At 69.4% G+C, this 57,091-nt stretch carries 51 protein-coding genes, 1 pseudogene and 1 riboswitch (2 of these 53 running past the window's edge); of the genes and pseudogenes, 30 read left to right on the top strand and 22 right to left on the bottom strand.

Annotated features, from left to right (window positions below):
• From HOW07_RS04510 to HOW07_RS04495, 4 genes are all read left to right on the top strand, one after another.
• Positions 1-863, top strand: partial view of a N(5)-(carboxyethyl)ornithine synthase gene (locus tag HOW07_RS04510; protein ID WP_175116203.1) — the 3' portion only. It extends 313 nt beyond the left edge of the window; 863 of the gene's 1,176 nt are visible here — the last part of the coding sequence; its start codon lies off the left edge, out of view; it ends in the stop codon at positions 861-863.
• A gap of 493 nt (positions 864-1,356) precedes the next feature.
• Positions 1,357-2,628: an HNH endonuclease signature motif containing protein gene (locus tag HOW07_RS04505; RefSeq protein WP_175116202.1), complete on the top strand. Its 1,272-nt coding sequence runs from the start codon at positions 1,357-1,359 to the stop codon at positions 2,626-2,628.
• A gap of 402 nt (positions 2,629-3,030) precedes the next feature.
• Entirely contained in the window at positions 3,031-4,206 is a 1,176-nt protein-coding gene (locus HOW07_RS04500; RefSeq protein ID WP_175116201.1) for a mechanosensitive ion channel family protein, read from the top strand.
• 185 nt (positions 4,207-4,391) lie between these two features.
• On the top strand, positions 4,392-5,054 hold the full coding sequence (locus HOW07_RS04495; protein ID WP_217485088.1) for an SIS domain-containing protein: 663 nt from the start codon (positions 4,392-4,394) through the stop codon (positions 5,052-5,054).
• Between the two features lie 13 nt (positions 5,055-5,067).
• Here HOW07_RS04495 and HOW07_RS04490 read toward each other — a convergent pair whose 3' ends face one another.
• Complete coding sequence (locus HOW07_RS04490; RefSeq protein ID WP_064296535.1) at positions 5,068-6,531, bottom strand: MFS transporter; 1,464 nt, start codon at positions 6,529-6,531, stop codon at positions 5,068-5,070.
• A 229-nt stretch (positions 6,532-6,760) separates the two neighbouring features.
• On the opposite strand from HOW07_RS04490, the gene HOW07_RS04485 reads away from it, so the two are divergent.
• Positions 6,761-8,221: a serine hydrolase gene (locus HOW07_RS04485; protein ID WP_175116199.1), complete on the top strand. Its 1,461-nt coding sequence runs from the start codon at positions 6,761-6,763 to the stop codon at positions 8,219-8,221.
• A gap of 62 nt (positions 8,222-8,283) precedes the next feature.
• On the opposite strand, the gene HOW07_RS04480 is transcribed toward HOW07_RS04485, so the two are convergent.
• The 3 genes from HOW07_RS04480 to HOW07_RS04470 all read right to left on the bottom strand — a co-directional run bounded on the left by HOW07_RS04480 (position 8,284) and on the right by HOW07_RS04470 (position 10,945).
• The gene (locus HOW07_RS04480; protein ID WP_175116198.1) at positions 8,284-8,535 is read right to left on the bottom strand and encodes a response regulator; all 252 of its coding nucleotides are present in this window, start codon (positions 8,533-8,535) and stop codon (positions 8,284-8,286) included.
• A gap of 25 nt (positions 8,536-8,560) precedes the next feature.
• Positions 8,561-9,526 carry an aldose 1-epimerase family protein gene (locus tag HOW07_RS04475; protein ID WP_371743575.1) on the bottom strand — a complete coding sequence of 322 codons (966 nt, stop codon included), beginning with the start codon at positions 9,524-9,526 and terminating at the stop codon, positions 8,561-8,563.
• Positions 9,527-9,598: 72 nt separating this feature from the next.
• Entirely contained in the window at positions 9,599-10,945 is a 1,347-nt protein-coding gene (locus HOW07_RS04470; protein WP_285038179.1) for an MFS transporter, read from the bottom strand.
• A 129-nt stretch (positions 10,946-11,074) separates the two neighbouring features.
• On the opposite strand from HOW07_RS04470, the gene HOW07_RS19295 reads away from it, so the two are divergent.
• Positions 11,075-12,256 carry a hypothetical protein gene (locus tag HOW07_RS19295; protein ID WP_254628159.1) on the top strand — a complete coding sequence of 394 codons (1,182 nt, stop codon included), beginning with the start codon at positions 11,075-11,077 and terminating at the stop codon, positions 12,254-12,256.
• 12 nt (positions 12,257-12,268) lie between these two features.
• Here the strand turns inward: HOW07_RS19295 and HOW07_RS04460 are convergent, their stop codons facing one another.
• Positions 12,269-13,546 (bottom strand): DUF445 domain-containing protein, encoded by a 1,278-nt coding sequence (locus HOW07_RS04460; protein WP_175116194.1) that lies wholly within the window; start codon positions 13,544-13,546, stop codon positions 12,269-12,271.
• An 83-nt stretch (positions 13,547-13,629) separates the two neighbouring features.
• Here HOW07_RS04460 and HOW07_RS04455 point away from each other — a divergent pair, with 83 nt between their 5' ends.
• On the top strand, positions 13,630-13,908 hold the full coding sequence (locus HOW07_RS04455; RefSeq protein WP_064296530.1) for a metal-sensitive transcriptional regulator: 279 nt from the start codon (positions 13,630-13,632) through the stop codon (positions 13,906-13,908).
• A 27-nt stretch (positions 13,909-13,935) separates the two neighbouring features.
• Here HOW07_RS04455 and HOW07_RS04450 read toward each other — a convergent pair whose 3' ends face one another.
• From HOW07_RS04450 to HOW07_RS04435, 4 genes are all read right to left on the bottom strand, one after another.
• Complete coding sequence (locus tag HOW07_RS04450) at positions 13,936-15,126, bottom strand: acyl-CoA dehydrogenase family protein (RefSeq protein ID WP_175116193.1); 1,191 nt, start codon at positions 15,124-15,126, stop codon at positions 13,936-13,938.
• Complete coding sequence (locus tag HOW07_RS19290) at positions 15,123-16,037, bottom strand: DUF4349 domain-containing protein (protein WP_175116192.1); 915 nt, start codon at positions 16,035-16,037, stop codon at positions 15,123-15,125. Before HOW07_RS19290 ends, HOW07_RS04450 begins: the two co-directional genes overlap by 4 nt.
• A 128-nt stretch (positions 16,038-16,165) precedes the next feature.
• A complete protein-coding gene (locus HOW07_RS04440) occupies positions 16,166-17,014 on the bottom strand; it encodes an alpha/beta fold hydrolase (RefSeq protein ID WP_175116191.1) in 849 nt (282 codons plus the stop codon).
• Between the two features lie 22 nt (positions 17,015-17,036).
• Positions 17,037-17,888, bottom strand: a complete 852-nt coding sequence (locus tag HOW07_RS04435; RefSeq protein WP_175116190.1) for an aldo/keto reductase — start codon at positions 17,886-17,888, stop codon at positions 17,037-17,039.
• 48 nt (positions 17,889-17,936) lie between these two features.
• Between HOW07_RS04435 and HOW07_RS04430 the strand changes: the two genes are divergently transcribed.
• The gene (locus tag HOW07_RS04430; RefSeq protein ID WP_121289819.1) at positions 17,937-18,503 is read left to right on the top strand and encodes an NADPH-dependent FMN reductase; all 567 of its coding nucleotides are present in this window, start codon (positions 17,937-17,939) and stop codon (positions 18,501-18,503) included.
• 11 nt (positions 18,504-18,514) lie between these two features.
• Here HOW07_RS04430 and HOW07_RS04425 read toward each other — a convergent pair whose 3' ends face one another.
• Complete coding sequence (locus tag HOW07_RS04425; protein WP_175116189.1) at positions 18,515-19,723, bottom strand: MFS transporter; 1,209 nt, start codon at positions 19,721-19,723, stop codon at positions 18,515-18,517.
• A 353-nt stretch (positions 19,724-20,076) separates the two neighbouring features.
• Between HOW07_RS04425 and nrdH the strand changes: the two genes are divergently transcribed.
• The 4 genes from nrdH (at position 20,077) to nrdF (ending at position 24,136) form a co-directional block, all read left to right on the top strand.
• Positions 20,077-20,310 (top strand): glutaredoxin-like protein NrdH, encoded by a 234-nt coding sequence (gene nrdH / locus HOW07_RS04420; RefSeq protein WP_121289823.1) that lies wholly within the window; start codon positions 20,077-20,079, stop codon positions 20,308-20,310.
• Positions 20,311-20,394: 84 nt separating this feature from the next.
• Entirely contained in the window at positions 20,395-20,808 is a 414-nt protein-coding gene (gene nrdI, locus HOW07_RS04415) for a class Ib ribonucleoside-diphosphate reductase assembly flavoprotein NrdI (protein ID WP_064296523.1), read from the top strand.
• A gap of 23 nt (positions 20,809-20,831) precedes the next feature.
• Positions 20,832-22,937 carry a class 1b ribonucleoside-diphosphate reductase subunit alpha gene (gene nrdE, locus HOW07_RS04410; RefSeq protein WP_064296589.1) on the top strand — a complete coding sequence of 702 codons (2,106 nt, stop codon included), beginning with the start codon at positions 20,832-20,834 and terminating at the stop codon, positions 22,935-22,937.
• 224 nt (positions 22,938-23,161) lie between these two features.
• The gene (gene nrdF, locus HOW07_RS04405) at positions 23,162-24,136 is read left to right on the top strand and encodes a class 1b ribonucleoside-diphosphate reductase subunit beta (protein WP_056007612.1); all 975 of its coding nucleotides are present in this window, start codon (positions 23,162-23,164) and stop codon (positions 24,134-24,136) included.
• An 88-nt stretch (positions 24,137-24,224) separates the two neighbouring features.
• On the opposite strand, the gene HOW07_RS04400 is transcribed toward nrdF, so the two are convergent.
• The 3 genes from HOW07_RS04400 to HOW07_RS04390 form a co-directional block, all read right to left on the bottom strand.
• Positions 24,225-24,440, bottom strand: a complete 216-nt coding sequence (locus HOW07_RS04400) for a hypothetical protein (RefSeq protein ID WP_175116188.1) — start codon at positions 24,438-24,440, stop codon at positions 24,225-24,227.
• Between the two features lie 128 nt (positions 24,441-24,568).
• Entirely contained in the window at positions 24,569-24,949 is a 381-nt protein-coding gene (locus HOW07_RS04395) for a DoxX family membrane protein (RefSeq protein WP_064296521.1), read from the bottom strand.
• A 96-nt stretch (positions 24,950-25,045) separates the two neighbouring features.
• Positions 25,046-25,678 carry a flavin reductase family protein gene (locus HOW07_RS04390; RefSeq protein WP_064296588.1) on the bottom strand — a complete coding sequence of 211 codons (633 nt, stop codon included), beginning with the start codon at positions 25,676-25,678 and terminating at the stop codon, positions 25,046-25,048.
• Between the two features lie 199 nt (positions 25,679-25,877).
• On the opposite strand from HOW07_RS04390, the gene HOW07_RS04385 reads away from it, so the two are divergent.
• Complete coding sequence (locus tag HOW07_RS04385) at positions 25,878-26,729, top strand: sulfurtransferase (RefSeq protein WP_175116187.1); 852 nt, start codon at positions 25,878-25,880, stop codon at positions 26,727-26,729.
• An 85-nt stretch (positions 26,730-26,814) separates the two neighbouring features.
• On the opposite strand, the gene hrpA is transcribed toward HOW07_RS04385, so the two are convergent.
• Complete coding sequence (gene hrpA / locus HOW07_RS04380) at positions 26,815-30,690, bottom strand: ATP-dependent RNA helicase HrpA (protein ID WP_175116186.1); 3,876 nt, start codon at positions 30,688-30,690, stop codon at positions 26,815-26,817.
• A 398-nt stretch (positions 30,691-31,088) separates the two neighbouring features.
• On the opposite strand from hrpA, the gene HOW07_RS04375 reads away from it, so the two are divergent.
• The 12 genes from HOW07_RS04375 (at position 31,089) to HOW07_RS04320 (ending at position 43,500) form a co-directional block, all read left to right on the top strand.
• Positions 31,089-32,360, top strand: a complete 1,272-nt coding sequence (locus HOW07_RS04375; protein WP_175116185.1) for an HNH endonuclease signature motif containing protein — start codon at positions 31,089-31,091, stop codon at positions 32,358-32,360.
• Positions 32,361-32,672: 312 nt separating this feature from the next.
• Entirely contained in the window at positions 32,673-33,335 is a 663-nt protein-coding gene (locus HOW07_RS04370) for a hypothetical protein (RefSeq protein ID WP_175116184.1), read from the top strand.
• A gap of 3 nt (positions 33,336-33,338) precedes the next feature.
• Entirely contained in the window at positions 33,339-33,650 is a 312-nt protein-coding gene (locus tag HOW07_RS04365) for a transcriptional regulator (protein WP_064296516.1), read from the top strand.
• Positions 33,647-34,558, top strand: coding sequence for an ABC transporter ATP-binding protein (locus HOW07_RS04360; RefSeq protein WP_175116183.1), 912 nt, complete (start codon positions 33,647-33,649; stop codon positions 34,556-34,558). Before HOW07_RS04365 ends, HOW07_RS04360 begins: the two co-directional genes overlap by 4 nt.
• Positions 34,558-35,313, top strand: a complete 756-nt coding sequence (locus HOW07_RS04355; protein ID WP_175116182.1) for an ABC transporter permease — start codon at positions 34,558-34,560, stop codon at positions 35,311-35,313. The genes HOW07_RS04360 and HOW07_RS04355 overlap by 1 nt, the downstream gene beginning before the upstream one ends.
• Before the next feature lie 200 nt (positions 35,314-35,513).
• Complete coding sequence (locus HOW07_RS04350) at positions 35,514-37,013, top strand: aromatic amino acid lyase (protein ID WP_175116181.1); 1,500 nt, start codon at positions 35,514-35,516, stop codon at positions 37,011-37,013.
• A gap of 217 nt (positions 37,014-37,230) precedes the next feature.
• Entirely contained in the window at positions 37,231-38,100 is an 870-nt protein-coding gene (locus HOW07_RS04345; RefSeq protein WP_064296512.1) for an ABC transporter ATP-binding protein, read from the top strand.
• On the top strand, positions 38,097-38,807 hold the full coding sequence (locus HOW07_RS04340; RefSeq protein ID WP_121289846.1) for an ABC transporter permease: 711 nt from the start codon (positions 38,097-38,099) through the stop codon (positions 38,805-38,807). The genes HOW07_RS04345 and HOW07_RS04340 overlap by 4 nt, the downstream gene beginning before the upstream one ends.
• Complete coding sequence (locus tag HOW07_RS04335) at positions 38,804-39,610, top strand: ABC transporter permease (protein ID WP_064296510.1); 807 nt, start codon at positions 38,804-38,806, stop codon at positions 39,608-39,610. The genes HOW07_RS04340 and HOW07_RS04335 overlap by 4 nt, the downstream gene beginning before the upstream one ends.
• An 89-nt stretch (positions 39,611-39,699) precedes the next feature.
• On the top strand, positions 39,700-40,635 hold the full coding sequence (locus HOW07_RS04330; protein WP_064296509.1) for an ABC transporter substrate-binding protein: 936 nt from the start codon (positions 39,700-39,702) through the stop codon (positions 40,633-40,635).
• A 132-nt stretch (positions 40,636-40,767) separates the two neighbouring features.
• A complete protein-coding gene (locus HOW07_RS04325; protein WP_175116180.1) occupies positions 40,768-41,547 on the top strand; it encodes a DUF1684 domain-containing protein in 780 nt (259 codons plus the stop codon).
• Between the two features lie 21 nt (positions 41,548-41,568).
• Positions 41,569-43,500 carry a thioredoxin domain-containing protein gene (locus HOW07_RS04320; RefSeq protein ID WP_175116179.1) on the top strand — a complete coding sequence of 644 codons (1,932 nt, stop codon included), beginning with the start codon at positions 41,569-41,571 and terminating at the stop codon, positions 43,498-43,500.
• Between the two features lie 34 nt (positions 43,501-43,534).
• Here HOW07_RS04320 and HOW07_RS04315 read toward each other — a convergent pair whose 3' ends face one another.
• Together HOW07_RS04315 and HOW07_RS04310 are read right to left on the bottom strand one after the other, a co-directional pair.
• Positions 43,535-43,996, bottom strand: coding sequence for a rhodanese-like domain-containing protein (locus HOW07_RS04315; protein WP_175116178.1), 462 nt, complete (start codon positions 43,994-43,996; stop codon positions 43,535-43,537).
• 72 nt (positions 43,997-44,068) lie between these two features.
• Positions 44,069-45,442 (bottom strand): L-serine ammonia-lyase, encoded by a 1,374-nt coding sequence (locus tag HOW07_RS04310; protein ID WP_175116177.1) that lies wholly within the window; start codon positions 45,440-45,442, stop codon positions 44,069-44,071.
• A gap of 169 nt (positions 45,443-45,611) precedes the next feature.
• Between HOW07_RS04310 and HOW07_RS04305 the strand changes: the two genes are divergently transcribed.
• Both HOW07_RS04305 and HOW07_RS04300 read left to right on the top strand, forming a co-directional pair.
• Positions 45,612-46,625 (top strand): ATP-binding cassette domain-containing protein, encoded by a 1,014-nt coding sequence (locus tag HOW07_RS04305; protein WP_079001964.1) that lies wholly within the window; start codon positions 45,612-45,614, stop codon positions 46,623-46,625.
• Positions 46,622-47,437 (top strand): ABC transporter permease, encoded by an 816-nt coding sequence (locus HOW07_RS04300; protein ID WP_064296503.1) that lies wholly within the window; start codon positions 46,622-46,624, stop codon positions 47,435-47,437. Before HOW07_RS04305 ends, HOW07_RS04300 begins: the two co-directional genes overlap by 4 nt.
• A gap of 24 nt (positions 47,438-47,461) precedes the next feature.
• Here the strand turns inward: HOW07_RS04300 and HOW07_RS04295 are convergent, their stop codons facing one another.
• The 3 genes from HOW07_RS04295 to HOW07_RS04285 form a co-directional block, all read right to left on the bottom strand.
• Complete coding sequence (locus HOW07_RS04295; RefSeq protein ID WP_175116176.1) at positions 47,462-50,737, bottom strand: BTAD domain-containing putative transcriptional regulator; 3,276 nt, start codon at positions 50,735-50,737, stop codon at positions 47,462-47,464.
• A gap of 217 nt (positions 50,738-50,954) precedes the next feature.
• Positions 50,955-51,473 carry a CoA-binding protein gene (locus HOW07_RS04290; protein ID WP_371743602.1) on the bottom strand — a complete coding sequence of 173 codons (519 nt, stop codon included), beginning with the start codon at positions 51,471-51,473 and terminating at the stop codon, positions 50,955-50,957.
• 124 nt (positions 51,474-51,597) lie between these two features.
• Complete coding sequence (locus tag HOW07_RS04285) at positions 51,598-52,887, bottom strand: O-acetylhomoserine aminocarboxypropyltransferase/cysteine synthase family protein (protein WP_175116174.1); 1,290 nt, start codon at positions 52,885-52,887, stop codon at positions 51,598-51,600.
• Positions 52,888-52,994: 107 nt separating this feature from the next.
• Positions 52,995-53,059, top strand: a riboswitch (guanidine-III (ykkC-III) riboswitch).
• 14 nt (positions 53,060-53,073) lie between these two features.
• Here HOW07_RS04285 and HOW07_RS04280 point away from each other — a divergent pair.
• Together HOW07_RS04280 and HOW07_RS04275 are read left to right on the top strand one after the other, a co-directional pair.
• The gene (locus HOW07_RS04280) at positions 53,074-53,397 is read left to right on the top strand and encodes a multidrug efflux SMR transporter (RefSeq protein WP_079003866.1); all 324 of its coding nucleotides are present in this window, start codon (positions 53,074-53,076) and stop codon (positions 53,395-53,397) included.
• Between the two features lie 81 nt (positions 53,398-53,478).
• Positions 53,479-53,875 (top strand): annotated as a pseudogene (locus HOW07_RS04275) (transposase); the annotation flags it as partial.
• On the opposite strand, the gene HOW07_RS04270 reads toward HOW07_RS04275, so the two are convergent.
• The 3 genes from HOW07_RS04270 to HOW07_RS04260 all read right to left on the bottom strand — a co-directional run bounded on the left by HOW07_RS04270 (position 53,872) and on the right by HOW07_RS04260 (position 56,968).
• Complete coding sequence (locus HOW07_RS04270) at positions 53,872-54,309, bottom strand: DUF3995 domain-containing protein (protein WP_121289859.1); 438 nt, start codon at positions 54,307-54,309, stop codon at positions 53,872-53,874. The pseudogene HOW07_RS04275 and the gene HOW07_RS04270 overlap by 4 nt on opposite strands.
• A 99-nt stretch (positions 54,310-54,408) precedes the next feature.
• Positions 54,409-55,428 (bottom strand): YeiH family protein, encoded by a 1,020-nt coding sequence (locus HOW07_RS04265; protein ID WP_121289861.1) that lies wholly within the window; start codon positions 55,426-55,428, stop codon positions 54,409-54,411.
• A 13-nt stretch (positions 55,429-55,441) separates the two neighbouring features.
• The gene (locus HOW07_RS04260; RefSeq protein ID WP_175116173.1) at positions 55,442-56,968 is read right to left on the bottom strand and encodes a dolichyl-phosphate-mannose--protein mannosyltransferase; all 1,527 of its coding nucleotides are present in this window, start codon (positions 56,966-56,968) and stop codon (positions 55,442-55,444) included.
• A 104-nt stretch (positions 56,969-57,072) separates the two neighbouring features.
• On the opposite strand from HOW07_RS04260, the gene rsmI reads away from it, so the two are divergent.
• A protein-coding gene (gene rsmI / locus HOW07_RS04255) for a 16S rRNA (cytidine(1402)-2'-O)-methyltransferase (protein WP_175116172.1) crosses the window boundary here: on the top strand, positions 57,073-57,091 show its 5' end (the start). It continues 839 nt past the right edge of the window; the window shows 19 of its 858 coding nt (coding positions 1-19); it begins with the start codon at positions 57,073-57,075; its stop codon lies beyond the right edge, outside the window.

Here is a 57,091-nt window from a genome sequence, read left to right as displayed (position 1 = left end):
GCTGGCCGCACTGCGTCCAGGACACCGCGCTGACGCAGCTCGCGATCGACAAACGGCTCACGCTGATCGCCTTCGAGGCGATGAACCACTGGGCCGCCGACGGCAGCTTCGGCTTGCACGTCTTCCACAAGAACAACGAACTCGCCGGCTACAGCTCGGTGATCCACGCGTTGGAACTCTGCGGCTCCACCGGCAGCTACGGCCGTCGCCTGACCGCTGTGGTCATCGGCTTCGGCGCGACCGCCCGAGGTGCGGTGACCGCGCTCAACGCCCACGGGATCCACGACGTGCGCGTGCTCACCAACCGCAGGGTCGCGGCGGTCGCGGCGCCCATCCACTCCGCCCGAATGATCCAGTTCGACCACGACGACGGCCCGTATCTGAGCGAGGTCATCACCGACGAGGGTCGCGTGCCACTCGCGCCTTTCCTGGCGGAGAGTGACATCGTCGTCAACTGCACCCTGCAGGACCCCAACGCACCACTGCTCTACCTCCGTGAGGACGACCTCGGCGCGTTCCGACCCGGGAGTCTCATCGTGGACGTCTCCTGCGACGAGGGCATGGCCTTCGAGTGGGCGCGCACGACCGGATTCGACGACCCGATGTTCACCGTCGGGCCCGGGGAGATCAACTACTACGCGGTCGACCACAGCCCCTCGCTGCTGTGGAACTCGTCCAGCTGGGAGAACAGCGAGGCGTTGCTGCCGTTCCTGCCCGCCGTCCTGGCCGGACCGGACGCCTGGGTCGACAGCCTGACCGTCCAGCGGGCCGTCGAGATCCAGGACGGGGTCATCGTGAACTCTGCGATCACCGAGTTCCAGCACCGGTCGGCGGAGTACCCGCACGAGGTCCTCCCGGGCTGACCGGTTCTCGGCCGACCGTTCAAGCAGCGGGCCGCGGCGGGCCTTTCGGTGAACCACTGACGGAGGCACCGCGCCCAAGAGGCCTCTCGCGGGCACTTCGACAGGCTCAGTGACCGGGGATGGTCCACCCGGAACCCTCCGGTCCTCGAGCAATCGTTCCCCGCTCCCGAGTGACCTCTTCCGGTCCCTGAGTGACCTCATCCAGCCCCTGAGTGACCCCTTCCGGTCCCTGAGCCTGTCGAAGGGCACCCGGGCGACCGCACGAATCCGGCGCCCTTCCCCGGTCCCTGAGCCTGTCGAAGGGCACCCGGGCAACCTCACGAATCCGGCGCTGTTCTCCCGGTCACTGAGCCTGTCGAAGGGCACGCGGAGAACCTCACGAATCCGGAGCCCTCCCTCCGGTCCCTGAGCCTGTCGAAGGGCATACGAGCAACTTCCACAAGCGAGACCACTCAACATCTGGAATGTCAGTGGTTCATGGTGGACTGGAGTCATGACCGAGACCACGACCTCCGCAGTTCGAGCTGGCGACGAGTACGCCGCGCAGCTCGCGGAGTTCTCGGACGAGTACGCGGAGATCTGCCGGCAGCAGGCTGTGCTGGCTGCCCGAACGGCTCGGCTCCTGGCCCGGTCAGCGGCTTACGCCGATGCCTTCGCGGACACGGTCGTCCCGGCCGCGTTCCCGCCCGCCGAGCGACGTGCTCTGTCCCGTCGCTCCACGTGCGCGGCGCTCGCGATGGCGACCCGCATACCCGAGCAGACGGTGCAGCGGGCGACGAACGACGCCGAGGCGCTCGTCAACGACGCCCCGGCCGTGCTCGCGTCCCTGGCGGCGGGCCGTATTTCGGCTCGGCACGCCAAGACGATCACCGACCAACTCTGCGACGTGCCCACCGACGGGCGGGCCGTGTTTCTCGCCACGGTGCTTCCGGTAGCGGAGCAGGCCACCGATGCGGAACTCCGCAGGCGAGCTCGGGTCCTGCGCGAGCGCCTGCACCCGGAGTCGATCACGACCCGTTCGAAGCGTTCCGAGGCGGACCGCCGGGTCGAGTTCGAACCGGCAGCGGACGGCATGGCGTGGGTGCACCTCTTCACCACGGCGCCCATCGCGCAGGGCATCGCGGAGCGGGTCGAAGCGGCCGCCGCGGATTCACGCCAGGCGGGCGACACCCGCACGTGCGCCCAGTTGCAGGCGGACGCCCTGGCAGCCCTCGCACTCACCGGCGTGACCCCGGAAGACGTCATGTCGAGCCCGGTCCTGCCGCACCCCATCGAGGTCCAGGAACACATCAAGCCGACTGTGCAGATCACGGTCCCGGTGCTCACGACGGCCGGCGTCTCCGACGCACCCGGCATGCTCGACGGGTATGGCCCGATCGACCCAGAGACCGCGGCCCGCATCGCGGTGAACGCGCCAAGCTTCACCCGGATCCTCGTCCAGCCGGACACCGGCGCGGTCCTCTCCGTCGGCCGCAACCAGTACCGGGTTCCGGCCGATCTGAAACGCGCGGTCCGGCTGCGGGACGGCACTTGTCGGGCACCGGGCTGCGGGAGACGAGCCCGGGCCTGCGACCTCGATCACTCGGTCGCGTGGGAAGACGGCGGCACAACAGATGTGGGCAATCTCGCCTGCCTCTGCCCACATCACCACCGGATGAAGCACTTGCCCGGGTGGAACCTCGACCACGGGCCCGGTGGGGTGCTCGAGTGGACGACACCTGACGGGAAGCAGTATCGGACCGAGCCTGATCCCGCGCCGTTCTGACCCTTGCCGGTCTTTGATCTGCACGAATCGAGCCGGTCGACGTGTCGAAGAGTTTCTCGTGGGCACGTCGACAGGCTCAGTGACCGGGGGAGGTGTGCCCGGATTGATGAGGCGTCCTCGTGGGCACTTCGACAGGTTCAGTGACCGGAAGAGGTTTGCCCGCCATGTCTCGGTCCCTGAGCCTGTCGAAGGGCAGCCTGGGCCGCCTTAACTCGGTGAACGGGGAGGTTCGCGCCGTTCACGTGGGACGGGTCGGGCACGTGAACACGGCCTGAGAGGTTCGTGGCAGGCCGCGCAAGCGGTCGAGCGCGGCATCCACCCGCCCCTACGCTTGACGCTTGCGCCGTACGGCATCGGTCGGCGGAGGAACACATGGTGCACGACCGGCTCGAGGAGGCATGGATGTTCGTTTGGCAGAGCTGGTGGGGTGTCGCCGCAGCGGCCGGGATAGCGCTGATCGCAGCGCTCGTCGTCATCGTGATCGTGTCGGTCTCCTTCCGGATGGCGGCGCGACGGAGCGAGTGGCCGGGAGCGCTCGCCGGGAGTGCCCGTCACCCCTTCCGAGCGCTCGTGATCCTCGTGGCGGTATGGCTGGCGGTGGCGGCGACGCTCCCCGATGAGAACACCCGCGGGTTCGTCGACCAGACCTTCCGGATCGCGGTCATCGCCGCGGCCACATGGCTGGTCGCCGCGCTGCTCGCCTTCGTCATCGGGCTCGGTCAGGCGCGGTACCGCATCGACGTCCCGAACAACAAGGTCGCCCGCCGCATGCAGACGCAGCTCGCGCTCGTCCGTCGCTTGGCGATCGCGGTCGTCGTCATCGTCGGTGTCGCGTCGATCCTCTTGACGTTCCCCGGCGTCCAAGGCGTCGGGGCGAGCGTGCTGGCCTCCGCCGGTGTCGTGAGCATCGTCGCCGGCCTCGCGGCGCAGTCCGTCCTCGGGAACGTGTTCGCCGGGATCCAGCTCGCCTTCAGCGACGCGATCCGGGTCGACGACGTCGTCATCGTCGAAGGGGAGTGGGGCCGGATCGAGGAGATCACCCTCACCTACGTCGTCGTCGGCATCTGGGACGACCGCCGCATGGTGCTCCCCTCCACCTACTTCACCTCCACGCCCTTCCAGAACTGGACACGGAACACGAGCGAGCTGCTCGGGTCGGTCGAGTTCGACCTCGACTGGTGGGTGAGCCCCGCGGTCATGCGGACCGAGCTGGAGCGCATCCTCGACCGCACCGACCTCTGGGACGGTCGGGCGCAGGTGCTGCAGGTCACGGACGCCGTCGGCGGCTACGTGCGCATCCGCATCCTCGTCACCGCGGTGGACGCACCGACCCTCTTCGACCTCCGATGCCTCGTACGCGAGCAGATGGTCGAGTGGATCCTCGCGCAGAACCCGTCGGCGATCCCGCGCAACCGGGTGCAGATGGTCGAGCAGGAGCGTCGTCCGGAACCGAAGCGCGGCGGTCCGGTGACCGAGCCGGTCGGGCTGTTCAGCGGCAGTGCCGAGGCCGAACAGCGCGCGAGCCTCTTCACGTCGTCGATCACCCTGCCCGACCTGGACGACGAACCCGAACGCTGACCGTCGCGCGGCCGGACGCGTGTGCACCGAATCGTTGTCGTTCCGGCGATCCTGTATGCGCTTCCCATCGCTACCATCAAGGGAACCTCGCCGGGTGATCTGCCGGCGGGCCGTCGGCGCTGCTGCCGACGTGAACGGACGGCGCCGGCCCGAACCCCGGCGACGGCATGCGAAGGAGACCGCGCGTGAACGACGACACCCTCTTCCTCACCGATGAGGACACCGCCGTCCCCGGCGAACGCCCGGAGCAGCGTCTCGAACGACGCTCCGCGTCCGTCCTCAAGCACCGACTCCTCGAGCAGGAACGCAAGCAGTTCGAGGAGTCCCTCGCCTCGGCGAAGGCGGACGGCGCCCTCGAACGCGCGGCGGCCCTCATCGTCTCCGCTCGGCGACGCTTCCTCATCGGGGCGTCGAAGTCGTTCACTTACGCGTCCCTCCTCGCCGCGGACCTCAGCTACGGCCTCGCGAACGTCACACTCATCGACGGCACCATCGTGCGTCCCCTCGACGTCCTCAGCGACGTCCGGACGAGCGACGTCATGATCGCGGTGTCGCTGCAGCGGTACCGGAAGTACACGATCGACTCCGTCGTCCCGTTCGCCGAGGCGGGAGGCAGCCTCGTGCTCATCACCGACGCCCCGGACGCCCCGTTGACCCCGTACGCCGACGAGACGATCGTCCTCGGCCGTGCCGAGGACGGACACCCGAGTTCCTCGATCGGGATCGCGCTCACCCTGCACGTCCTCGCCACGCTCACGACGGCCAGCGCCAAGGGCGCCGGCCGACGGGCGGTGGAGCGGGAGCGCCTCGCCGAGACGCTCGGGGTCTACGTCTCCGACGAGGACTGAGCGCGGACCGGGCTCAGCTTCCCGAACCCTTCCCCTCGCGCACGATCGACAAGGGTTCCGTGATGTCCTCGAGGGACTTCCGCGCGGCGTCGACCCCGAAGATGAGGGCGACCAAGCCGCCGAGGATCATCACGCCGGCGCCGACGAAGTATCCGACGGTGAGCGGCCCACGGTCGGTGCCGTCGCCGATCAGGATCCCGTACAGCAGGGGCGCGACCGAACCCGCGATCTGTCCGATCGCGAAGAAATAGCCGATCACCTGGCTGCGGAGCTCGAGCGGGAAGATCTCGCTCACGGTCAGGTAGGCGCTGGACGCGCCGGCGGAGGCGAAGAAGAACGAGACGCACCAGAAGATCGTCTGCGTCGTCGCGTCGAGCGCACCGGCGTTGAAGAGCACCGCAGACACGGCCAGGACCGCCCCCGAGACCCCGTAGGTGAGGAAGATCATCTGGCGACGACCCCAGGTGTCGAACAGCCTGCCGAGGAGGAGCGGGCCGAGCAGGTTGCCGATCGCGAAGGGGAAGAAGTAGTACTGCGTCGACGAGGGGCTCGTGCCGTAGAAGTTCTGCAGCACGAGCGCGTAGGTGAAGAAGATCGCGTTGTACAGGAACGACTGCGTGATCATCATCGCGAGGCCGACGAAGGTGCGCTTCGGGTACTTCGAGAAGAGGACGCCGAAGATGGTCCGGATCGGGATGTGGCCCTGGGCCTGCACCGTGAGCGCCTTCGACTCGTCGACCGGCTCGATCGTCCCGCCCTGTTTGCGGACGGTCGCCTCGATGTCGTCGACCGTTGCCTCCGCCTCCTGTTCCCGACCGTGCGTCATGAGCCAGCGCGGACTCTCGGGGATGTGGCGTCGCAGGAAGATGATGGCGAGGCCGAGGACCGGCCCGATGAAGAACCCGATACGCCAGCCGACGTCCTCCGCGAAGTAGTCGGTGTTCAGGAGGAAGAGGTTCGCGGCCGATCCGAGGGCGGCGCCGCCCCAGTAGGTGCCGTTGATGGCGATGTCGACGTGCCCGCGGTACTTCGACGGGATGAGCTCGTCGATGGCCGAGTTGATCGCCGCGTACTCGCCGCCGATGCCCATGCCGGCGAAGAACCGGAAGATGGCGAGGAACCAGAACGTGGGGGACAGGCCGGCGATGCCACTCGCGACGAGGTAGATCGCAAGGGTCAGGATGAAGAGCTTCTTGCGGCCGAGGCGGTCCGCCATGCGGCCGAAGACGAGCGCTCCCGTCACCTGGCCGAGCAGGTAGATCGTCCCGAGGAGGCCGACCTCCGCCGCCGACAGCCCCAGAGACTTCTGGAATCCGGCGGAGGCGACGATCTGGATCTCGAGGCCGTCGAGCACCCACGAGAAGCCGAGACCGACGACGATCATCCAGTGGAACCGGGTCCACGGCAGTCGGTCCATCCTGGCGGGGACGAGGCTCCGCACCGGGGCCGGTTGCCCGGAGGTCGACGTGTTCGACATGGAATGGCTCCTTCCACGGCCGTCCCGTCGACGGTCGATCCGGGAGATGACGCTACTCCCGCGGCGGGCATCGGACGTCGCTGATCGGTGCCCCTTGACTTCGTCCTGGCGGAGGAGCACCCTACGCCCGGCACCCCGTGCGATGGCGCCCCGTGGCGCGGAATGGTCGTACGCTCGAAGCGCAACGAGATCGCGGACGGCTGCCGAGGGCCGTCGAGGAGGAGGCGGCATGCACCTGGTCGAGGACAGCACCGAGACGGACATCACGCGGGTCTTCCAGGACCGGATCAGCTCCGGCGTCGCCCCGGGATCGTACGTCGCCGTGTTCGACCGCGAGCGGGTCCGGTTCGAGCAGGGGTTCGGCGGAGTCACCGTGGGCGGTCCGGTGCCCGACGCCGACACGCTGTTCCGCATCGCCTCCTGCACGAAGAGCTTCACCGCCGCCGTGCTCCTCATCCTCCGCGACGCCGGCCGCCTCGACCTGGACGCGCCGGTGGACGGGTTCGTGCCGGAGTTCACGCCGGTGCTCCCTGACGGCATCGCCGTCCGGCCGACCGTACGGATGCTCCTGACGATGTCGGGTGGGCTCGGAACGGACGATCCGTGGGGTGACCGCCAGGAGTCGATCACCGTGGACGAGTTCCGGCGGCTGCTCGTGCGCGGCGTCCGATGCGTCACGACACCCGGGACGGCCTTCTCCTACTCGAACCTCGGCTACGCGTTGCTCGGGCAGGTCATCGAGCGTGTGACCGGTGGCTCCTACATCGATGCGGTGACCTCGCTCCTGCTGGAGCCGCTCGGGCTCGGCGCCGTGTTCGAGCGACCCGAGGGCGACGGGGCGGTCACGGCGACCGGTCATCGTGTCCGCCGCGAACGGGCCGTCGATGAGGACGGCCGATTCGTCGAGGTCCCGTTCTCCGGGCCCGGGGTCTTCTCCTCGATCGGCGGGCTCTTCGCCTCGGCCTCCACCCTGATCGGATGGGTGCGCTGGCTCGACGGCGCGTGGACCGGGGACGAGACCGGACCGCTGTCGAGCGCCAGCCGCCGCGAGATGCAGCAACTGCACCGGCTGGCTCCGTCGCGGCCCACGCTCGACGGCGTGCCGCCGAGACTGGCGCTCGGCTACGGCTTCGGCCTCTTCGTCGAGGAGGACCCCGACCTCGGGACGCTCGTCTCGCACTCGGGCGGCTACCCCGGCTACAGCGCCCACATGCGCTGGCACCCGACATCGGGGTTCGGCGTCGTCGCCTTCGAGAACGCCGGCTACGCGGCCGTGGCGAAGCCCGCCGAACAGGCGTTGCGGCTGGCGATCGCGGGAGCCCAGGCCTCCGGCGAGCTGCTGGAACCGGCGATCCGCCCCTGGCCGGAGACCCTCGTGGCGTCCATGACCGCGACCGGGCTGCTGTCGCATTGGGACGACCGCGTCGCCGCGTCGCTGTTCGCCGAGAACGTCGCCCTCGACCGACCGCTGGACGAGCGACGCGAGGCGGTCGACGCCGCTGTCACCGCCGTCGGCGGCATCGCCGAGGTGGCTTCGGGACGTGCGACGCCGATCTGCGATTCGCCTGACCACCTGGTCTGGTTCGTCGAAGGGACGGAGGGTCGCCTCCGCCTGGAGGTCCGGATGACACCTGTGCTTCCGCTCCGGGTCCAGACCTTCACGGTGACGGTCGACGACCAGGGCGAGTGAACGCCGAACGCCGGCAGCTGAGGCTCAGCTACCGGCGTTCAGGTGGAACAGGGTGGTTCGGTTCAGCCGATCGAGTCGTCGTCGCCGTTGCCGTTGCGGTTCGTCGGGGAGATGTCCTCCGTCGACTCGACGTACTCGTAGTCGGTCGTCGTCGGGCCGTCGTGGTCGCCGGTGTTCGTCGCTTCAGCGACGGGGCGGTAGATGAGCTGGCCTTCGCCGTAGGGCAGGACGAGCTCGCCGTCCTGACCGTCTTCGAGCGGGATGATCTCGCTGTCGAGCGGGCCGCCGGTGAGTTTCGCAAGAGTCTGTGACATGTCGCCAGCCTAGCCCCGACGACTGTCAGAGTGCTGCGATGGTCCAGGACACCCGGTGTGGTGTATTGGGAGCCAGGACGACGAGGTCGGTCCCGGTCGAGAAGGCGTCGGGGGGACAGGTCATCGGTTCGACCGCCAGTCCCAGTCGGTTCAGCTCCGCGACGGGCTGATCGGCCGTGTGCACCTGGACCCAGGGCAGACCGTCACCCCAGTGCATGGCGACGCCGCTGCCGGAGGGCGTCGTCACGCGCACCGTGACCCGGCCGTCGACGTCGCGATCGAGCGCCGTGTACGCGTGATCGATGAAGGTGTCGCCGATGGTCCGGGGTGCGCGGAAGTCGAAGTGCTCCGTCGCCTCCGTGTCGACCGGCTCCAGCGAGACCGGGATGAGCCGGTCCGGTGTGACGGTGAGCACCTCGGCAGCGGGCAGTTCGAGCGTCCAGTCGTCGACACGGCCCTCACCCGCGACGAGGTACGGGTGTGGCCCGGTGCCGTAGGGCGCGTCGACGTCGCCGAGGTTCAGCGCCTCGACGTCGGTGTGGAGTCCGTCGTCGTCGAGCGTGTAGGTCGCGGTGACCTGGACACGGAACGGATAGCCCTCCTGCGCCTCGATGACCACGCGGAACGCAGCCGACGCGGCGCTCGACGACACGAGGTCCCACTCCGACCAGGCGGCGAGCCCGTGGAGGGCGTGGCCGCGAGCGGGTTCCGTGAGTGCGAGCTGGTGGTCGACGCCCGCGAAGGTGTACCGGCCGTCGACGACGCGGTTGGGCCACGGGGCGAGCATCGCACCGCGGAACGCCGGACGGACCTCCTCGGCGTCGAACGGGATCACGAGGTCTCGGCCGTCGTGCCGCAGGAACCGCAGCGAGGCACCGACCGAGGCGATCGACGCGGTGTACGCACCGTGCTCGAGGTCGACCCGCCGTCCCGAGATCGGACGTCGGTCGACGGAGGCGGACGGGGACACGGCGCTGGTGGATTCGGTCACGGCCCCATTCTGTCGCATCGACACCGACCGACCCGGCCGACTGGCGGTGCGGGTCGGTCGATGGGACGCGGCTCAGTCGAGGGATCGGCCGCGCATGTCCGAGAGGAACAGCGCGGCGACCGCGGCGACGACGAAGAAGGCGGCGAACACGGAGAAGAGCAGGGCGTTCCCTCCAAGGAGGAGCACCGGAACCGACAGCGGGGCGATGATCGAGGCGATGCGACCGATGCCGGCGGCCCACCCCGCCCCCGTCGCACGGAGCGCCGTCGGATACAGCTCCGGGGTCGTCGCGTACAGGGCGCCCCAGGCGCCGAGGTTGCAGAAGGACAGGCACATACCGAACACGATGATCATCGGTTCGGTCGTCGCCGTGCCGAACAGGACCGCCGACACCGCGGAGCCCGCGAGGAAGGTCGCGAGGGTCTGCTTCCGGCCCCAGGCCTCGATCAACCACGCCGAGACGGCGTAGCCCGGGATCTGGGCCAGGGTGATGATGAGGGTGAAACCGAAGGACCGCACGAGCGAGAAGCCGGAGGCGACGAGGATCGTCGGGATCCAGATGAACGCACCGTAGTAGGAGAAGTTGACGCAGAACCACACGATCCACAGCGATCCGGTGTCGCGGCGGTGCGTGGGCACCCACAGCCCACGGAGACGCTCGCCGGCGGAGAGGCCGGCGCTCACGGGGGTGTCGGTGGTGGTGTCACCGGCGGCTTCCGGGTGGGCGACGCCGGCCGATGCCTCGAACTCACGGACGACGGCTTCTGCCTCGCGGTGGCGCCCACGCGACTCGAGGAAGCGCACCGACTCCGGCAGTCGCGTCCGCACGATGGCCGCGTAGACCGCGGGCAACGCGCCGATGGCGAGCGCCCAGCGCCACCCGTCGTCGCTCGTCGGCACGACCAGGTAGCCGATGAGCGCGGCGGCGATCCATCCGATCGCCCAGAACGCCTCGAGGAACACGATGATCCGCCCGCGGATCCGTGGCGGCGCGAACTCGCTCATGAGGGTCGAGGCGACGGGCAGCTCGGCGCCGAGTCCGAGGCCGACGATGAACCGCAGCACGATGAGCACGCCGAGTCCCCAGGCGAGGGCCGACGCGCCCGTCGCGATGCCGAACACGAGCAGGGTGATCGCGAAGACGTGGCGTCGACCGACCCGGTCGGCGAGCAGACCGCCGAGCGTCGCACCGATGGCCATGCCGAGGAACCCGGCTGAGGCGATCCAGGAGAGTTCCGTGTTCCCGAGCTGCCACTGCACGGCGAGTTGGGCGAGCACGAAGGACACGAGTCCGACGTCCATGGCGTCGAGGGCCCAGCCGACGCCGGAACCGACGAGCAGTCGCCCGTGGGCCTTGGTGAACGGGAGCGCGTCGAGGCGCTCGCTGCGGGTGCGGGGTGTGGTGGGGGCGGTGGACACGTCACCATTCTGGTGCAGGATGTGCCCGCCGGCGCCGGTCCGTCGCAGATAGGCTGACGACACGAACTGCAGGCGTGCGGCCGGGCAGTTCACCCGCTCCGCCCGCCGTTCCGTCGAAAGGCCACTCCCGTGACCGATGCACCGCCTCCCGACCCGCAGCAGCCTGACGGCCGCCCGCCGCAGTGGCCGACGGGTCAGCAGCCGCAGCAGCCGTATGGTCAGCAGCAGCAGCCGTATGGCGGGCAACCACAGCAGCCGCCGTATGGGCAGGGACCGCAGCAGCAGAACCCGTACGGTCAGCAGCAGAATCCGTACCAGCAGAACCCCTATGGCGGGCAGCAGAACCCTCATCAGCAGAGCCCGTATGGCGGGCAGCAGAACCCTCATCAGCAGAGCCCGTATGGCGGGCAGCAGAACCCTCAGCATCAGAACCCTCAGCAGCAGAATCCGTACCAGAAGAACCCGTATGGCGGGCAGCAGAACCCCTCCGGCGGGCAGCCGTACCAGCCGCAGCCGCCGTATCAGCCGCAGCAGAACCCGTACCAGCAGCAGCCACCGCAGGGCCCTCCCGGGTACGGCCAGCAGCCGCCGCCTCCCGGTGCCCCGAAGCGCAAGCGGACGGGGCTCATCATCGCCCTCGCGGTCGGTGTTCCGCTCGTGTTGGCGGCGATCATCACCGTCGTCGCCCTCGTGCTCACGCAGGGTGGCGCGCCGGTCGCGGACCCGAGCCCCACCCGCTCGGCCACGCCGACGAAGACCGCGTCTCCGACGCCCACGGAGACGGACTCGACGCCAGAGCCGACCAAGACCTACGTCAACATTCCGCCGGATCTCGATTTCGCAGCAGGACAGGACGTCCCCACCGACTGGACGGCCTACCTGACGAACGACTTCGACTCGTCGTGGGCGGCAGCGGGTCAGGACGCGAACGGGATCGACATCTACACGAACGCCTCGACCTCGTGTGAGGTGCGGCTCGGCAACATCGCACTGACTCCGGAGGAGATCGCGGTCGGTGACGACCAGCGCTCGAGCGACGCCTATCTGTCGAAGTACGTCGGGGCCGACTACGTCAAGGCGGACGGCACGACCGAACAGCTGAACTACAACAGCGGTGGCGGGCTCATCGAGTTCCGGGTCCTGTCGTGGACGCAGGCGACGGGGGAGCGCACCTACTGGGGCGTCCGGTCGCTCACGAAGATGGGGACGCTCGTCGTCTTCACCTTCACCTGCAAGGACCAGGGCTCGCTCGACCTGCTCGCAAGCGACGTCGTGAACCTCATCTCCGTGGAGCTGCTCCCGAAGCGCTGACCGGTCCCGTCGTCAGAACGCGCGGAGGACCGCCTGCGCGACCGTGAAGATCGCGAGGCCGGCGAGCGCGCCGACGATCGTGCCGTTCAAGCGGATGAACTGGAGGTCGCGTCCCACGAGCAGCTCGATCTTCTGGGTCGTCTCCCGGGCGTCCCAACGCTCGACGGTCTCGGTGATGATGCTCGCGATGTCGTGCCGGTAGCGGGTGACGACGTAGGACAGGGCGTCCGCGACGCGGGTGTCGACGCGGGTGGAGAACGCCCGGTCGGTCGACAGCCGCCGACCGAAGTCCGCGATGGTGCCGGAGATCCGCACGCGGAGGTCGCTGTCGGGGGCGTCGAGTGCCTCGAGGAACGCGCTCTTCGCGGCCGTCCAGGTCTTGCCGGCGACCTCCCGGACGCGAGGACTGTCGATGACCTCGTGTTTGGCGTTCTCGAAGCGGGTGATGGTCGCGTCGTCGTGCTGCAGCTGCTCCGCGAGCTCGCCGAGGTACCCGTCGAGGGCATGACGGAGCTGGTGGTCGGGGTCCGCGCGGACGGCCTGGACGAAGGACACGGCCTCCCGGTAGAGCTTGTCGTCCACGAGCCGGTCGACGAAGGACGGCACCCAGGTCGGCAGCCGGCTCGAGACCAGGCGCTCGAACGCCTTCGGGTTCGTGCTCAGCCACTCACCTGTGCGGTCGAGGAGGAGGTCGACCGCGTCGTGGTGCGCGCCCACGCCGACGATGTGCTCGACCCAACGGCCGATGTTCGGGGCCCACTGCGGGTCGATGAGGTGTTTGGACGCCAGTGCCTCGATGACCTCGCGGACGTCGTCGTCGGACAGCGTCTCCAGGAGACCCCGCACCGCGATGGACCCCTCGGCGGTGACCCGCTCGGCGTTCGCGGGCTCGGACAACCAGCCGCCGAGCTTCTCCGAGACGGAGACGGACGCGAGCTTCTGCCGCACGACCTCTTCGGAGAGGAAATTGGTCTCCACGAACTCGCCGAGGCTGACGCCGATCTCGTCCTTGCGCTTCGGGATGATCGCCGTGTGCGGGATCGGGATGCCGAGCGGGTGCCGGAAGAGGGCGGTGACGGCGAACCAGTCCGCGAGCGCCCCGACCATACCGCCTTCCGCAGCGGCCCTGACGTACGCCAACCACGGGTAGCGCCCCTCGAGCGCGAACGCGACGGCGAAGATGACCGCCATGACGAGGAGCAATCCGGTGGCGAGGCGTTTCATCGATCGCAGGGCCCGCGCACGGTCCGCATCGGCGGCGGTGAGTTCGAGTGTGGGGGAGCTCGTCATCCGCCCATCCTAGGCTCGTCGACCGTGTCCTCCGGTCCGACGGAGCAGGAGGGCACCGTACCCCCTGGTGGTACCCTGAGCCGGTGATCGAAGACATCAAGAAGCGGGCCCTGCACCGGACGAAGATCCTTGAGGGCCAGATGCGCGGCCTCGAGAAGATGATCGAGAACGAGGACTACTGCATGGACATCATCACGCAGTCGCTCGCCATCCAGAAGTCGCTGGGATCGCTCAACAAACTGCTCGTCGAGAACCACCTGCTGACGCACGTCACGCAGATGTTCGAGGAGGGCGGGGACAGCAAGGACGCCGCGGTCGGCGAGCTCCTGCGGATCTTCGAGCTCAGCAACAACCGTGGCTGAGCCGCGCCTTCAGGCCGGCCCGAGCGATCACACGGGCCCGAGCCAGGCGTTCGCGACCGTGGCGTGGGCGGACTCGTCGTCGGAGGGATGGAACATCCCGGCGAGGACGTCGCGGTACAGCCTGCCCAATTCGCTCGCGGCGAAGTAGCTGCCGCCGCCGGCGACCCGGATCGCCTGATCGACGACCTCGCGGGCGGTCTCCGTCGCGCGGACCTTGAGCCCGACGAGTTTCGGGAACCAGAGCGCGCCGTGGTCGACCCCCTCGTCGAGGTCCCGGGCGATGCCGGCGAGCTGTGGCAGCATGCCGTCGTAGGCGATGGCGGCCGTCGCGATCCGACGGCGGATGTCGGGGTCGGCCGCGTAGCTCGCACCACCGGCCTTCTTCGACGTCTTCCGGTGGGCGGTCTCGACCGCAAGTCGGAGGGCGCGTTCGCCGATGCCCGTGTACACGGCGGCGATGAGGGTCTCGAAGCAGGCGAAGATCCCGAAGACGATGGGATCCGGGTTGGGGCCCGGGTCGAGGCGTCGGACGATGTGCTCCGCCGTCGATTCGGCTCCCTGGAGCAGGGTCGTCCTACTCTGGCTGGCGCGCATCCCGACGGTGTCCCAGTCGTCGAGGATCTCGAACCCGCCGCGCGAGCGCTCGATGAAGCCGTAGACGACCTTCGGACCGTCGGCCGAGGTCGTGTCGAGCCCGGTCGTCCCCAGCCACGTCCATGCGGGTGACAACGAGGTGAAGATCTTCCGGCCGTGGAACCGATAGGAACCGTCGGGGCCCGGACGGGCTTCGGTGTCGGATCCGAAGAGCACGAGGTCGTTGCCCGCCTCGCTCACGCCGAACGCGTAGAGCTCGTCGCTGGCCGCTCCCTCGAGGACGAAGCGGAGCGAGTCGTCTCCTCGAGTGTGGAGCAGTCGCGCGACCCCCGTCCACACGAGGTGCATGTTGATCGCGAGGGCGGTCGCCGGGGCGGCGGTGGCGAGCCGGGATTGGAGCAGCGTGACCTCGCTCATGCCGAGGCCGAGGCCGCCGAACTCCTCGGGAACGAACACCCGGAGGTAGCCGCACGCTCGCAGCTCCGCGAGGTCCTCGTCGAAGAAGGCGTTCTCACGGTCCGCCACGGCGGCACGTTCGCGGATGCGCTCGACGAGCCCGTCACTGAGGATCGAGGCGGGGTCGAACGATCGATCGGACGGGTGGTGGTGCGCTTGAGCGGTCACCGGTCCATTGTCGCATCGGGCCCGGCCGAGGTGGCAGGTGTCTGCGAGCGGCGAGCGGCGCGCCGGCGGCCCGACCTGACGAGGAGGACCACGACCGCGGCGACGACCGCGAGGGGGAGCAGCCACGGCACCAGGACGCCGACCACGACGACGAGCCCCGAGCAGGCGGCGACGAGCGCGTTCCACCCGGCGACCACGCCGCCCCAGAAGTCGGTGGGCACGCCCGGCGCGACCACGCCTGGGGCCACGAAGGTCACGAACACGGACGAGAAGTCGACCTGGTCGGCGAGCGCGTCGCGCTGGGCGACGAGCCCGTCCAGTTCCGCCTGCCGCTGGGACAGGCTGGTCTCGGCGGCGAGGAGGTCGGCCGTCGTGGTCGAAGCCGCCATGAGTCCGAGCAGTCGGTCGACGGAGGCCTGGAGGGCGGTGACCCGCGCGTCGAGGTCGGCGGCCTGTGCCGTGACGTCCACCGCGGACACGGAGAGGCTGTTCACCGTGCCGAGTGCCCGCAGCTGTGCGAGCACGTCGTCGAAGTCGTCGGCGGGGATGCGGACCGTCAGGGTCGCCTGCGCGGCCTGGTCGGAGGTGCCCGGAGTCTCGTCGCGGCTGTCGACGCGCCCGCCCGCCTCGGTGACGATCCGGGTGGCGTCCGTCGCGGTGCTGATCGGGTCGTCAGCGGTGACGGTGAGTGAACCGGTCGTGACCACCTGCTGTTGCGTGAGGTCGGGGGAGGCGGCGCCGTCGACGCTGAGCTGCGCGTCGCCGGCGACCTGGCCGGGCGCGGGCATCGCAGCTCGCGAGTCGCTGCCGGCCTCGGTGCTCGACCCGGCCGAGCAGCCCGAGAGGACGAGCCCGACGAGGACGGCCGAGACCAACACGGTGGTGGTGCGGATCACTGCTGAGCGCTTCATGGCATCACCCTAGGGAGCCACCGCACCGCGGAGGTGCAGGGACCCTGGGAAGCGGGTCACGATCAGGTCTCGCGACGCGCATCATCCGAGGGAGCCGCGGTGCAGGGACCGTGGGAAACAGGTCGCGATCAGGTCTCGCGTCGCGCCCGCTGCTCGAGTTGCAGCTCGGCCCAATCACCGATGGCCTTCGTGGTCTCCGCCGGGCGGTCCCGGTGCACGTTGTGACCGGCACCCTGGACGATCGTCAGGCTGACCTGGTGGTTCGCGAGGACCTCGGCGGCGAGCGCGCCGCGGAAGAGGCTGTACACCTCCGGATCGGAGGCGATCACGAAGGTCGGGTTGCGCAGGGCGGCCGCCGCAGGACGGACGTCCCACGGGTGGTTCTGCTCGCTCGTCTGCTCGATCGCCCACCGGCTCGCCTCGGACACCGCCTGGACCTTGATCTCCACGTCCAGTGGGTGCCACTCCGGGTTCTTCGCGCGGACGGAAGCGATCGTGTTGTCGGCGAAGGCGGCCTCCTGGCTGGCGCGGATGATCTCGGCGTCGTGGTCGTCGAGCGCGATGGCGGGGTCGAGCAGCACGACCGCCGCGGCCCACCGGGGGTCGGCTGCGGCGGCGACCGCGGTGGTGGCGCCTCCGAGCGAGTGTCCGACGACGAGGTCCCACGCGGCGTGCCCGACGCCGGGCACGGGGGTCGGCCTGGTGGCCAGCAGATCGGCGGCGTAGGCCTCGACCCGGTAGTCCAGCGCACGAGGGGCGACGCCGTGGCCGCGGAGGTCGACCGCCTCGACGAGCCAACCGCGATCGGCCAGGGCGGCGCAGATGCGCCAGGTGCTCGGACCGTTGCTGCCGAGTCCGTGGACCACGAGCGCCCGAGCCGGCGCGTCGTGACGACCCCAGCGGTGACGCGGGAGCTCCACGGGCGTGATCGTGCGGGCGGCGAGGCTGGACGCGGTGTCGACGACGGGCTCGGTCATGGGTTCAGCCTACGGTCTCGCGTCAGTCGAGCCGGTCCGGGTCGGTGCCGGTGCGCTCGCCGTTCTCGAGCGCCGAGATGGCGGCCAGGTCGTCGGCGTCGAGGGCGAAGTCGAACACTGCGAAGTTCTCCGAGATCCGCGCCGGTGTGGCCGACTTGGGGATGACGATGTTGCCGAGCTGCAGGTGCCAGCGCAACACGACCTGCGCGACCGTGCGCCCGTGCTTCCGCGCGATGGCCCCGAGGTCGGAGGTGGCGTCGTATCCGTCGGCGGCGGGCGTGAAGAAGCGGCCGCGGGCGAGCGGCGACCAGGCCTCCGTCGCGATGCCGTGTGCCGCGTTGACGGCGCGCAACTCCCGCTGGGGGAGGAACGGGTGGAGTTCGACCTGGTTGACCGCCGGGGTGACCTCCGCCGACTCCAGGAGTCGTTCGAGATGGCTGCGGTGGAAGTTGGAGACGCCGATGGAGCGCGTACGTCCTTCGGCCCGCAACCGCTCGAGCGCGCGCCAGGTCTCGCGGTACCGGTCCTGCCCCGGGGCCGGCCAGTGGATGAGGTACAGGTCGACGTGGTCGAGGCCGAGGAGGTCGAGGCTCGTGTCGAACGCGCGCAGCGTCTCCTCGTACCCCTGATCGGTGTTCCAGACCTTCGTCGTGACGAAGAGCTCCTCGCGGGGGATGCCCGACTCGCGGATCGCGACGCCGGTACCTCGCTCGTTGCCGTACAGCGACGCGGTGTCGATGTGGCGGTACCCGACCTCGAGCGCCGTCCGCACGATCTCGGTGCTGGCGAGGTCCGGGACCTTGTAGACGCCGAAGCCGAGCTGGGGGATCGTGTGCCCGTCGTTGAGGAGGACGGTCGGGGTGCTGTCTGCCATGGCACCAGTATCCTCGACAGGGCCACCGTCGTCGTCGAAAGGGAGTCAATGCCGCAACTCATGATCGTCACCGGGAGCGTCCGTCCCGAGCGGGTGGGCGGCGCCGTCGCCGACTGGGTCGCCGGCGTGGCGGAGACGGACGAGCGGTTCACCGTCGACGCGGTCGATCTCCGGGAGCTGGCGTTGCCGTTCATGGACGAGCCCGCGCACCCGCGGAAGCGCGCCTACGTCCACCCGCACACGATCTCCTGGAGCGAGCGGGTCGACCGGACGGACGCCTTCGTGTTCGTGACGCCCGAGTACAACTACAGCTACGCGCCCGCCCTCAAGAACGCGCTCGACTACCTCATGCACGAGTGGGCGCGGAAGCCGGTCGGGATCGTCAGCTACGGCGGGCTGTCGGGCGGAACCCGCGGCGTCGTCGCGCTTCGACCTGTCCTGCAGGCCCTCGGTCTCGTCAGTACCGGTGCGAACGTGGAGATCCCGTACGTCTCACGGCAGATCGCCGACGGGGTGTTCACGCCCAACGACCGCCAGACGACGATGCTCCCGATGCTGCTGGGCGAACTGGCCGCACTCGACGGGGCCCTCGCGCCGCTGCGCGCCGACCACTGAAGCGGGGCGGCTCAGGACGGGTGGGTGTTGATCGGCTCGGTGTCGGGGATCGGGCTCGCATCGCGGCCGCGAAGGTCGGGGTGCCAGCGGTGACCGATCCAGGGGATGACGAAACCGAGCAGCGCGAACAGGCCGGCGACCCAGAACGCGCCGACCGCTCCGGAGCCGTCGATGAGGAAGCCGGCCGCCGCCGACCCCATCGCGGCACCGATGAGCTGACCGGTGCCGACCCAGCCGTAGGCCTCGGCGGTGTCGCTGAACTTCACGCTCGCCGAGACGATGGCGAACAGCACGGCGAGGGCCGGTGCGATGCCGATGCCCGCGACGAAGAGGGTGATCGACAGCCACCAGGCGTTGAGGAAGAGGCTCGCGACGGCGAGTCCGGCGAAGACGATGAAGATGCGGCGCGCGAGCGCGTAGGGACCGATCGGGGTGTGTCCGAGGGCGAGGCCGCCGGCCAGCGAGCCGACCGAGAAGATCGCGAGGACGATACCGGCTTCGAGGCCGTCGTGCCCGAAGGTCGCGACGACGCCCGCCTCGACGGCCGAACAGGCGCCGATGAGGAGGAAGCCGACGACGGTGGCGAGGAGGACCGGCGGGCGCTTGAGCACCTGCCCGAGCTTGCGACGGCTCCTCGGGATGCGCACGCGCCCGACCTCCGGTGAGGAGATGAACCACAGGCAGCCGACGACCATGATCGCCGCCGCCAGGGCGATGCCCCAGACCGTGCCGATCTGGGTGGACACGAAGGTGGTCACGACGGGCCCGAGCACCCAGATGATCTCCTGGGCCGAGGCGTCGAGGGAGAACAACGGGGTGAGCTGCTGGGAGGTGACGAGCTTCGGGTAGATGGTGCGGACCGCGGGCTGGACGGGCGGGGTGCTCAGCCCGGCGACGAATCCGACCGCCATGTACGCGGGGACGGTCATGGTGACGAGGGCGATGGTCGTGACGGAGACGGCACACACCGCGAGGGTGAGGAGGAGCACCTTGCGGATGCCCCAGACGCCCATCCACCGGCTCGTGAGGGGGCCGGCGATCGCCTGCCCGATGCTCGTCGCGGCGAGGACGAGCCCGGCGGCCCCGTAGGACCCGGTGACCTGTTCGATGTGGAGCAGGAAGGCCAGCGAGAGCATCCCGAACGGGAAGCGTGCGGTGAGCTGCGCCGCGATGATCCGGGCGACGCCGGGGGTACGAAGGAGGTCACGGTAGCTGCTCACAAGGACACCAGTCTAGGGACCGGTTCCGACACGCGCGACACGCCCGCGACACGCCCAAACCGACAACGGATGTCGGAGGTGCGGAGGAGAATCCTGCCTGTGGACAGATATCCCTCGGACGGGGGAGAAAAGGCCGTCAATCCGGGATTTTCGCGTCGCCCAGGGGTGTTGTACCCAGTGGAGAACCGGTGGATAACTCGCCCGAAACGGTGGAGAACCCGGTGGAAAACTACAGGGCTGTAACTACTAGCCCTTGTGGTCGACCTGAAGACCGCCATCTATATGTAGTATTGGAACCCCGGCGCAGGACGCCGCGGGAATCACCAGATTTTGAGGGGAAGGCACGAAGAGCTATGGCAATCACGGTCTACACGAAGCCCAGTTGCGTGCAGTGCACCGCGACGTACCGCGCACTCGACAACAAGGGCATCGAGTACAACGTCCTCGACCTCTCGGTCGACGAGAACGCACTCGAGCAGGTCAAGGCCCTCGGCTACCTGCAGGCACCGGTCGTCATCACCGAGGAAGACCACTGGTCGGGCTTCCGTCCCGACAAGATCGAAGAGCTCGCCGCACGTCTGGCTTGAGCCCACGGTCGCAGGCGTCATCATGAGCCGGCTCCAGCAGCACCGCACCATCCGACCGTCCGGACGTCGACGAGGAGGCCACCCGTGCAACCACGGCTGATCTACTTCTCCAGCATTTCCGGCAACACGCATCGCTTCATGCAGAAGCTCGACCTGCCCTCGTTGCAGATCCCGCTGTATGCGAAAGACGAAGCCGTGCACGCCACGGCACCCTACGTCCTCGTGACCCCCACCTACGGCGGGGGCAACGGCGACGGAGCGGTGCCCAAACAGGTGATCCGGTTCCTCAACGTGGAGGCCAACCGCTCCCTGATCCGCGGGGTCATCGCCGCAGGCAACACGAACTTCGGCGAGGCCTACGGGCTCGCCGGCGACGTGATCGCCAGCAAATGCAAGGTCCCGCACCTGTACCGCTTCGAACTCTTCGGAACCCAGGACGATGTCACCACCGTCCACAATGGATTGGAATCATTTTGGCAGCAGCGCCAGTTTCAGTGATCGACGCACCGTCGACGAGCCAGATGGACTACCACTCGCTCAACGCGATGCTCAACCTCTACGGCCCGAACGGCGAGATCCAGTTCGACAAGGACCGTGAGGCCGCGCGGGAGTACTTCCTCCAGCACGTCAACCAGAACACCGTCTTCTTCCACTCGCTGAAGGAACGGCTCGACTACCTCGTCGAGAAGGAGTATTACGAGCAGGCAGTGCTCGACAAGTACTCGTTCGACTTCATCCAGGAACTCAACGACCTGGCCTACTCGAAGAAGTTCCGCTTCCAGACCTTCCTCGGCGCGTTCAAGTACTACACCTCGTACACGCTGAAGACCTTCGACGGCAAGCGCTACCTCGAGCGGTTCGAGGACCGCGTCGTCATGACCGCCCTCGGCCTCGCCGACGGCGACCAGCAGCTCGCGGTCGCGCTCGTCGAAGAGATCATCGCGGGTCGGTTCCAGCCGGCGACGCCCACCTTCCTCAACTCGGGCAAGGCTCAGCGAGGCGAGCTCGTCTCCTGCTTCCTCCTCCGCATCGAGGACAACATGGAGTCGATCGCCCGCGGCATCAACTCCGCGCTCCAGCTCTCGAAGCGTGGCGGTGGTGTGGCGCTCTCGCTGTCGAACATCCGTGAGTCCGGTGCGCCGATCAAGCAGATCGAGAACCAGTCGAGCGGCATCATCCCCGTGATGAAGCTCCTCGAGGACTCCTTCAGCTACGCGAACCAGCTCGGCGCGCGTCAGGGCGCCGGTGCGGTGTACCTCAACGCACACCACCCCGACATCCTGCGCTTCCTCGACACCAAGCGTGAGAACGCCGACGAGAAGATCCGGATCAAGACGCTGTCCCTCGGCGTCGTCGTCCCCGACATCACCTTCGAGCTCGCGAAGAAGGGCGAGGACATGTACCTGTTCTCCCCGTACGACGTCGAGCGCGTCTACGGTGTGCCCTTCGGCGACATCTCGGTGAGCGAGAAGTACCACGAGATGGTCGACGACTCCCGCATCAAGAAGACGAAGATCAACGCCCGCGAGTTCTTCCAGACCATCGCGGAGATCCAGTTCGAGTCCGGCTACCCGTACATCGTGTTCGAAGACACGGTGAACAAGGCGAACCCCATCAAGGGCCGCATCAACATGTCGAACCTCTGCTCGGAGATCCTCCAGGTCAACACGCCGACCACCTACAACGAGGACCTCTCGTACAAGGAGATCGGCAAGGACATCTCCTGCAACCTCGGCTCGCTGAACATCGCGCTCACGATGGACTCGCCCGACTTCGGTCGCACGGTCGAGACCGCCATCCGCGGCCTCACCTCCGTGTCCGACCAGAGCCACATCTCCTCGGTGCGTTCGATCGAGGACGGCAACGACAAGTCGCACGCCATCGGCCTCGGCCAGATGAACCTCCACGGCTACCTCGCCCGCGAGCGCGTGCACTACGGCAGCCCCGAGGGCATCGACTTCACGAACATCTACTTCTACACGGTGGTGTTCCACGCGCTGCGTGCCTCGAACCTCATCGCCAAGGAGCGCGGGGAGACCTTCGACGGTTTCGCCGACTCGCAGTACGCGTCGGGTGAGTTCTTCGACAAGTACATCGACCAGGTCTGGGAGCCCGAGACGGCTCGTGGCCGCGAGCTCTTCGAGCAGGCCGGCGTGCAGATCCCGACGCAGGCGGACTGGACGGCCCTCAAGGCGTCCATCCAGGAGTACGGCATCTACAACCAGAACCTCCAGGCCGTCCCGCCGACCGGTTCGATCTCCTACATCAACAACTCCACGTCATCGATCCACCCGATCGCGTCGAAGATCGAGATCCGCAAGGAAGGCAAGCTCGGTCGCGTGTACTACCCGGCTCCGTTCATGACGAACGACAACCTGGAGTACTACGAGGACGCCTACGAGATCGGTGCCGAGAAGATCATCGACACGTACGCCGCGGCGACGCAGCACGTCGACCAGGGGCTGTCGCTGACGCTGTTCTTCAAGGACACCGCCACCACGCGCGACATCAACAAGGCGCAGATCTACGCGTGGAAGAAGGGCATCAAGACCATCTACTACATCCGTCTCCGCCAGCTCGCGCTCGAGGGCACGGAAGTCGACGGCTGCGTCAGCTGCATGCTCTAAGGAGCTTCGCGCTTCGTCATCGCACTTCGACAGGCTCAGTGGCCGGGATTCCGGTCTCTGATCCCGACCCCGGTCCCTGAGCCTGTCGAAGGGCATCAGCACCACCGGTCCGTCGAGGGCCATCAGCACCACCGGTCCCTGAGCCTGTCGAAGGGCCATCAGCATCACCGGTCCCTGAGCCTGTCGCAGGGCCAACCCCACTTCCCGATAGAGGACACCAATTCATGTCAGAGAAGCTCAAGCTGGTCGACCGCGTCCAGGCGATCAACTGGAACAAGATCGAGGACGAGAAGGACGTCGAGGTCTGGAACCGCCTCGTCAACAACTTCTGGCTGCCGGAGAAGATCCCGCTGTCGAACGACGTCCAGTCGTGGAACACCCTGACGCCGCAGGAGCAGCAGCTCACCATGCGCGTGTTCACGGGCCTCACGCTCCTCGACACGATCCAGGGCACCGTCGGCGCCGTCGCCCTCATCCCCGATGCGATCACCCCGCACGAGGAGGCCGTCTACACGAACATCGCGTTCATGGAGTCGGTGCACGCGAAGAGCTACTCCTCGATCTTCTCCACGCTCAGCAGCACGAAGGAGATCGACGAGGCGTTCCGCTGGTCGGTCGAGAACCCGAACCTGCAGAAGAAGGCGTCCATCGTCCTCGACCGATACCACGGTGACGACCCGCTGAAGCGGAAGGCCGCCTCGACCCTCCTCGAGTCGTTCCTCTTCTACTCGGGCTTCTACCTGCCCATGCATTGGTCGAGCCGCGCCAAGCTCACCAACACGGCCGACATGATCCGCCTGATCATCCGCGACGAGGCCGTGCACGGGTACTACATCGGCTACAAGTTCCAGAAGGGCCTCGAGAAGCTCACGCAGGCTGAGCGCGACGACGTCAAGGACTACACGTTCTCGCTGCTCTACGAGCTCTACGACAACGAGGTGCAGTACACACAGGACCTCTACGACGAGGTCGGCCTCACCGAGGACGTCAAGAAGTTCCTGCACTACAACGCCAACAAGGCGCTCATGAACCTCGGCTACGAGGCCATGTTCCCGAAGACGGTCACGGACGTGAATCCGGCGATCCTGTCGGCGCTCTCCCCGAACGCCGACGAAAACCACGACTTCTTCTCGGGCTCCGGCTCCTCCTACGTGATCGGCAAGGCCGTGGTCACGGAAGACGAGGACTGGGACTTCTAGTCACCGCGCAGTCGCTGTGCTGAACGCACGAGGGCCGGATGGAATCCACGATTCCATCCGGCCCTCAGGCGTTGCGCGCGTATCGGCGTCAGCCGCCGAGGCCGCCGCCGGCCGCCAGGAAGAAGTAGAAGAACGCGGTCGCGCCCTGGACGACGGGGAAGAAGAGCGCCGCGATCGCGGTGACCACGATCGTGAGGATGGCGACGAGCGCGACCAGACTGACGACACCGTTGCGTCCTGCGCTCGGCGCCTCGACGGGTTCGGCGACGAGCAGCTCGTCCATGGTCGCTTCGGTCGTCAGCATCGTTCTCCCTGTGGCTCTGGTGTCCTCGACACTACCCGGAGAGCCGCCGTGCGCCGCTGACTCGCCCGAGGATGTTCGAATCCGACGCGGAAACGCGCAGATTCGGGCGACTCAGCGACGGTGGGTGGTCAGCGGCGGGTGGACCAGAGGGCCCAGGCGATGAGCACGGGCTGGAAGAAGAGGCGGGTGAACCGGCGGCTGTCGGTGTCGAGGCCGAAGGCGTCGCGGCGGTTCAGCCACTGGGAGAGGTTGCCCGGGAAGATCGCGGTGAAGAACGCCGCGGCGAGGTTACCGACGGCCGTCCGCTTCACGCCTGAGGCGAGTGCCGCACCCAGGGCGATCTCGACGACGCCCGAGGCGAGCACGGTGGTGTCCTCGTCGATCGGGACCCATTCCGGCACCTGCGCCTGGAAATCCTTCCGAGCGAAGGTCAGGTGACTGACGCCGGCGAAGACGAGTGCGCCTCCGAGCAGCAGACGTGCGGCGGTGCGGGCTTTCGATCCAGCCATGAGGGTCCTCTCGACGATGGTGATGTCACCACGCTATCCGGAGATCGGTGGACCGACGGCGGGTTGCGAGTGCACAGATGTCCAGCAGCAGGCCGCTCAGCCGTCGATCTGCGAGTTCGCGTCGAGGCGGTGCCAAGTGCGGTTGTGGTAGACGAGCGGCGCACCGTCGAAGCTCGGGGTGAAGGCCGGGACGGCGGGAGCGGGTGCCTCGGCGGCAGGCTCGGCCCGGACCGGCTCCTCGGCCGCTTGCGGCTGCGAAACGCTCGACTCCAGCGCGTGCACCGCGATGACCGTCGAGGTGCCCGCCTCCATGCGGTTGACGATGCGTCCGCGGATCCAGACGCCGTTGCCCGTGAAGTACGGCTCGCCCGTGGGCAGGCGGTCCCAGATGGAGGTGTCGGCGAAGCGGTCGATTCCGCTCGTCGCGCAGAGCTTCGCGATGTGCAGCTGCTCGGAACCCAGAAGGTGGACCACGACGGTGTCGGACGCGGTGATGGTCGGCGCGCTCGAGGACAGCGACGACACGGAGAAGACGAGGAGCGGCGGTTCCGCACTGACGGAGAAGACCGAGGTGGCGGTCAGCCCCACCGGCCCGGAGCCGTCGTCGGCGGTGATGACCGAGACGCCGGCGGGGTGCTGACGGAACGCCGCCTTGAAGTCGTCGGGGGACAGGGAGGCGAAACCGGGGGCGACCTCGCCACCGTCGACGGGGGACGGCAAGGCGGTCACGGAGGCGGCTGCCGGGTGGACTGAGCTCACGGGGGATCCTTCGAACGGCTGTGGACGACTGCTGCAACGCCGATTCGGTGGACGCTGCACAGGCTACGTTTCGCTCATCCGGCCGGAGCTGCAACTCTGTTACCCGGTGTGACGGTGACCGAGCGGTCGGGCTCAGGTCTCGTCGACCGCGCGTGCGTACGCTGGACGCATGCCCATCCTCATCGCCCCGGACGACCTCGCCGCTCTGATCGCCTCCGAGACGCCGGTGCGCGTCCTCGACGTGCGGTGGCGACTCGACGCACCGGACGGACGGCCCGCCTACCTCGAAGGGCACCTGCCCGGCGCCGTGTACGTCGACCTCGACCATGAGCTGGCAGACCACGTGCCGACCGGAGAGCCGGCCGTCCGAGGCCGTCACCCCCTGCCCGATCGCGAGGCGCTCCAGGCGTCCGCGCGATCGTGGGGCGTCGACGACGGTGACGTCGTCGTGGTCTACGACGACCTCAAGAGCCTGTCGGCGGCGCGCGCCTGGTGGATGCTACGGAACGCCGGCATCGCGGACGTCCGCATCCTCGACGGCGCGTTCCGGGCGTGGACGGACGCCGGACTGCCCGTGGAGCGTGGCGAGGTCGTCCCGGAACCCGGGACCGTCACGCTGACGTCGGGTGTCCTGCCGAGCATCGACATCGACACCGCAGCGACGTGGGCGGGCGAGGGGCGGGTCCTGCTGGACGCGCGCGCCGGCGAGCGGTACCGGGGTGACGTCGAACCGATCGATCCCCGGGCCGGTCACATCCCCGGAGCGCTCAGCACACCGACGACCGCCAACGTCGGCGCCGACGGCCGGTTCCTCTCGCCTGAGACCCTCCGCGAGCAGTTCCTCGCCGCGGGCGTGCCTGCGGACGCGACGGTCGCCACCTACTGCGGCAGTGGGGTGACCGCGGCGCACAACGCGGTCGCACTCACCCTGGCCGGCTTCGAACCGGCGCTGTACCCGGGGTCGTGGAGCGAGTGGGCGAACCACCCGGAGCGTCCGGTGGCGACAGGACCCGAGGCCTGAGCCGTCGACCCGGTCATCGAGCTTGTCGAGATCCGGCCTTCGACAGGCTCAGGGACCGGCGTCCATCGTCAGGGATCAGGGAGCGCTAGCCCGCGAGGACCTTCTGCAAGCGCTGCAACGACACCGATTCGGCCGTGCCCAGCTGCTGGGCGAACAGGCTGATCCGGAGCTCCTCGAGCATCCACCGGGCCTTCACGAGGTGCTCCGGAGCCTCGGCGGGCAGTGGGATCGTGCCACCGGCGGCCTCGAACCGTGCCGACGCCGTCTGCGCCTCCGTCATCCACACCCGGTCGCGGTTCGGGTTGTCCGTCAGTCGCTCGGCGCGGTAACGGATGCCCGCGAGGTAGCGGGGCAGATGCTCGAGTCGTGCTGAGCCCGTCCGGGAGACGAAACCCGGGAAGACCAGTCCGTCGAGCTGGCTCCGCATGTCGGTGAGGGCCGCGAGCAGCGTCATGCTCGTCGCCGCCTTCATGGCCTTCTCCGTGTCGCGCGTGGCTTGCAGGATGCGGGCGACGATGGCGACCGTCTGGAACATGCGGTCCATGACCGAGGCGGAGACGCGGTCGCGAAGCGTCTCGTACTGCAGCCGCGAGAACACCTGTCCGTCGGGCACCACGCGGAACAGGACATCGTCGATGCAGGCGGCGAGGCAGTCCTCGAACAACGCCGGCGTCGACCGGTACGGGCTCGTCGCGAGCGCGAGCTTCTCGTTGGCCTTGAGGTGCTGCTGCACGTACGCCGTCGGGGACGGGATCGCGAGCAGGAGGAGGCGGCGCACGCCGGCGGGCATGGCGCGGGCCTGGTCGGCCTCCGTGCTCATGATCCGGATCGACACGCTCGTGCCGTCATCGACGATCGCGGGGTAGCCGCGGATCACGCCGTCCTCTTGGCGGATGTCGATGAAGCGGGGGAGGTCGTCGAAGTCCCATCTGGTGAACCCGGAGCGCTCGATGGCGTTGGGCGCTCTGGCGGCCGCGACCTTGGCGACGCTCGCACGGGTGCGCTGCTTGAGGCGCTGCTGCAGCTCGACGAGGTCCTTGCCGCTCGCGAGCGTGCGGCCGCGCTCGTCGATGACGCGGAAGGTCACGAGCAGGTGCTCGGGGACGCGTTCCATCTCGAAGTCCGAGGCGGTGATGTCCATGTAGGAGAGCCGCTTGATCGCGTTCGCGAGACGGGTGGCGAACGAGTCCTCGGCGGCGGGACTGCCGGGGGCGACCGCCGGGACGTCGGCGGGGAGCTCGGCGAGCAGCTTCGCCGCCCAGTCTGCCGCAGGCACGATGTTCCGACGCAGAGCCTTCGGGAGCGCTTTGATCATCGCGGTGATGAGGTCTCGACGGAGCCCGGGGACCTGCCAGTCGAAACCCGCGGGCGAGAGCCGGTCGAGCAGGGCGAGCGGGACGATGACCGTCACGCCGTCGTCGTCGCTTCCGGGCTCGAAGCGATAGCTGAGCTTCAACCGCTGGTCGGCCTGCACCCACTCGGCGGGGAAGCGGTCCTCGTCCACCGCCGGAGCGTCCTCGGGGAGGAGGTCCTCCTGGCGCATCGTGAGCAGCTCGGGCTGGTCGACGCGCGTCTTGCGCCACCAGGACTCGAAGCCCCGCGTCGTCGAGATCTCGGCGGGGACGCGGGCGTCGTAGAAGTCGAAGACGGCTTCGTCGTCGAAGAGGATGTCGCGGCGTCGCGTCCGCTCCTCGAGCTCACTCAGCTCCTTGCGCAGCCGTCGGTTCGCGCGATGGAAGTCGAACAGCTTGTCGCGACCGATGTCGTGGGTCCACTCGCCGTCGACGAGCGCGTGCCGCAGGAACAGTTCGCGGGCCTGCTCCTGGTCGATGCGACCGAACTGCACCCGGCGGCGCGGCACGATCGGCACACCGAAGAGCGTCACCTTCTCGAACGCGACGGCGGAGCCCTGGTTCTTCTCCCAGTGCGGCTCGCTGTACGAGCGTTTGCAGAGGTCGCCGGCGATCTGTTCCGCCCACGCCGGGTCGATCAAGGCGTTGGTGCGGGCGAACAGCCGACTCGTCTCCACGAGTTCCGCGCTCATCACGGCGTTCGGCTGCTTCTTGGCGAGCGCGGACCCGGGGAAGAGGACGAAGCGCGTCTGGCGGGCGCCGATGTAGTCGCCCTTCTTCGCGGTCTTCGTCGCCGGGGGAGCGTTCCGGCCCCTCACGACCGGAGCGACGGTCTGGTCCTTCAGCCCGATGTGGGAGAGGAGCCCCGCGAGGAGCGACTTGTGGATGCCGTCGGGGTTCACCGCCGGCACGTTGATCGTCAGGCCGAGGGGCTTCGCGAGCTGGCGCAGCTGGCGGTAGACGTCGTGCCACTCGCGGACGCGGAGGTAGTTGAGGAACTCGTTCTTGCAGAGCCGACGGAACGCGCTCGACGACAGCTCGTCCTGTTTCTCCTCGAGGTAGTTCCAGAGGTTCAGGAGGGCGAGGAAGTCGCTCGTCGGGTCGACGAACCGGCGGTGCAGTTCGTCGGCCTTCTGCCGGTGCTCGAGCGGTCGTTCGCGTGGGTCCTGGATGGTGAGCGCCGCGACGATCGCGAGCACCTCCCGCGACACCCCGTGCCGCTTCGACTCCACGACCATGCGCGCGAACCGCGGATCGATCGGCAGGCGGCTGAGGTCGCGCCCCACCCGCGTGAGGCGTGGACCGCCGCCGCGAGGTGAGCCGTCGGCGAAGGTGCGCGTCTCGATCGCGCCGAGTTCGGACAGCAGGTCGACGCCGTCCTTGATGCCGCGGGCGTCCGGCGGCTGGAGGAAGGGGAAGGCGGCGATGTCACCGAGGCCGAGGGAGATCATCTGCAGGATCACCGCGGCGAGGTTCGTGCGGAGGATCTCCGGTTCGGTGAACTCCGGGCGCTTCGCGAAGTCGTCCTCCGAGTAGAGGCGGATGGCGATGCCGTCGCTCGTGCGGCCGGAGCGACCCGAACGCTGGTTCGCCGACGCCTGCGAGATCGCCTCGATGGGGAGCCGCTGCACCTTGGAGCGCACGCTGTAGCGCGAGATGCGGGCGGTTCCGGCGTCGATCACGTACTTGATGCCGGGCACCGTGAGGCTCGTCTCGGCCACGTTCGTCGCGAGGATGATGCGCCTGCGGAGGCCTGGCACGGTCGACGGCTGGAACACGCGGTGCTGGTCGGCGGAGGAGAGCCGGCCGTAGAGCGGCAGCACCTCGGTGCCGGGCAGGTTGCGCCCGCGGATGGCGTCGGCGGCGTCGCGGATCTCCGTCTCACCGGACAGGAAGACGAGGACGTCGCCCATCGACTCCCGCGCCAGTTCGTCGAGGGCCGCGTTGATGCCCTCGAGGTAGTCGCGGTCGGCGGTCTCGGACTCGGGGGCGTCCTCGTCGTCGTCCGTGGGCTCGTCGGCCACGAGCGGCCGGTAGCGGATCTCGACCGGGTAGGTGCGGCCGGAGACCTCGACGATGGGCGCTCCGTCGAAGTGCTTCGAGAAGCTCTCCGGGTCGATCGTCGCGGACGTGATGATGACCTTGAGGTCGGGGCGCTGGGGGAGGAGCTGCTTGAGGTAGCCGAGCAGGAAGTCGATGTTGAGGCTGCGCTCGTGCGCCTCGTCGATGATGATCGTGTCGTACTTGCGCAGCATCCGGTCGCGGTGGATCTCGTTCAGCAGGATGCCGTCGGTCATCAGCTTGATCTTCGTCGCCTTCGACGCCTGATCGGTGAACCGGACCTGGTAGCCGACGATGCCGCCGAGCTCCTGGCCGAGCTCCTCCGAGATGCGTTCGGCGATCGTGCGCGCGGCCAGACGTCGGGGCTGCGTGTGCCCGATGGACTCGCGACCGAGCTCGAGGCAGATCTTCGGCAGCTGGGTGGTCTTGCCGGAACCCGTCGCTCCCGCGACGATGACGACCTGGTGCTCGCTGATGGCACGCGCGATGTCCGCGCGGGCGGCACTGACCGGCAGCTCGGGCGGGTAGGAGATTCGGAGGTCGGACATCAGCCCTCCATCGTATCGGGCTGGGCGGGTCGTGCTGCCGTTCCGGGCCTCCTGATCCAGCGAACCCTGAGCCGCCTTCCCCGATCCTCGAGCCACCTTCCCCGGTCCCTGTGCCGCCTTCCCCGGTCCCTGAGCTTGTCGAAGGGCACACGGAGAACCCCACGGTTCCGGGGCTGTTCATCCCGGTCCCTGAGCCTGTCGAAGGGCCCCCGGATCCCCTCCCGTCCCCGAGCAACCTCTCCCCGGTCCCTGAGCTTGTCGAAGGGCACACTGAGAACCCCACGGTTCCGGGGCTGTTCATCCCGGTTTCTGAGCCTGTCGAAGGGCACACGGGAGGACTTCCACAACCGCCTCGACTCGGCATCTGGAATGTCAGTGGCTCGTGGTGGACTGGAGTCATGACCGAGACCACCTCCGCCGCGATCCGCGCGAGCGACGAGCACGCCACGCGCCTCGCGGAGTTCTCGGATGAGTGGGCGGACCTCCACCGCCAGCAGGCTGTCCTGGACGCACGGAAAGCGCGCCTCCTCGCCCGCTCCGCCGCCTATGCCGATGCCTTCGCGGACGCCACGGTCCCGGCGGTCTTCCCGCCGGCCGAGCGCAAGGCACTGTCTCGTCGGTCGACGTGTGCGGCTCTCGCGATGGCGACGCGGATCCCGGAGCGGACGGTCCAGTGTGCGACCAACGATGCCGAGCGTCTCGTCAACGAAGCGCCGGCGGTATTGGCGTCGCTTGAGGCAGGGCGTATCTCGGCGCGGCATGCGCAGGTGATCACGGACCAGCTCTGCGACGTCCCGATTGCTGGGCGGGCGGCGTTTCTGGACCAGGTCCTGCCTGAAGCGGAGCGCATGACCGCAGCAGGACTCAAGAACCGCGCCCGTGTGCTCCGCGAACGCCTCCACCCCGAATCCATCACCGCCCGAGCCGTCCGCTCCGAGGCCGACCGCCGGGTGGCATTCGAGCCCGCCGCCGACGGCATGGCCTGGGTGCACCTCTTCACCACGGCGCCGATCGCGCAAGGCGTCTCCGAACGGATCGAAGCGGCCGCGGCCGAGTCACGCTCGGCGGGCGACGCCCGCACCTGCGCACAACTGGAGGCCGACGCCCTCGCAGCCCTCGCCCTCACCGGCGTGACCCCGGAGGACGTGATGTCGAGCCTGATGCTCCCGCACCCCATCGAGGTCCAGGAGCACATCGTGCCGACCGTGCAGATCACGGTCCCCGCGCTGAGCATGGCCGGTGTCTCCGACGCACCGGCTACCCTCGACGGGTATGGTCCCATCGACCCGGAGACCGCGGCACGTATCGCGGTGAACGCGCCCAGCTTCACCCGGATCCTCGTCCAACCGGAAACCGGTGCGGTCCTCTCCGTCGGGCGGAACCAGTACCGCGTTCCGGCCGACCTGCAACGCGCGGTCCGCCTACGAGACGGCACCTGTCGAGCGCCGGGCTGCGGCAGGCGCGCCAGAGCGTGCGATCTCGATCATTCGATCGCGTGGGAGGACGGCGGGACGACGGATATCGGGAACCTTGCCTGCCTCTGTCGACATCACCATCGGATGAAGCACCTTCCCGGATGGAACCTCGACCATGGGCCCGGTGGGGTCCTCGACTGGACGACACCCGACGGCAAACACCACCGGACCGAACCAGAGCCCGCGCCGTTCTGACCAGCTCCGGTCCCTGAGCCTGTCGAAGGGTTTCCCGTGGGCACTTCGACGGGCTCAGTGACCGGGGGAGGTGTGCTCGAAATGGCGAGGCGTCCTCGTGGGCACTTCGACAAGCTCAGTGACCGGGAAGAGTATGTTCGCACCGCCTCGGTTTCCGAGCTGAGTCGCTGGAGGGGCTCGCCGGAGGCGATTCGCTCCCTGAGCCTGTCGAAGGGCAGTTGGACTGCGGCGCCTCGGTGCGAAGCGGGGATATTCATGCGCGGTGTCGCAAACAGGGTTGCCTCGCAGAGTGGTTTGCGTTACAAAGTAGGTATGACTTCACCGATGGAACCCACCGACGGCTCGGACGCGCTCGACCCGGCCGCCATGCTCGCTCTGCAGGAGCGACAGGCGAGCCGTGTCGACGACATCTTCACGAGGCCCACCATCGCGATCGTGTACGTCTGGGGTGTCGCGTGGACCGTCGGGTTCCTCGCCCTCTGGTCCGCGAGCGACGAGAACCCCTGGTTCACCACGCCGCCGGCGGTCGCCGGATGGCTCTTCGGGATCCTCATGGTGGGCGGCATCGTCTCGTCGTCGATCATCGGCTCCCGTGTGTCGCGTGGGATCCAGGGAGCACAGCAGGTGCAGGGGACGATGTACGGCATCGCCTGGGCGATCGGGTGCACGGCAGCGGCGGTGTTCGGCGGCGCACTGTTCGCTGCGGGGATGGCACCCGCACTCGCCGCCATCTTCTACCCGGCGATCTACAGCCTCGTGGTCGGTCTGCTCTACCTCGCAGGTGGAGCAGTCTGGCGCGACCGCCTCATGTACGGCATGGGCATCTGGATCATCGTGGTCGGCATGGCCGCGCCGTTCTTCGGCTCGCCGGGCAACGCGCTCATCATGGCCATCGCCGGCGGAGGCGGGTTCCTCGTGTACGCGACCTTCCTCGAAGCGACCCGCCGTCGGCGTGCCAACCCATCGGCGGCGTGACCCATGGACGAACTCGACCCCCTCATCCATGCACAGGCCCGCCTGCGCATCATGTCGACGCTCGCGGCGATCGATGCGGACAGCAGTATGTCGTTCCCCCGCCTGCAGGAGATGCTCGACATGACCGCCGGGAACCTCTCCACGCATCTGCGGAAGCTCGAGGACGGCGCCTACGTCCTCGTCACGAAGACCCACCGGGGACGCACCCCGGTCACCTACCTGGAACTCACCACGCTCGGGCGCCGCGCGTTCGAGGACTACATGACCGGGCTCCGAGCGATGCTCGGCGGCGCGTCGGGAACGGGGACATCATGACGATCACACCACTGGCCACCCTCGAGGGCGTGACACGACGGTACGGCGACGTGACCGCGCTGCACGACGTCGACCTCAGTATCGAGCCGGGCTCGCTCGTCGGGCTCCTCGGGCCCAACGGCGCCGGCAAGTCCACCGTGCTCTCCCTGCTGCAGGGCACCCGACGTCCGACGACCGGCACGGTGACGCTCTTCGGCGGCGATCCCGCCCATGCGGTCAACCGCACCAGGCTCGGGTCGACACCGCAGGAGACGGCACTGCCGCCCACGCTCCGGGTGGGAGAGGTCGTCGACTTCGTCGGACGCCACTTCGCGGACCGCGTGCCGACGGCCGCCCTGGCGGAGCAGTTCGGTCTCGGTGACCTCCTCCGACGCCAGACGGGCTCGCTCTCGGGCGGCCAGCAGCGCCGCCTCGCGGTCGCGCTCGCCTTCGTCGGCAGACCGCGTCTCGTGCTCCTCGACGAGCCGACGACGGGCCTCGACGTCGACGCCCGCCGAACCCTCTGGGACGCGATCCGCCGGCAACACGAGCTCGGGGCGACCATCGTCCTCACCAGTCACTACCTCGAGGAGATCGAAGCGCTCGCCGAGCGCGTCGTGGTGCTGGGCGGCGGACGGGTCGTCACCGATGCCCCACTGCGCGACGTCCTCGGGCTCGTCGGTATCCACCGGGTGCGGCTCCGGACCACCGACCCCGGAGCGGTGGAGCGGCTCACCGGGGTCGTCCAGGCGAGTCGTGACGGTGACGCCGTCGAACTGGACGTCCGTGACGCCGACGCGTTCGTGCGCGAGCTCGTCCGGTCCGAGGCCCCGTTCACCGATCTCGCCGTGCGCGGAGCGACCCTCGAGGAGGCGTTCCTGACCCTCACCGCGGATGCCCGGGTGGACGTCGAACGGAGCGCCGCCTGATGGCCACCACCGTCCAGCTCACCGCCCTGCACGCGCGGTACTCCCTGCTCGAGACCGTGCGCGTCCCGATCGCGCTGATCGGCTCGCTCGTCTTCCCGGCGCTCTCGCTACTGTTCTTCGTCGTCCCGCAGGCGCAGGTCGCCGGCGATCCCGTCATCGCGACCCAGGCGGTCATCTCCCTCATCGTCTTCGCCGTGCTCGCCAACTCCCTGTTCGGCTTCGGCCTGACCATCGCCCAGGCGAGGGAACAGGCATGGGATCCGTACCTCCGCACGCTTCCGGTGACGGGTGTCGCCCGTGTTCTCTCGCACCTGTGCTCGGTCGGCCTCCTCGGGTTCGCGGCCGTCATACCGGTCGTCGTGCTCGGCGCGTTCCTGACCGCAGCCACCACGACTCCGATGGGACTGCTCGGCGGCATCGTGGCGCTCCTGGTGGGTGCCCTGCCGTTCATGCTCCTCGGCACCGCGATCGGGTACGCCCTCCCGAGCAAGGCCGCGATCGCCGTGGTGCAGGTGGTCATGTTCTCGCTGGCCTTCGCCGGCGGACTGTTCATCCCACCGTTCCTCTTCGCCCCGTGGCTCGACCGGCTGTCCATGTTCCTCCCGAGTCGTCAGACCCGGGAGCTCGTCGTCTGGGCGGTCCAGGGTGGCGAGTTGCCGTGGTGGTCGTGGGTCGGCGTCCTGGCGTGGACGCTCGTCCTGACCGTCGTCGTCCTCGCCCTCCACCGCCGCGACGAGGGCCGCCGCTACCGCTGAGGTCGACGGACACCTCGCCGAACACCGGCCGTTCCCGCGTGCCGTCATACGTCGACACACACCGTGCACCGGCCGCGAGGCGCTCGTACGCTGACGTCCATCCCGGCCGGTCCACGGCCCCTCGACGAGCGGATGGAGCGACCCGTGTCCAGCAGCGCAGACCAGACGAACGCCGCCGACCGATCGACGGGCGCACACTGATGGGAGCGCCCGTCGTGTTCGGCACCGGCCCGATCTCGGTCGACGACCTCGTGGCCGTGTCCCGTGACGACGCCATCGTCGTCCTCGACACCCCGGCGCTCGACCGCATCGGCGCCGGCCGGGCCATCATCGACCGGCAGACGACGCCGGTCGGAGTCGGTGCGCAGGGTTCTCGGCCCCATGGTCCACGGATCCCTGGGGCCGCCGGGGGACGAGCGGCTCCGCGCACCGCGACGCTCGACGTCTCGGCGGTGGAGGAGCGCGTCGTCCATGACCGCCGTGGCGGCATCGGACTGCCGCTCTCGGTGGACCGTGCTCGGGCGGTGGTCGCCGCCCGGCTCGCCGGCTGGACCCGTGGGGCATCCGGGATCCGCCTCGAGACCGCCGTGTTCGTCGCGGAACTCCTCAACCGTGGGGTGACCCCGGTGATCCCGTCCATCGGCTCCCTCGGCGACGGCGACGAGACCCACCTGGCATCCGTCGCGACGCTCGTGATCGGACAGGGGGAGGCGGTCCTCGCGGGCGAACGGCTCCCCGCGCAGGTCGCCCTGTCACGGGTCGGGCTCGCGCCGCTCGACCTCGCTGTGCACGAGGGGCTGGCGTTCGTCCACCACAACGCCTACTCCCTCGGCGTCGGCGCGCTCGCCCTCCACCGGCTCGGCGCGCTCAGTCGACTCGCGGACACCACGAGCGCACTCTCGTCCCGGGCGGCTGCGCGGTCCGGGCGCGGCGGGCGAGGACCGGCGTTCGACGCGACGGTCCTCGCCGGCACCCCTTCGGCCGGCACCCGGGCGAGTGGCGAGCGGATCTCCGAGTTGTTGGCGACGCCGGTCGGCCCAGAGGGTGCGCGTGGCGGGCGGGACCTGGACGGACTGCGGCTCCGGGCGACCCCGCAGATCAACGGTGCCCTCGCCGACGAGGTCACCGCGGCCGTCCAGCTCGTGGAAGCGACGCTCGGAACGGCCTCGGAGGATCCACTCGTCGACCAGGCGTCGGGTGTCCTGCGGGCCGGCGGGTTGCTCCACGGCGCGCGGCTCGCCCGCGCCTTCGACGGGCTGCGCGCGGCCATCGCGCACACCGCCGCTGCGGCCGAGCGACGGCTCAGACGCATCGACGGAGGCGGGGCCGACCACCGGGGGACCGGGCACGGGCTCGTACCGGGTCGGTTCGGTCAGTCGGCCGCGGACCTCGTCGCCGAACTGCGCGTGCTCGCGACGCCGGTCGTCACCGCCGGCGTGCCGGACGAGGGCTCGGACGACCCGGCCTCCTTCGCCGGGACCTCGCTGCGACTGCTGGAACGTTCGACCGCCCTCTTCGCGGACGTGCTGGCGGTCGAGGCGATCGTCGCGGCGGACGCGCTCGGCCCGGGAGAGCACGACGAGTGGGCGGTCGGGTTCTCCGTCGCCCATGCCGGCCTCCGGTCGGCGATCGAGCAGGAGCTGCACGGTCAGCAGCTCGTCACGGCGGCCCTCGCCGCGTTGGGCGTCGACCGATCCTGAGCGACGGCGGCCGGCGGGTGACGGTGCGCGGGCGCACCCACGTCGTCGCATGCCATGTATTTCGACACGTGTCGAGGGGGTGGGCGATGTCGGTGCCCTCCGGTAGGTTCGGACCACCGACCGAGAGACGTTCAGCGAGCCACCGACCGCGGCGGCGACGGCCCTTGGAAGACGACCTGTCACGAACAGCCGTGCAGAGAAGAGGCATCGGTCCAGCATGATCTCCTTCGAACACGTCTCCAAGCGCTTCGACGACGGCACCCTCGCGGTCGACGACTTCTCCCTCACGATCCCGTCGCGTTCCACCACGGTCTTCGTCGGGTCCTCAGGCTGTGGCAAGACCACGCTCCTGCGGATGATCAACCGCATGGTCGATCCGAGCGAGGGACGCATCGTCATCGACGACGAGGTCGTCTCCGCCGTCGACCCCGTCCGTCTCCGTCGCCGCATCGGCTACGTCATGCAGAACTCCGGTCTCCTCCCGCACCGCACCGTGATCGACAACGTGGCGACGGTGCCCATGCTCACCGGCGTCAACAAGAAGCAGGCCCGGGCGGACGCCCTCACCCTCCTCGACACCGTCGGACTCGATCGCGCGCTCGCCGACCGGTACCCGAGTCAGCTGTCCGGTGGCCAGCAGCAGCGCGTCGGCGTCGCACGAGGCCTTGCGATCGACCCGAACATCCTGCTGATGGACGAGCCGTTCGGTGCCGTCGACCCGCTCGTGCGTGCCGAGCTCCAGCGGGAGCTGCTCCGACTGCAGCGCGACATCGCGAAGACGATCGTGTTCGTCACCCACGACATCGACGAGGCCTTCCTCCTCGGCGACCAGGTCGTCATCCTGCAGAAGGGCGGCCACATCGCCCAGGTCGGCACGCCGGCCGAGATCGTCGCCAACCCAGCCGACGACTTCGTCGCCCAGTTCATCGGCGCCGATCGCGGCCAGCGGACCCTGCACGTCGAGCGCGTCGACGGACGCGACGTCGTCGTCGACGAGTCGGGCCGCCCCGCCGGTGTCCTCGGAGCCGGGCCCGGCGCAGGCGACCGTACCGGCCTGGACGTCCGGAAGGACGGCGCATCCACATGAGCTGGGTCATCGCGAACTGGGACATGATCTGGGACCTCACCCTCACCCATGTCCAGCTGAGCCTGCCCCCGATCATCCTGGGCTTCCTCATCTCCCTACCCCTCGGCTGGCTCGCACACCGGTACCGGTGGTCGCGAGGCGTGCTGCTCACGCTGAGCGGCATCCTCTACGCGATCCCGTCCCTGCCGCTCTTCGTCCTCATGCCGTCCCTCATCGGCACGAAGATCCTCGATCCGGCGAACGTCGTGATCGCGCTCACCATCTACGCCGTGGCCCTGCTCGTCCGCACGGTCGCCGACGCGCTCGACGCCGTCGACGCCGGGGTCCGGCAGTCGGCCCAGGCCGTGGGGTTCTCCACCGGCCAACGGTTCTGGCGGGTCGAGTTCCCACTGGCGGGCCCGCTCATGCTCGCCGGCGTCCGCGTGGTCTCCGCGAGCACCATCAGCCTGCTGAGCGTCGGCGCCCTCATCGGCGTGACGAACCTCGGCTACCTCTTCACCGACGGCTACAACCGGCAGTTCCCGATCGAGATCCTGACCGGCATCGTCGGGACGGTCGTGATCGCGATCGTGTTCGACGTCCTGCTGGTGCTCCTCGGCCGAATCCTCATGCCGTGGACGCGGATCAGCTCGAAGGGTGCGATCCGTCGTCGTCGCGCGGCCACCGAAGCCCGTGAGCTGGCGACCGTCGGGGGAGGAGCCGCATGATCAACTTCCTCGCCGCCTTCGCCTGGATCCTCGACCCCGCGCACTGGGAGGGCCCGGGCGGCATCCCCGTGCGGGTGCTCCAGCACCTGGCCGTGACCGGCCTGACCGTCCTCATCGCCTGCGTCATCGCGATCCCGCTCGGGCTCCTCATCGGGCACACCGGGAAGGGACGAGAGGTCGCGGTCGCGATCACCGGCGCGCTCCGGGCGCTGCCCACGCTCGGTCTGCTCTCGCTCCTCGCACTCATCACCCTCGGGTGGGGCTTCTCCAGCACGAGTCTCGTCCCCGCGATCACGGCCCTCGTCGTGCTCGCCGTCCCGCCGGTCCTGGCCGGTGCGTACGGAGGGGTCGAGGCGATCGACCGCCAGACCATCGACGCCGCGCGTGCCGTCGGGATGAACGAGTGGCAGATCCTCGGCAAGGTGGAGATCCCGCTCGCGCTCCCGCTCATGATCGGTGGCGTGCGCTCGGCCGTCCTGCAGACGATCGCGACCGCGACCGTCGTCGCGTTCCTCACCAACGGCCCCGGTCTCGGTCGCTACATCCTCGACGGTCTGCCCGTACGGGACTACGCGCAGATGCTCGCCGGCTCGATCATCATCATCGTGCTCGCCCTCCTCCTCGAGGGCGTCTTCTCCCTGCTGCAGCGTGCCGTCGTGCCGCGCGGCGTCCAGGCGACCCACACACGGGTCGACGAGACCAGGGGTCACGCCACGAGCGGTGGCGACCGGTCCACCGCTCCAGACCCCGTCGTCGCGGAAGCGGAGGCGAACATGCAGACCGCGGCATACCGCAACGACTGAAGCGTCCCACCACCCCGGGTGACAGCACCGCCCGGCTCCCAGACCCACAACGGCACCACCGTTCTCGCCCATCACAGATAGGAAACACCATGTTCACAGTTCGACAGGGTCGACGCCTCGCCGTCGGCATCGCCGCGACCGCCGTCGCGGCCCTCGCACTCAGCGCCTGCTCCGCAGGCGACCCGACCGCCGGGGAGACCGCGGCATCCGACACGATCACGGTCGGCTCCGCCGGGTTCCCCGAGTCGGAGATCATCGCGCAGATCTACATCCAGGCGCTCGAGGCCAACGACATCAAGACGGCCGAGTCCCTGAACATCGGCGCTCGCGACGTCTACATCGCAGCGCTCGAAGACGGCTCGATCGACCTCGTCCCCGACTACAGCGGCAACCTGCTGCAGTTCTTCGACGACTCCGCCACGGCCACGTCGAGCGACGAGGTCTACTCCGCCCTGCAGGAGGCCACGCCCAAGGGCTACGAGGTCCTCGACCAGTCCAAGGCGGAGGACAAGGACTCCTACAACGTCACGAAGGAGTTCAGCGAGGCGAACAACGTCACGAGCCTCGCCGACCTCGCGGCCCTCACCATCCCGCTCGCCATCGGCGGCGCACCCGAGTTGGCTGAGCGCCCGTACGGCCCGAAGGGCCTGACCGAGGTGTACGGCGTCCCCGCCGACAAGCTCACCTTCGTCCCGATCAGCGACGGCGGCGGCGCCCAGACCACCGCGGCCCTGCTCGACGGTACGGTCCAGCTCGCCGACATCTACACCACGACCCCGTCGATCACCGAGAACGACTTCGTCACGCTCGAGGACCCGGAGAACCTGATCCTCCCGCAGAACGTCCTGCCGCTGATCAACTCGGCCAAGGCCAGCGACAAGGTCAAGGAGGTCTTGAACGCCGTGTCGGCGGAGCTGACCACCGAAGACCTCATCGAGCTCAACGCCCGCAACCAGGGCGACGAGAAGGCAGCTCCGAAGACCCTCGCGGCCGACTGGCTGAAGGACAAGAAGCTCTTCGACTGAGCAGCAGCCACACGTCGATGGCGTCGTCCGGTCCTCCGGGCGGCGCCATCGCGCTGTTCGCGGGGAGCGCATCCGGCTGCAGCCGGATGTCCAGGGGGTCTCCGACACCTGAGGAGTTGGTAGCGTCAGGGTATGAGTTCCGAGACCCCCGCAGAGTTCATCGCGTCCTGGACCGCCTGGCACACCGCTCGCGAGCGTTCCGTCCGAGCACCCCACGGTATCGCCGCCCTCCGGTTCACCCACTGGCTGACCGAGGAGGCGACCGCCCTCGAGGGCGCGCCGGGCACCTGGCGTGCGGACGCGACCGGCATCGTCGGTGAGCGGCTCACGGGGACCGGACTGACCACGCCGAGTGGCGCCCAGATCATGACCGACCGCGTCGAGCTGGTCCACGGCGACGAACTGCACTTCGGCGACGCGCTGCTCCGAGGCATGGAGCGGGACGGCGTGTACGCCCTGCGCGTGCTCGACCCGGAGGCGCCGACGCGGACCTCGCTCGACGGCATCAGCGCCTTCGCCCCCGACGTCGCCTGGATCCGGCCGGCGCGGTTCGTGCCGTCCCCGGACGTCACGGTCGAGACCGAGTCGATCGACGGCCACGTCACCACCGAGACCCCTGTCGGCCGTGTCGAGTTCGAGCTCGGTGACGAAGCGGTGTCGCTGACGGTCACCGGCGGCCCGAACGGACTCTGGGCGGTGTTCTCCGACGGCACGAGTGGCGACGAGAGCTACCGGTTCCGTTTCATCAGCATGCCGGCCCCGACCTCGGACGGCCACGTCCTCGTCGACTTCAACCGCGCGTACCTGCCGCCGTGCGCGTTCAGCGACCACTACGTGTGCCCGCTGCCGGCGCCGAACAACCGGCTCCGTGCGCGGATCCCGGCGGGCGAGCGACTGCCGCTCGGCCAGTAGGTCCCGGGCCACGGACCCCGCATGACCAACCGGCTCGCCGAGGCGATGAGCCCGTACCTCCGCTCGCACGCCGAGCAGCCGGTCGACTGGTACCCGTGGGGACCGGAGGCCTTCGCCGAAGCGGCCCGTCGCGACGTCCCCCTGCTCGTCTCGATCGGCTACTCGACGTGTCACTGGTGTCACGTCATGGCACGCGAGTCGTTCTCGGACGAGCACATCGCCGAGCTCCTCCGACGCGACTTCGTGGCGGTGAAGGTCGACCGCGAGGAGCACCCCGACGTCGACGCCAGTTATCTCGCCGCCGCCGGCGCGTTCACCCGTGACCTCGGTTGGCCGCTGAACGTGTTCGTGACGCCGCGCGGACACGTCTTCCACGCGGGGACCTACTCGCCACCGGTGCCGCTCCGAGGGCATCCCTCGTTCCCGCAGGTGCTCGAGGCGGTTCGCGTCGCGTGGACCGAGCGACGGGAGCAGGTCGTCGCGAGCGCCGACGGACTCGCGCGGGCGATCGCCGAGACGATGTCGTCCACGGATGACGCGCCGCTGCCGGAGACCGGCGAGCTCGATGCGGCGGTCGAGGCGGTCGAGGCGCTCGAGGACCGGGAGCTCGGCGGCTTCGGCACGGCTCCGAAGTTCCCGATGGCCCCGCTGTTCGACTTCCTGCTCACGCCGCGCGAGGGGGACGCCGCTGGCCGCGGTGTCGACCTCGCGCAACGGACCCTCAGGACGATGGGGGCATCGGCGCTCCGTGACCCGGTCGAAGGCGGGTTCTTCCGGTACGCGGTCAACCGGGACTGGAGCGAGCCGCACTACGAACGCATGCTGACGGACAATGCGCTCCTCCTCACCGCCTACACCCGGGCGTGGGCCGAGCGTCCGAGCTCGTGGGCGGTCGGTGTCGCCGCCGGGATCGCCGAGTTCCTCATCGGCACGCTGCAGCAGCCGAGCGGCGGCTTCGGGTCGGCGCAGGACTCCGAGAGCATCGTCGACGGCGTCGGATCGGAGGGGGGCTACTACCGACGCGATGCGGACGGCCGGGCGACGCTGGACCCACCGGCCGTCGACCGCAAGGTGCTCACCGGGTGGAACGGGCTCGCGATCGGCGCGCTGGCGGAGGCCTCGACGGTCTTCGACCGCCCCGAGTGGCTCGAATCGGCGAGGTGGGCGGCGGACGCGGTGGTCGAGAACCACCTCGGCTCGGACGGCACGCTCGCTCGGGCCTCGCTCGATGAACGGCGGTCGGATGCGTCGGCGACCCTCGAGGACTACGGGATGCTCGCGGAGGGGCTCCTGCGCCTCGGCCTCGCGACGGGCGAGGTCCGCTACGCGGAGGTCGCCCGCGACCTCGTCGACCGGTGCTTGTCAGACGAGACCCTGCCCGACGACACCGTGACCGACGCCTCCTCCGCCGCGGTGGCCGGCTTCATCCTGCCGGGCGGCGGCGACCCGGTGCTGTCGGCCCAGGGCATGCGGATCGACGGCGACCCGTCGGAGGGCGCGTATCCCTCGGGGATATCGTCGCTCGGACGCGCGTCGCTGCTACTGTTCCAGCTGACGGCCGACGGCCGGTTCCGGGACGCCGCAGAGGGCGCGGTCCGGTTCGCCGCGTCGGCTGCGCTGTCGGCACCGACCGCGTTCGGCGCGAGTCTGGCCCTGGCGGCATCGCTCACCGGGCCGGCGTCGCAACTCATCGTCGTCGGGCCGGATCGGGTGGACTCGGACCAGGACGAGGATCGCGCGACGGCGGATCGGGCGATGCGCGACGCGGTCAGGACGCGCCGGGACGACGTCGTGGCGGTGGTCTCCGAGCGGCAGGCGGCGGATTGGGCGACGAGCGGGTTCGACGTCTTCGCCGAACGGACGAGTCGCGACGGCCGGTCGACCGCCTACCAGTGCCGGGACTTCGTCTGCCGTCTCCCCGTGACGGACGTGGCGCAGCTCGACGCCCGCTGATCCAGCGCACCCGTCGACCCGACACCTGGGTGGGTCAGGTGCCGAACGAGCCGTCCGGACGGCCGAACCGCAGCTCGCGTGCTTCGGAGCGCCAGCGCCCGAGTCCACCGTCGAGGAGCGCGACGCGTTCGTACCCGGCTCCGGTCAGCGCCGCTCGCAGGCGCTCGGCGGAGCGCCCGTCCAACTGGTCGTACAGGACGAGCGTGTGCTGCTCCGTGACGCCGATGGCCGCCGCACCGCGTCGGACCTCCTCCGCTGAGGACGCTCCGAGCCCCCGGCCTGTATCGAGCAGTTCGACGAACACGGCGCCGGGGACGTGCCCGTCGAAGAGGTACAGGTCGTAGCCGCTCACCAGCCGCACCGGGCCGTCGTCCAGCGGAGGCAGCTCGACGACACTCGCATCGAGGACGATGAGGCTCTCGCTGCCGAGATGGTCCGCGAGCCACTGGGTGGAGACGAGCGGGTCCGCCAGGAACGGCGCGTGCGTGGAGGTCATGCGCCCACCGTAGGAGGCCGCGGCCCGGATGACCACGGTGGTCGGCAACACGCGGTCACACGACGCCGGCGTTCAGCACTCGATGACGTTGACCGCGAGACCGCCCTCGCTCGTCTCCTTGTACTTCGTCGACATGTCGACGCCGGTCTGGCGCATGGTCTCGATCACGGTGTCGAGCGACACCAGGTGCGTCCCGTCGCCGTGCAGCGACAGCCGTGCGGCGCTGACGGCCGTGGAGGAGGCGATCGCGTTGCGTTCGATGCACGGGACCTGGACGAGCCCGCCCACCGGGTCGCACGTGAGGCCGAGGTGGTGCTCCATCGCGATCTCCGCGGCGTTCTCGACCTGACGTGGTGTGCCGCCGAGGACGGCGCACAGGGCACCGGCGGCCATGGCGCAGGCCGAGCCGACCTCGGCCTGGCAGCCGCCCTCGGCCCCGGAGATGGACGCGTTCGCCTTGAAGAGCGAGCCGATGGCGGTCGCCGTGAGCAGGTAGCGACGGATACCGTCGAGCGAGGCGCCCGGCACGAACCGCAGGTAGTAGCTTCCGACGGCCGGGATGATCCCCGCGGCCCCGTTCGTGGGTGCGGTCACGACCCGCCCGCCGGAGGCGTTCTGCTCGTTGACCGCCAGGGCGAACGCGTGCAGCCACTCCGTGGGGAGCTCACGCCCGCTCTCGGCCTCGGCCACGTCGAGGCGCTCACGGACGGCACCTGCCCGGCGCTTGACGCCGAGACCGCCCGGGAGGGTGCCGGTGTCGGCGAGCCCGGCGGTCACGCACTCGTGCATGGCCGTCCAGATGGCGTCGAGGCCGGCGTCGACCTCGACGGCTGGCCGCAGGGCTTCCTCGTTGCGTCTCGCGATCGCGTCGATCGGGAGTCCCGTCTCGTCGCAGAGCCCGATGAGCGCCTCAGCGGTCCGGAACGGCATCGGCACGGGTGTCGACGGCAGTACCGTGCTCGGGTCGTCGCCGTCACGACGGATGAAGCCGCCGCCGACCGAGTAGTACGTCTCGGAGCGCACCGGGAGGTCGCTCCGCTGATCCCAGGCGTGGAGGGTCATGGCGTTCGGGTGGCCCGGCAGCCTCGTCCTGGGCACGAACGAGACGTCGTCCTTCGAGAACGCGATGGCCCGCGTCCCGCCGAGCGTGAGCGGAGCGCCGTCGGGGTGGTCGCTCCAGGCCCGTCGGACCTCGGCGGGATCGCACCCTTCGGGGGTGAGCCCCTGGAGTCCCGCGACGACGGCGTCGGGGGTGCCGTGGCCGATGCCGGTCGCGCCGAGCGATCCGTACAACGAGCACGTGACGCGGTCGACCCGGTCGAGCAGGCCGTCGTCCGCGAGCCCGGTGGCGAAGGCCAGGGCCGCCCGCATCGGTCCGACCGTGTGCGAGCTGGACGGCCCGATCCCGATGGAGAAGAGGTCGAACGCGGACACGTATGCGGTCACTGGACGACCCCCTTCGGTGCGACTGGCTCCTCTCACTCTAAGCGTCTTCAGCGCCGGGTGCGGTGTCAGCGGGTGTCAGCGGCAGGTGAGCGATCCGTGAGCGCCCCCGCCCACACTGTTGTCCGGGTCGCCCACCGGCGCCCCACACCTGATTTCGAAAGGCACCCGCATGAGCATCAGCTCCGACTGGGCGATCGAAGCCCACGGCCTCGTGAAGACCTTCGGCGACAACCGGGCGGTCGACGGTGTCGACCTCTCGGTCCGCACCGGCACCGTCTACGGCGTCCTCGGCCCGAACGGCGCCGGCAAGACCACCACCATCAGCATGCTGGCGACGCTCCTGCGTCCTGACGCCGGCACCGCCACCGTCTTCGGACACGACATCCAGCGGGAGTCGCAGGTCGTGCGCCAGCTCATCGGCGTGACCGCGCAGTTCGCGTCGGTCGACGAGAACCTCTCGGCCACCGAGAACCTCGTCATCTTCTCGCGACTGCTCGGACTCGGCCGCGCGGAGGCGAAGCGCAAGAGCGCGGAACTCCTCGAGGAGTTCGGCCTGAGCGACGCGGCGTCGCGACCACTGAAGAAGTTCTCCGGCGGCATGCGTCGTCGTCTCGACCTCGCGGCGAGCCTCATCGCCCAGCCGCCCCTCATCTTCCTCGACGAGCCGACCACGGGCCTCGACCCGCGGACCCGCGCGCAGATGTGGGACACGATCCGCCGCCTGGTCGCGACGGGCTCGACCGTCCTCCTGACCACCCAGTACCTCGACGAGGCGGATCAGCTCGCCGACCGGATCGCCGTCATCGACCGCGGTCTCGTCGTCGCCGAGGGCACCTCCGACGAGCTGAAGGCCTCCGTCGGCGAGTCGTCGCTGCAGCTGCGGCTCGCGGACCCCGCCGACCTGGAGGATGCGCGACGGGTCATCTCGAGCGTCCTCGGTGTGGACACCGTCGTGTCGCCGGAGGCCACCCGCATCACGGCCCCGATGCGCGACCCCGACGCCGTGACCGACCTGTTCATCACGCTCCGGGAAGCCGGGATCCGGCTCGCGGAGATGAGCGTCCAGAAGCCGACGCTCGACGAGGTCTTCCTCACCCTCACCGGGCACGGCGTCGAGGCGGACGACGCCGACGCCGTGTCCGACACCGATTCCCTCGACACCGCAGAGCAGGTCCACGCATGAGCACGATCACCATCACCCCGGCCGCAGACCGGTCCCTCCGGAACCACGTCAGCCTCTCGCAGACGGTCCGCAACTCCTTCACCATGGCGTACCGCGGACTGCTCAAGATCAAGCGCACGCCCGAGCAGCTGATCGACGTGACGGTCCAGCCGATCATCTTCACGCTGATGTTCACGTACATCTTCGGCGGCGCGATCGCCGGCGACGTCGCGAGCTATCTGCCGATCATCATCCCGGGCATCCTGGTCCAGACCGTCATCACGACCTCGGTCGTGACCGGCATCCAGCTCCGCGAGGACATGGACAAGGGCGTGTTCGACCGCTTCAAGTCGATGCCCATCGCCCGCATCGCACCGCTGGCCGGTGCCCTCCTCGCCGACACGGTGCGCTACACGATCGCCACGACGCTCACCTTCGCGATGGGCTTCGTCATGGGGTACCGACCGGAGGGCGGCATCGGCTTCGTGGCCCTCGCCGGCCTCCTCGTGATCGTCTGCGCCTGGGCCATCAGCTGGATCTTCGCGTTCTTCGGGGTCATCGCCCGGAGCGCGAGCAGCGTGCAGGGCATCTCGTTCCTCGTCCTGTTCCCGCTCACGTTCCTCTCGAACGCCTTCGTGAACCCGGAGACGATGCCGAGCTTCCTCCAGGGCTTCGTGGACGTGAACCCCGTCTCGCACCTCGTGACCGCGGTCCGCGACCTCGCGAACACGGGTGTCTTCGGCGGCGACGCCTGGCTGGCGCTCCTCGGAGCCGCCGTCATCGTCGCGGTCTTCGCACCGCTCACCGTGCGGGCGTACATGCGCCGCGCCTGACGACGAGACGACCGCAGCGAGCGATCAGCGCGCCGCCAGGGCAGGACTGCCGAGCAGTTCGAACGCCCTGGCGGCGCTCTCGTGCGCCTGCAGGGAGAGGGTCCGCTCGGCGAGGCGGTCGCGCTCGGTCGCCGTGAGGCGCGCCGCCGCTGCTGCCTCGTGTGGTGTGCGGACGAGCGATGGGATGTCCTGACGGGAGGCGAGCGCACTGGCGAGCGCGACGAGCTCGGCGCCGATCAACCGCACCTCGTCGTCGTCCGAGCGGACGTACCAGGCGCCGAGGGCGACGACGGTGGAACCCAGCACCGGTCGGTCGAACCGGTTCGGGAGGAGGCGTCCCAGCGCGATGGTGCGGGTGCGGACCCGCCGCACGAGATGCTGGACCTCGGTGGCGTCCGGGACACCGTCCAGCACGGCGGCGGCGATCGCGGCGGAGCCGACGAGGGGGAACCACGGCGATCGGCGCGACTCACCCGGAGCGAACGCCACGAGCGCCTTCCCGTAGAGCTCGGCTCCCCGTGCGGCGTCGCCCTGGGCCCGCGCGATCTCGGCGAGACCGGCCCAGCCGATCGACCGGCGTTCGGGGAGCGGGGCGAACGCGGAGAACGAGACGTCGTCCGAGAGGAACCGGTCGAGCACGGTGGCGGCGGCGGCGTGGTCACCACGGGCGATGTCGCCGATCGCGATCAGCCACTCGAGTTGACGGAGGTCCGCCTCGGCACCGATCGCGGTCAGCCCCTCGGCAGCGCGGGCCGCCCAGACGAGCGCCTCCTCCGGCTCGTCGTTCTGGCTGTGCAGTTGGGCGAGCATGTGCGCACTCATGGCGGCGCCCCAGACATCTCCGAGCGTGAGCGAGAGGTCGTTCGCGCGCAGGGCGGCCGCTTCGGCGGCGCGGGGGTCGCCGTCGTTCTCCGCCGCCTGTGCCGACATGAGGTTTCCGAGGTTCGCGACGTGCGGGTCGGTCGACCGGGAGTACTCGCGGAGGAGGGCCTCCGCCCGTTCGGGGCGACCCGCGGCCAGCAACAGGCTGACCATCGCGCGCATCCGTGGGGCCTGTGTCGTCCGCGCCCGTTCGAGTCGGCGGAGGACGCCGATCGCCCGCGCGGACGTGCGGGGATCGGTGGCGAGGAACGTCACGGTGATGATGGCGACGGCGATGGCGGGGGTGTCGGTCGACACCGACTCCGGGTCCTGGTGGCGGAGCACGTCGAGGACGGCCGCGCCGAAGACCAGGACCTCCTGATGCGCGCTGCGGATCGTCCAGAAGAGGGCGAGTGCTGCGAAGACCGGGGCGACGACATCGGCGCGATCCTCGGCGACGGCCCCGCGGAGCACGTCCACCAGCGTGTCCTGTTCGACGGCGAGGCGCGCGAACGCCGCCACCTGTCGAGGCCCTTGCATGGCGGGGAGGAGCGTCTCGGCGAGTGCGACCGCCCAGGTCCGCGTGCGGTCGAGCACGAGGTCGTCCTCGTGCGCCTCGGCGGACTTGATCGCGCCGAACTCGCGGACCGTCTCCAGCATCCGGAATCGCACGGTCCCGGTGGCCGGGTCGTCCTGCACGGTGAGCAACGACTGGCCGACGAGCGCGTCGAGCGCTTCCACGACCTCGACCTCGGGGGCGAGCGCTGCAGTCGCCTCCAGATCGAAGCCGTCGGGGAACCTGGACGTGCGACGGAGGAGGACGCGTTCGTGCTCGCCCAGGAGGTTCCAACTCCAGTCGATGACGGCGAGCAGGGTGCGGTGGCGCTCAGGCGCACTGCGATCACCGGCGGTCAGCAGGGTGAAGCGGTTCCCGAGTCGTCGCTCGACCTCCTCGACCGACATGGATCTGGTGCGCGCCGCCGCGAGTTCGATCGCCAGCGGCAGGCCGTCGAGTTTCGCGCAGAGACGCGCCGCGACGTCGAGTGGCACATGGAGACCCGGACGGGCGGCGCGGGCACGCTCGACGAACAGCCGCACCGCCGGGCCCGCGTGTTCGAGGTCGGTGCCGTCCACGGCAGCGTCCAGCGGGTCGAGCTGGTAGACGTGCTCGGCGGCGATCGACAACGGGCTCTGACTCGTCGCGAGGACGCGGAGGTCGCCGGCCCAGGCCAGCGCATCGGCGATCCAGCGTGCCGCCGCGTCCACGAGGTGCTCGCAGTTGTCCATCACGAGCAGCGTCGGCCGTTCCGAGAGACGGTCGATGATGCGCTCGCGCAGTTCGACCGGTTGCACCATGATCGCTTCGCTCAGCCGACGCGGGGTCGGAGCCTCGCGGATGCCGAGTGCGGTCGCGACCGCGAGTGGCAGATCGTCCGGGTCCCGCACGCTCGCCAGTTCCACCACGACGACGCCGGGTGTGGTCGTGGTGGCACGCCGGGCGACCTCCTGGGCGAGTCGGGTCTTCCCGAGGCCACCGGGGCCGAGGATCGTGGTCAGGCGGACCTCGGACACGAGCGTGCCGATCGCGTCGAGGTCGGTGTCGCGACCGAGGAGTTCGTTCGGCGCCGTCCGGAGCCCGAGCACCATGTTGGATACCCGGGTGGTCACCGGAGTGGCCACCGGCGGAGACGGCTCGACGGCGTCCTGCAGGAGCGCCGTGTGCGCCGCGACCAGTGCCGACGTCGGGTCGGCACCGAGTTCGTCGCGGAGCCGGTGACGGTGATCGGCGAAGAGCTGCATCGCGTCGGAGCGACGTCCGCTCTGCGCGTAGGCGTTGAAGAGCATGAGCTGGGTGGCGTCGTCGAGCGGGTCGGCGGCGACGAGCGCCTCGAGATCGGTGATCACGGCCGCGCCGTCGCCGAGCTCGAGGCGGCTCTGAGCACGCACCCGACGCAGCTCGTCGCGGAGTCGCGCCGCGCGGTGCGCCAGCTCCTCGCCGATCGGACCGTCCAGTTCAGCGCCGGGATCACCCGTCCAGAGGAGGAGCGCGTCCCGGGCGAGCATGCCAGCGGTGTCCGGGTCTGCGGCGCGGATGGCCGTCGACGCCGCATCGGCCGCCCGCGCGGCGACGTGGAGGTCGACCAGGGACTGGTCGATCGACAGTCGATAGCCGGCGGCCGAGGAGTCGATGAGGTCGGGTGCCGACACGGCGCGCACCCGTGAGACCAGGGTCTGCAGTGCAGCTTTCGCACCCGCGGGCGGTGCGTCGTCCCACAGCTCGTCGATGAGGGCGGCTGTCGACACGGCGCGCCCGTCCGCGAGCACCAGGATCGTCACCAGCGCTTTGGCGAGCCGGCCGCCGGGTTCGACGAGCCGGCCGGTGCGTCCCTCGACGAGCACCGGCCCCAGGACGGTCACTCGGAGGTTCGACGCAGGCACGTCACGAGTGTATCCAGGGCCGTATCCCGTACCGTCCCGGTCACTGAGCCGTCCCGGTCACTGAGCCGTCCCGGTCACTGAGCCGTCCCCGGTCACTGAGCCGTCCCCGGTCACTGAGCCGCCCCCGGTCACTGAGCCGTCCCCGGTCACTGAGCCGCCCCCCGGTCACTGAGCCTGTCGAAGTGCGACCTGCCGACGAGTTCAGGGAACCGAGGCGTCAGCGCAGGGTCTTGCGGGCGGTGATCTGGCCGGTGTCGAAGCCGAGCAGGTGGAGTCCACCGTGGAACCGGGCGTGCTCCACCTTGATGCAGCGGTCCATCACGACGTTCAGGCCCTTCGACTCGCCGTACTCGGCGGCCTCCTGGTTCCAGATGCCGAGCTGCACCCAGACGGTCGGTGCTCCGACGGCGACGACCTCGTCGATGACCTGGGGGATGTCGCTCGCCTTGCGGAAGACGTCGACGATGTCGGGTACCTCCGGCAGGGAGGCGAGGTCGGGGTAGGCGGGCTGCCCGAGGATCTGCGTGGCGTTCGGGTTCACGAAGTAGATCCTGAAGTCGCTCGACTGCTGCAGGTAGGTGCCCACGAAGTACGAGGAACGCGCCGGGTTCGGGGAGGCGCCGACGATCGCGACGGACTTCGCCTCGCGGAGGAGCTTCAGACGGGCCTTCGCGTCGGGGCCCGCCCAGGTGCGCTGCGAACGCAGCAGCTTCGCGAGCGGCGAATCGGCGGGCAGCGCGCAGGTGAGGCCGTTGGTGAGCCGGACCGTCTCGGTCGCGCCCTGGTCGGCCACGGAGGCGTCCACACCGGTCACGGTCGCGCCCTCACCGGTCACTGAGCTTGTCGAAGTGCTCATGCCACTAATCCTTCACCGCTGCGGCGAGCGCCTGGTCGAGGTCGTAGATGATGTCGTCCGGGTCCTCGATGCCCACGCTCAGTCGGACGATGCCCGGCAGCACGCCGGCGTCGACGAGCTGCTGGTCGGACAGCTGCGCGTGCGTCGTCGATGCGGGGTGGATGATGAGCGTCTTCGCGTCGCCGATGTTCGCCAGGTGGCTCGCGAGATCGACGGACTCGATGAGCTTCTGGCCGACCTGACGGCCGCCCTTCACCTCGAAGCTGAAGACCGAGCCCGGCCCCTTCGGCAGGTACTTGTCCGCACGCTCGTGGTGCGGGTGAGCCGGGAGCCCGGCCCAGTTGACGGCGGCGATGCGCGGGTCGGCATCGAGCCACTCGGCGACGATCCGCGCGTTGTCGACGTGGGCCTGGATCCGGAACGGCAGCGTCTCGACCCCCTGGGCGAGGAGGAAGGCCGAGTGCGGTGCGAGCGCCGGACCGATGTCGCGGAGCTGCTCGGCGCGCAGCCGGGTGAGGAAGGCGTACTCGCCGAAGTTGCCCGACCACTGCAGGCCGCCGTAGCTCGGGACGGGCTGGCCGAACAGGGGGAACTTGTCGGTGTTCCAGTCGAAGCGCCCGCTCTCGACGACGACGCCACCGAGGGTCGTGCCGTGGCCGCCGAGGAACTTGGTGGCCGAGTGCGTGACGATGTCGGCACCCCACTCGATCGGGCGGTTGAGGTAGGGCGTCGCGATGGTCGAGTCGATGATCAGCGGAATGCCGTGTGCGTGCGCCACGTCGGCGAGGCCCTCGATGTCGGCGATCTCGCCCGAGGGGTTCGCGACCGTCTCGGCGAAGACGAGCTTCGTGTTCTCCTGGATGGCGGCGGCGTAGTCGGCGGCGTCGGAGGACTGCACGAAGGTGGTCTCGATACCGAACCGGCGGAGGGTGACGTCGAGCTGCGTGATCGAGCCGCCGTAGAGGTTGGCCGAGGCGACGATGTGATCGCCCTGTCCGGCCAGCGAGGCGAAGGTGATGTACTGCGCGGCGAGACCGGAGGCGGTCGCGACGGCACCGAGGCCGCCCTCGAGGCTGGCGATGCGCTCCTCGAAGCTCGCGACCGTCGGGTTGGCGAGGCGGGAGTAGACGTTCCCGTACTTCTGCAGGGCGAAGCGGGCGGCGGCGTCGGCGGTGTCGTCGAAGACGAAGGCGCTCGACTGGTAGATGGGCAGCGCCCGTGCGCCGGTCACCTGGTCGGGGATGTTGCCCGCGTGGATCGCACGCGTGCGGAAGCCATACTCACGATCTGCCATGCGTTCACGCTACCGGAGCACCGTCGAGCGCTTCACCGTGCTGCAACATTGCGTCGCATTCGACCGCGCTGCACAGGGCCTGCCCAGGGCGTCGGCGTATCGTGTGCGTCACAGCCCTGATCGGGTTGCCGGACGAGGGCGCAGTACCCGGAACGCGACAAGACTGACCACTTGGGAGTGATCGTCATGTCGTGGATCGTACTCATCGCCTCCGGCGTCCTGGAAGCAGTCTGGGCCACCGCGCTCGGCAAGTCCGAGGGCTTCACGAAGCTCTGGCCGACCGTGACGTTCGCGGGGGCGCTCGTGCTCAGCATGGCCGGCCTCGCCTGGGCCATGCGCGACATCCCGGTGGGCACCGCCTACGCGGTCTGGGTCGGGATCGGCGCAGCGCTCACCGTCGGGTACGCCATGACCTTCGGCGGCGAGCAGCTGTCGGTGGTCAAGGTGCTCCTCATCCTCGGGCTCATCGGCTGCGTCATCGGCCTGAAGATCGTGGGCGGCGAGCACTAGGGCGTGTCTGACAAACAGGTCGGTGGTGGGCTGAGATCCTGGTCGGGTGTCGAGGCAGACGGGGTGGACGTGGCACCATCGGATGGCCACGGGCTTCCCCTGGTCACGGTAATCACGCCCAGGACAGGCCGGTGATTCGCCGATGTCGATCCCGTTGCTGGAACAACTCCGGGTCCCGCGCCTCGTCGGCCGCCGCGCGATCCGGTCACACCTGCGCGGTCGCGGGATCAAGGCAGTGATCCCAGAACCCCGCGACCAGCAAGGTCTTCGCAAGCGCCGCGGATCACGGGGTGGCAGGCCCATCGGCCTGGACGCCGCCGACTGTAGGAACCGCAACGTGATTGAGCGCCGCTTCTGCCGCACCAAACAATGGCGCGGCCTCGCAACCCGCTACGACGAACATGCAATCACGTATCGCGCCGCCGTCCTCATCCACGCCGCCATCGCCTGGAATCGACGACTGTCACATGCGTCCTAGCGTTTGGGCGCGCGCAAGGAAAGCCACAGCGAGACGCCCAGTAGCGCAGTAAGCGGACGATAGAAGTGGCTGTCGAGCTGCCGGAAGGTACGGCCCGCGGGAGGAAGACCCATCGCGGCGATGGCTGCGTTACCGCCAAACAGTGCGCGCATCAGCATGACTGTTCCTATCGCCCGAAGACCGAGCCGTTGCACACGGCCCTCTCCCAGAGCCCCCGACGCGAGAAGCGCCGCTACGGCCGTCCCACCAGCGACCACCAGCGTCGGAGCAACGCCCGGCATCGGTCCGTGAGACCCGATCACAGCCTCAGCAAGGTGTTTCTCATCCTTTGCCGGCCACGGCGAGCCGGTTGCCCACACCGCATGGAGCACGGATACGCCAGCCAACCCGGTCGTGCTGAGGATTCGAGCTACGGTCCCCGTTACTTCGCGCATGACCCGACCCTAGATGAACGCCCGTAGAAGAGCACGTCGCCCGAGACCTGCGATAACCAGACACGGCCTAGCCGCGCTGGTCAGGCACGCACGCCTGCCTCAGGCCAGGTGCACCGCTCCGAGCGCGAGCACCGCGATGAGGAGCCACGAGACGAGCCCGACGACGAGCGCGCGCCACCCGGTGGTGACGAGTGTGCGGACGCGGATAGCGGCACCGAGCGCGAAGAGCGCCATCGCCAGCAGTGCGGTCTGCACGCCGTCGGCGAGGTCGAGGACGAGCTCGGGCACCGGGAGCAGGGTTCGGATGAGCACCGCGGCGATGAAGCCCGCGACGAAGAGCGGGACGATCGGCGGTCGGGCTGCGGTCGCGGTCCCGTCGGTGTCGACCTGCGCACCGGCGCCGGCCGACACCGCCAGGAGTCGGCGGCGTTCGATCGTCGCGGCGGCGGCGACCATGGGGGCGAGGAGTACGACGCGGGTGAGCTTGACGACGACGGCGATCGCGAGTGCGCTCGTGCCGGCGATCTGGGCGGTCGCGACGACCTGACCCACGTCGTGCACACTCGCCCCCACCCAGTGGCCGAACTGCTCGTCACTGAGCCCGAGGGGGCCGCGGAGCGCCGGGAGGACGAAGATCGCGAGGGTCCCGCAGAGCGTGACGAGCGCGACGGGCGTCGCCTGTTCCTCGTCCTTCGCCTTCACGACGCCGCTCATCGCGCCGATGGCGGAGGCGCCGCAGATGGAGAAGCCCGTGGCGATGAGGAGCGGTTCGGGGCCCGTGAGCCCCAGTCTCCGGCCGAGCCAGAGGGTGACGAAGAAGGTGACGACGACGATCGCGACCGTGGTGGCGAGCGTGACCCACCCCAGGCCGGCGATGTCGACGAGGCTCAGCTTCAGCCCCAGCAGGACGACACCGATCCGCATGAACCGTTTCGCGCTCATCCCGAGTCCCGGCTTCAGGACGCCCGCCGCGAGCCGCTGGAAGGGCGGCAGCTGGCCCATGACCATGCCGAGCAGGACGCTCGCGGTGAGCAGCGGGACGACCGGCAGGAGGGTGTGGAGGCCCAGGGCGGCGAGCGCCGCTGCACCCGCGACGAGCACCCCGGGGAGCGCCTTCATCGTCGTCCTCCCGTCACACCCATGACGGCAACCAGGCGTGCAGGTGCCAGAACCAGTAGGGCACGGTGATCGCGGTCCAGAGCGGATACCAGAAGATGCTCAACAGCGTCGTGATGGTCACGAACACCCCGATCACGCCGACGCCGGCGAACCGTCGTTCCTCCGGGTCGTCGCGGGACCCGAGGATCTTCCCGATCGCGAAGACGAGGGCCAGGATGAGGTACGGCTCGAAGACGATCGTGTAGAACTGGAACACCGTCCGGTTCAGGTAGAGCAGCCAGGGCAGGTACCCCGCTGCGACTCCGAGGACGATGAGCCCGACCTGCCACTCGCGGTACCGGACGAGCCGGTAGACGCAGTACCCGAGCGCGACGGCGGCGCCCCACCAGATGAGCGGGTTGCCGATCGAGGTGATCGCGGAGGAGCAGGCGTCCCACGCGCAGCCGTCGGTCCCGGTGGCGGGGGACTGGTAGTACATGCTCGTCGGCCGGATCATGAGCAGCCAGCCGAGCGGGTTCGCGGCGTAGGGGTGCGGGGTGCTGAGGCCGACGTGGAAGCTGTAGGCGCTCTGGTGGTAGTGGAGGAGGCTCTGGAACCAGTGGGGGACCCACGCGAAGGTGCCGGTCCACGCGTTCCCCACCGCGTCCGCCCACTGACGGTCGTACCCGCCGGACGTCCTGATCCACCCGGTCCAGCTGGCGAGGTACACGACGGCGGCCACGGGGACGAGGGTCACGAAGGACACGGGGCCCTGTTTGAGGACCGCCGCGCTCGCCCACAGGCTGAGGCCCAGTCGGCGTCGGAGCAGGAGATCCGTGACGATCACGTACACGCCGAACGCGGCGAGGAAGTACAGTCCGTTCCATTTGACCGCGGTGGCCGCGCCGAACGCGACCCCTGCGGCGAGCAGCCACGGCCGCCACCAGAGGACGGGACCCCAGGCCGGGTCGGCGCCCCTCGCCCGGGCTGACGCGACCTTCGCCGCCAGGCGTGACGCGTGCCACGACCGGTCCAACAGGATCGCCCCGAATCCCGCCAGCACGAAGAACATGACGAAGTTGTCGAGCAGCGAGACCCGGGCCATGACGATCGCGTGCCCGTCGATGGCGAACAGGAACCCGGCCAGGACGGCGAGGATCGAGGAAGTGAACAACCGCTTGGCGATGAGCGTGACGAGCAGGACCGCGAGCGTTCCGGCGATCACGGTGGAGATGCGCCACCCGGTGCTGTCGTCGATGCCGAACACGGCGATGCCGAGCGCGATCAGCCACTTGCCGAGCGGTGGGTGCACGACGTAGGAGGGGTTCGTGCTGGGGCTGCCCGCGTCGCCGTTCGCGAAGCCCTCGTCCGCCCCGTCCGCCCAGGTGCTCTCGTAGCCGTTCAGCCACAGCGACCACGAGTCCTTCACGTAGAAGGTCTCGTCGAAGACGAGCGAGTGCGGGTGACCGAGGTTCCAGAACCGCAGCACGAACGCGAGGAGCGTCACGGCGGCCGGGCCGCCCCAGATCCAGAGCTTCCGGCGGCGTTCGGTGCGAAGCATCCGCTCCCACCATCGGTCGAGGCGGGATCCCGTCTCAGGGGCTTTCACGAGATCGACCGACACCGTCTCATCTAACCACCCCGACCGGATGGGAGACTGGTCCGGTGATCATCCTCGGAGCGA

Source organism: Plantibacter sp. MCCC 1A11337 (assembly GCF_013349365.1).
In the GTDB taxonomy this organism is placed as follows: domain Bacteria; phylum Actinomycetota; class Actinomycetes; order Actinomycetales; family Microbacteriaceae; genus Plantibacter; species Plantibacter flavus_A.
Note: the sequence above shows the minus strand (reverse complement) of the source record. Positions and strands in the feature narration are given on the sequence as shown.

Bases quoted from the DNA above. Each gene is read 5' to 3' on its own strand.
- HOW07_RS04500 (WP_175116201.1), top strand. From the start codon at position 3,031: ATGTTCGTTTGGCAGAGCTGGTGGGGTGTCGCCGCAGCGGCCGGGATA.
- HOW07_RS04280 (WP_079003866.1), top strand. From the start codon at position 53,074: ATGTCGTGGATCGTACTCATCGCCTCCGGCGTCCTGGAAGCAGTCTGG.
- HOW07_RS04355 (WP_175116182.1), top strand. From the start codon at position 34,558: ATGGCCACCACCGTCCAGCTCACCGCCCTGCACGCGCGGTACTCCCTG.
- HOW07_RS04440 (WP_175116191.1), bottom strand. From the start codon at position 17,014: ATGACCGAGCCCGTCGTCGACACCGCGTCCAGCCTCGCCGCCCGCACG.
- HOW07_RS04480 (WP_175116198.1), bottom strand. From the start codon at position 8,535: ATGTCACAGACTCTTGCGAAACTCACCGGCGGCCCGCTCGACAGCGAG.
- HOW07_RS04360 (WP_175116183.1), top strand. From the start codon at position 33,647: ATGACGATCACACCACTGGCCACCCTCGAGGGCGTGACACGACGGTAC.
- HOW07_RS04285 (WP_175116174.1), bottom strand. From the start codon at position 52,887: ATGGCAGATCGTGAGTATGGCTTCCGCACGCGTGCGATCCACGCGGGC.
- HOW07_RS04400 (WP_175116188.1), bottom strand. From the start codon at position 24,440: ATGCTGACGACCGAAGCGACCATGGACGAGCTGCTCGTCGCCGAACCC.
- HOW07_RS04395 (WP_064296521.1), bottom strand. From the start codon at position 24,949: ATGGCTGGATCGAAAGCCCGCACCGCCGCACGTCTGCTGCTCGGAGGC.
- HOW07_RS04370 (WP_175116184.1), top strand. From the start codon at position 32,673: ATGACTTCACCGATGGAACCCACCGACGGCTCGGACGCGCTCGACCCG.
- HOW07_RS04270 (WP_121289859.1), bottom strand. From the start codon at position 54,309: ATGCGCGAAGTAACGGGGACCGTAGCTCGAATCCTCAGCACGACCGGG.
- HOW07_RS04340 (WP_121289846.1), top strand. From the start codon at position 38,097: ATGAGCTGGGTCATCGCGAACTGGGACATGATCTGGGACCTCACCCTC.
- nrdH (WP_121289823.1), top strand. From the start codon at position 20,077: ATGGCAATCACGGTCTACACGAAGCCCAGTTGCGTGCAGTGCACCGCG.
- HOW07_RS04385 (WP_175116187.1), top strand. From the start codon at position 25,878: ATGCCCATCCTCATCGCCCCGGACGACCTCGCCGCTCTGATCGCCTCC.
- HOW07_RS19290 (WP_175116192.1), bottom strand. From the start codon at position 16,037: ATGAAGCGCTCAGCAGTGATCCGCACCACCACCGTGTTGGTCTCGGCC.
- HOW07_RS04320 (WP_175116179.1), top strand. From the start codon at position 41,569: ATGACCAACCGGCTCGCCGAGGCGATGAGCCCGTACCTCCGCTCGCAC.
- HOW07_RS04365 (WP_064296516.1), top strand. From the start codon at position 33,339: ATGGACGAACTCGACCCCCTCATCCATGCACAGGCCCGCCTGCGCATC.
- HOW07_RS04325 (WP_175116180.1), top strand. From the start codon at position 40,768: ATGAGTTCCGAGACCCCCGCAGAGTTCATCGCGTCCTGGACCGCCTGG.
- HOW07_RS04335 (WP_064296510.1), top strand. From the start codon at position 38,804: ATGATCAACTTCCTCGCCGCCTTCGCCTGGATCCTCGACCCCGCGCAC.
- HOW07_RS04485 (WP_175116199.1), top strand. From the start codon at position 6,761: ATGCACCTGGTCGAGGACAGCACCGAGACGGACATCACGCGGGTCTTC.
- HOW07_RS04460 (WP_175116194.1), bottom strand. From the start codon at position 13,546: ATGACGAGCTCCCCCACACTCGAACTCACCGCCGCCGATGCGGACCGT.
- HOW07_RS04350 (WP_175116181.1), top strand. From the start codon at position 35,514: ATGGGAGCGCCCGTCGTGTTCGGCACCGGCCCGATCTCGGTCGACGAC.
- HOW07_RS04315 (WP_175116178.1), bottom strand. From the start codon at position 43,996: ATGACCTCCACGCACGCGCCGTTCCTGGCGGACCCGCTCGTCTCCACC.
- hrpA (WP_175116186.1), bottom strand. From the start codon at position 30,690: ATGTCCGACCTCCGAATCTCCTACCCGCCCGAGCTGCCGGTCAGTGCC.
- HOW07_RS04505 (WP_175116202.1), top strand. From the start codon at position 1,357: ATGACCGAGACCACGACCTCCGCAGTTCGAGCTGGCGACGAGTACGCC.
- nrdF (WP_056007612.1), top strand. From the start codon at position 23,162: ATGTCAGAGAAGCTCAAGCTGGTCGACCGCGTCCAGGCGATCAACTGG.
- HOW07_RS04265 (WP_121289861.1), bottom strand. From the start codon at position 55,428: ATGAAGGCGCTCCCCGGGGTGCTCGTCGCGGGTGCAGCGGCGCTCGCC.
- HOW07_RS04375 (WP_175116185.1), top strand. From the start codon at position 31,089: ATGACCGAGACCACCTCCGCCGCGATCCGCGCGAGCGACGAGCACGCC.
- HOW07_RS04330 (WP_064296509.1), top strand. From the start codon at position 39,700: ATGTTCACAGTTCGACAGGGTCGACGCCTCGCCGTCGGCATCGCCGCG.
- nrdE (WP_064296589.1), top strand. From the start codon at position 20,832: ATGGACTACCACTCGCTCAACGCGATGCTCAACCTCTACGGCCCGAAC.
- HOW07_RS04435 (WP_175116190.1), bottom strand. From the start codon at position 17,888: ATGGCAGACAGCACCCCGACCGTCCTCCTCAACGACGGGCACACGATC.
- HOW07_RS04430 (WP_121289819.1), top strand. From the start codon at position 17,937: ATGCCGCAACTCATGATCGTCACCGGGAGCGTCCGTCCCGAGCGGGTG.
- HOW07_RS04260 (WP_175116173.1), bottom strand. From the start codon at position 56,968: ATGCTTCGCACCGAACGCCGCCGGAAGCTCTGGATCTGGGGCGGCCCG.
- HOW07_RS04300 (WP_064296503.1), top strand. From the start codon at position 46,622: ATGAGCACGATCACCATCACCCCGGCCGCAGACCGGTCCCTCCGGAAC.
- HOW07_RS04345 (WP_064296512.1), top strand. From the start codon at position 37,231: ATGATCTCCTTCGAACACGTCTCCAAGCGCTTCGACGACGGCACCCTC.
- HOW07_RS04490 (WP_064296535.1), bottom strand. From the start codon at position 6,531: ATGTCGAACACGTCGACCTCCGGGCAACCGGCCCCGGTGCGGAGCCTC.
- HOW07_RS04305 (WP_079001964.1), top strand. From the start codon at position 45,612: ATGAGCATCAGCTCCGACTGGGCGATCGAAGCCCACGGCCTCGTGAAG.